The organism is Granulicatella sp. WM01 (assembly GCF_004570605.1).
Lineage (GTDB): Bacteria > Bacillota > Bacilli > Lactobacillales > Aerococcaceae > WM01.
This window is the reverse complement of sequence record NZ_SPPB01000010.1, coordinates 1-43,506: the sequence shown is the minus strand read 5'-3', so window position 1 is coordinate 43,506 and position 43,506 is coordinate 1. Positions and strand designations below refer to the sequence as shown.

Genomic DNA, 43,506 nt, shown 5'->3' with positions numbered 1-43,506 from the left:
ATTTCAGTAAAATGAACAACATTAGGTTTTAAATTGGTAAATGATTGGTATAGTTCTACAATAAAAGTTTTAGTAGATTCAGGTAGACTATGCTTTGGAGAGCGTTTTTTATTTTTATGAGAAAAAGCTGACTTACCCAATTGAACATAATTGTTAAGTAGTCGGTTAATTTGTCTTAATGATAAAGTTAATTCAACACAGGCACGTTGTTTTGTTTTTTTGCCATGATGAACGGCTTTGATGACGTTATATTTTTTTATTTCATTCACTGTTAATTCTATCCTTTTCATATCTCTAGTTTATCATTTTGGGACATTTTGTCATTCGATTACTTTAAGACATTATCACATTCGATTGATAAAAATAAATAAATCCAGAGAAAAGACTTGTTTTTTAGTCTTTTTTTGGATATAATGATTTAGGTTGCAAAGAACCAAGAAAACACTTAGAAAATATTGTAAGATACGGTGCCTAATGGGTGTGTCTACTAAAATCTAAGGAAGAAAAAACCAAAATTGGAGGAATTTTATTATGGCAGTTATCTCAATGAAACAATTGCTAGAAGCAGGGGTACATTTTGGACATCAAACACGTCGTTGGAACCCTAAAATGAAACGTTATATTTTTACAGAAAGAAATGGTATTTATATCATTGATTTACAAAAAACTGTAAAATTAGTAGATGATGCGTATGAATATATGCATGAAGTTGCTCAAAATGGTGGTATTGCATTATTTGTTGGAACTAAAAAACAAGCACAAGACGCTGTAAAAGACGAAGCAATCCGTTCAGGTCAATACTATATCAATCACCGTTGGTTAGGTGGAACGTTGACAAACTGGAATACAATTCAAAAACGTATTGCACGTTTAAAACGTATTAAAGAAATGGCTACTGATGGAACTTTTGATGTATTACCTAAAAAAGAAGTGGCAGCATTAGTAAAAGAACAAGAAAGATTAGAAAAATTCCTAGGTGGTATTGAAGATATGCCTAGAATACCAGATGTGATGTTCATTGTTGATCCACGTAAAGAAAGAATTGCGGTTCAAGAAGCTAAAAAATTGAACATTCCAATCGTTGCTATGGTTGATACAAACTGTGATCCAGATGAGATTGATGTTGTTATCCCATCAAATGACGATGCAATTCGTGCAGTTAAATTGATTGTAGCGAAAATGGCAGACGCATTTATCGAAGCAAATCAAGGTGAAGATCAAGTAACCACAGAAGACTTTGAGCCTGTTGAAGAAGAAGGAACTTCATTAGAAGAAATCGTTGAAGTTGTAGAAGGCGACAACGCTTAATATAAAATGCATGACTGTCTTAGAAATGAAAAAGAATTATCTTTTCAATAATTTTTAAGACAGTTTTTTTGAAAAATAAATTAAATGAAAAATTGGAGGATTTACAAGTGGCAGAAATTACAGCAAAATTAGTTAAAGAATTACGTGATAAAACTGGCGTAGGAATGATGGATGCTAAAAAAGCATTAGTAGCAGTTGACGGTGAGATTGAAAAAGCTATTGACTATTTGCGTGAAAATGGTTTAGCAAAAGCAGCTAAAAAAGCAGACCGTATTGCAGCAGAAGGATTGACATCAATTTATGTTGATGGCGATACAGCAGCTGTGATTGAAGTAAATGCTGAAACAGATTTTGTGGCAAAAAATGATAAATTCCAAACATTAGTTGCAACTGTCGGTGAATTAATTGCTAAAGAAAAACCAGCAGATTTAGATGCAGCGTTAGTTTTAGATGTAAACGGCACACCATTAAAAGAAGTTATTGCTGAAGCAACAGCAACAATTGGTGAAAAAATTGAATTACGTCGCTTTGAAGTTGTAACTAAAGAAGATACACAAGCATTTGGTGCTTATTTACACATGGGTGGACGTATTGCTGCATTAAGTGTATTAGATGGTACAGATGATGAAGCAATGGCAAAAGATGTATCTATGCATATTGCTGCAATTAATCCAAAATATGTTTCTCGTGACCAAGTATCAGCAGATGAAATAGAACATGAGAAAAAAGTATTGACAGAACAAGCATTGAACGAAGGAAAACCAGCAGAAATCGTTGAAAAAATGATTGTTGGACGTTTAAATAAATTCTTAGCAGAAATTAGTTTGAATGATCAACCATTTGTAAAAAATCCAGACCAAACAGTTGCTCAATATGTTGCTACAAAAGGTGCAAAAGTGGCTTCATTTGTACGCTTTGAAGTAGGTGAAGGTATCGAAAAACGTGTAGATAACTTTGTTGAAGAAGTTATGAGCCAAGTTAAAAAATAATTAAACGAGTATTGGTAGTATTAAATAGTCCCCCTAAACATTATGGGGGCTTTTTTATAGAAAGTAGAGGAAAAGTATTATGGTTCAAGCTAAATATAAGCGAGTAGTATTAAAACTAAGTGGAGAGGCCTTAGCTGGAGATAAAGGCTTTGGTATTAATCCTCCAACAATTAAAGAAGTGGTCAAAGAAATTAAAGAAATTCATGACTTAGGTGTTGAAATCTCTATAGTTGTTGGTGGTGGAAATATTTGGAGAGGAAATATTGGATCAGAAATGGGAATGGAACGTGCTCAAGCCGATTATATGGGCATGTTAGCGACTATTTTAAATGCTTTAGCTTTACAAGATACTTTAGAAAATATTGGTGTTCCTACTCGAGTACAATCATCTATAGATATGAGACAAATTGCTGAACCATATATTCGTCGTAGAGCAATTCGTCATTTAGAGAAAAATAGAGTGGTTATCTTTGCTGGTGGAACAGGAAATCCGTATTTTTCAACTGATACAGCAGCGGCTCTAAGAGCAACAGAAATTAATGCTGATGTGATTTTAATGGCAAAAAATAATGTAGACGGTGTATATAATGCTGATCCTAGAACGCATGCTGATGCTATTAAATTTGAAGAATTGACACATTTAGATGTTATCAGTCAAGGTTTACAAGTTATGGACTCCACAGCAAGTTCATTAAGTATGGATAATGATATTCCATTAATTGTCTTTAATTTGAATGAAACAGGCAATATTCGACGAGTTGTACTTGGAGAAAATATTGGGACAGTCGTTAAAAATGCATCATACTAAAGTTTTTTATCAGCAACTATTAGGATAATATGATAAAATAAAAAAGAAAAAAGCATTCCTAAAAGGAGGATAAAATAAAATGATTAATGTTATTTTAGATAAAGCTAAAGAAAGAATGACTAAAGCGCAAGCAGCCTTATCACGTGAACTAGGTGCTATTCGTGCAGGTCGTGCTAATGCTAGTCTATTAGATAGATTAAGTGTTGATTATTATGGAGCGCCAACTCCTATTAATCAAATGGCACAAATTTCTGTTCCAGAAGCACGTATGTTATTAATTACTCCTTATGATAAGAGTATTTTAAAAGATATGGAACGTGCAATTCTACAAAGTGATATTGGCATTACACCAAGTAATGACGGAAATGTTATTCGTCTGGTTATTCCGCCATTAACAGAAGAACGCCGTAAAGAACTTGCAAAACAAGTTAAAAAAGAAGCAGAAAATGCCAAAGTATCTATTCGTAATATCCGTCGTGATGCTATTGATGAATTAAAGAAAGCAGAAAAGGCTAAGGACATTACTGAAGACGATTTACGTCAAGCAGAAAAAAAAGTCCAAGACTTAACAGACCAAGCAACAAAAGAATTAGACAAATTATCTGCTGAAAAAGAAAAAGAATTATTAGACGTATAATCCCATTTTCTATAATAATAGATGTACCCCAGAGACGTTGTAAAAACAACGTTTCTGGGGTCATTTTTTAATTGGAAGTAGTATAAAAATGTTGTTACATACTATGATGAGTAAACATAAACTGTTTGAGCATAGTCTGGGTAAAGCGTATGAATGTTAAAAAAATGCTAAATGCTTTAAATAAAGATATAATAGTGTTTTGTTTAAGATTATTTCATTAGTTGATAGATTTTTTATTTTTCAAGCGAGTAGTATTTTAGAGTGGAAAATACTTTTTAATTCTATGCAATATGCTAGCATAACCTATATTATAGAGTTTATTTAAAAGTGTAAAAAAGCATGGTATCTCTTCAATTTGTGAAGATACCATGCAATTTGTTATATGGATTTGATGCACAATAAATAGTGTTAGTGAACAAAAAAGTTTATGAACACAATTAGAATTATATGACTAAGTAAAGACATTCTATTTTTTCAATCAATATAATGTGATGAAATCCAATAGATTTTCACTTTGTTTTAACTAACATTCTATTTTTATTTGGATGATTAATGTAAAGCAGGATATAGTGCTTTGTTTTGCTCAATAAATTCAGCTATTTGTACAGTATTGCTTGCAGCACCTTTACGAATATTATCTGCTACACACCAAATATGGAATGAATTAGGCAAAGAATAATCTTTTCGGATACGACCTACAAAAACTTCGTCTCGCCCAGTTGCGTAAATTGGCATAGGATATTCATTTTGTTGAGGGTCATCAACTAATACAATGCCAGATGTTGTAGAAAACAACTGACGAATTTGTTCGATAGTTGCCGGTTTATCTAAAGTGACATTAATGGCAACAGAATGTGAATTTAAAATAGGTACACGTACACATGTTGCTGTGACAGCAATATTATCTTGTAATGATAAAATTTTGCGTGTTTCGTTAATCATTTTGACTTCTTCTTTTGTATAACCTGTTTCATCAAACACATCAATATGTGGCAAAATATTATTATAAATTGGATGAGGATAGTTAGTAGGTTTCTGTCCATTAGCTCCATTGATCAAATCATTTATACCTGCTTGACCTGATCCAGAAACTGCTTGATACGTGGTATAAGCAACACGTTTTAACCCAAATGTTTGATGAAGTATACCTAAAGGTACAACTGATTGAATAGTAGAACAATTCGGATTTGCAATGATTTTACGGTGTAGAGTAGGTTTATTGCATTCTGGAACAACTAAATCAATATCCGCATTCATTCGCCAAGCACTTGAATTATCAATGACAATAACACCGTTTGCTTCTGCAATAGGTGCATAAGTTAGAGATGTTTTCGCACCTGCTGAAAATAAAGCATAATCAATATGACGATCAAATGACTGTTCAGTTAATTCTTCCACAATAATGTCTTTTCCTCGGAAAGTACGCATTTGACCTGCTGAACGTTTTGATGCAAATAGATAGAGATTATCTACGGTTAAAGAACTTTCTTCTAAGCGTTGAATCATTTTAGTGCCTACAACTCCAGTAGCACCTACAATTGCAAAGTTTGCCATAATGATGTCCCCTTTGTAGTTGGAATAATATTTTGTATAAGAGATAAAGTAAAATCCATTTTACTTATGTGATGACTAACATTTAAACAGTACAATCTATAAATATGATTTATAAAAAATTTAAAATAGTATCGCATCTTTGCTATTATAAACCATTATTCTACTGGTGTAAACCAATCTACGATTTCTCCAACGATATTTAAATATTCTTGAGTATGTAATGGAATAAGAATATCGTCATATTTGTCATTGATTGATACTAAGCGAAGATAGTCTTTTTCAAAAAATACTTTTTTCAAGTAAGATTTTCCGTCATAATCTACAGCAAATAAATTTCCACTAATAAATTGTCTATCTTTTTTTATGAGAACAACATCATTGTTCTTGATAAGAGGTTCCATACTGTCACCTGTAACAGAACTGGCAATATCGTATGCTTTTAAGTCTGTTCGATTTGTATAAAGCGTAGTGGTCTCATTATCTCCATAGGCATAGCCAATTCCAGCTGCTAAAGCTTCAACAACTTGAATAGGAATACGTGGGAGTACTTGGCGACTTTTAATAAATGTTAAGACATCTAATTGCTCTTGTGGAGTCATTTTTTTTACACGTGTAATAATTTCTGCAAAATGTTTTGATACACTAACGGTTTTTTTACCATACAATAAAGTAATGACATCAGTCTGAAAAACTTCAGCTAATTTTTCTAAGTCGTCAATCATTGGACTCCTATCTCCCTTACACCAACGGGAAATTGCCGATTTAGACTTACCTAATTTTTCACCTAATTCTTCTAATGTTAAATGACGTTCTTTTCTAAATGTATCAATCATTTCAGGTAAAATGTTTTTTTTCATGACAAGCTCCTCTATATAAGATGAAACTATTATAACAAAAAATTGACAAAAAGTAAATATTTGATGTTGACAAAATGTAAATAACAATGTATTATGATGTTATAATTTTACAAATTGTCAACGGAGGTATACGATGGTTTTATTAAATATTTTGGAGATGTTTATGATTTTATGTTTATCAGCAGCAATTGGGACGTTAGTATTATTAATGGTCACACAAGAAAAATTAGTGTTTGAAAGACGTTCTACTTTAGTGAATATGAAGACTGAACAATATAAAAAAGAAGACCAGTACATAAATGGATTACAAGAAAGAAATTGTTGGTAAATGTGATAAAAAAATGGGTATCATACTGTAAAACATTAGCTTTAGAGATTGACTTATGCATGACATATAAACAGTTAAGTTAATTGCAAACATGGCATGAAATCTTTTTGGATTTCATGCCATGCGATACAAATAATTAGATTACATGATGAATGGAAAATGTAATTCCATTTATTTTCTTTGTTTACCTTCATTACGACGAGGCTTATTGGTGTTTAATGTAGGTGTTTGTGTTGGAGGAGGTGTTGTGTCCTTACGTTGTGGCAACACAATAGGATTTTTTTCCAACTCCAAAGCAATTTCTTTTTTTAATCGTGGTTTTTGTACAAAAGTTGAATAGATACTTGTTAAACAAGCAAAAACTCCACCTATTGTCCAATATAGAGCAGCTCCTGCTGGTGCAACAAGAGCAAAAGAAAAGTTTAAAATTGGACTTGTTAGCACTAAACTACGTCCAACAGCTTTTTGTTCAGCAGGCATACCGTATTGAGAAATTAACCCTTGAAGTAAGTAAAATGCAGAGGATACAATGGCTAATAGTAAACTTGGTTTATTCAACTCTATACCAAAGAAAATATCTTTTGTAATGTCTGGAGAAGAGCTAACGGCATAAAATAAGGCTGAAACAATTGGGATTTGTATAAGCATAAGTAAACAGCCCATATCAAAAGGATTAATCCCAGCGGCTTGTTGTACTTCAGTAATAGCTTGACGAACAGCCATTTTTTCTTGAGTAGATTTTGCGTGTTTCATTTGTTCATTTAGACGATTAATTTCTGGTCTAACATAAGATAATCGTTCTTGTTGAATAACATTTTTACGCATCATTTTAAGGTTTATAGGCGTTAAAAAAATACGAACAATTATAGTTACAAAAATAATGCCCCAGGCATAGCTTCCTGTTTGTGCATTAAATAATTGTGCAAACCAACGAATAGCTTGTTCCATTGGATAACCGAATAAAGTCCAAATTAATCCTGTTGGTTGACCATCAACTGTTCGCTCCACGCAACCAACTAAACACAACGCACAAAATATGAGCAATGTGCTTCTACGAGTAAGAGTTTTAAAATTCATATTGTCATTCCTTTACGTATTAGTAGACCTGTATTATACTATATTTTTATCAAAAGATACAAAGATATGATATAATAATAAAAATAAGTTTAGAATCATTGAGGTGAATAGTTTTGCAAAAGAAAAAACGGGGGAATACGAATAAATCTGTGAAATCTATTAAAGTAGAGTATGTGGCAATTGCTCTGATGATAGCTGCACTCTTTGCATTTTTCTCATGGGGGTTTATCGGAATATTTTTAGCAAATAGTGTGAGAATTTTTGTAGGAAACTTATATCATGTGTTTTCGGTCATTATTTTTGTATATGCATGTTATTATGTGCTAAAAAAATCATTCAAATTGCCTTTCACATTTAAGCAATTATTCGCCTTAATTCTATTTTTAGTGACAGGACTTATCATGTTTACATTATTAGGATTTCCATCAGAAACACAACTGTTATCTAAAACATGGGACGCGTTGATAAGCGATATATTATCTAATCGAGTGGCTAATAATGTTGGTGGTGGGATAATAGGTGCGATATTTGCTAATATATTTATATTTTTATTTGGTGAAATAGGAACTTTTGTTATTCTTATGTTGTTGTCGTTAACGGTTATTTTTTTATTGAGTGGTTTTACGGTACAAGATGTTATTGCCTTATTAAATAATCGTCCTAAAAAAATAGAGAAGAAGAAACCAACTATTGCGAATTTAAAGCAAGGTGTCCAAGAGATTATTAAAACAAGTACAAAGGAACCAGAAAGAGAAGATAATCAGTCAGAAAAAGAAGATGATTTAATCATTAATGCCTTTTCTCCAAGTCCACCAGTTTCAAATCAAGAGAACAACAAACAGAACGTTAGACATACTCAGGAGATCAAACAAGATTTAGAGAAACAAAGTGAGGAGAATGATATACAAGATGAACAGGAGGGTGTGACTTTTCAGTCTCAACAAGATAATGAACATTATGTATTGCCACCTGTCACATTATTGAATCAAATTGAAGCAAGTGATCAATCCGATGAATATCATTTAATTAAAAAAAATAGTAAGTTATTAGAGGAAACATTTAAAAGTTTTGGTGTTAATGCACGCGTTATTTCTGCTAATTTAGGTCCATCAGTTACAAAATTTGAAATCCAGCCTGCAGTTGGCGTAAAAGTGAGTAAAATTGTTAGTTTAGCAGATGATATTGCTTTAGCTTTAGCAGCTAGAGACATTCGGATTGAAGCACCTATTCCTGGAAAATCTTATGTAGGGATTGAAGTGCCTAATCAAAACATTAGTATGGTATCATTTAGAGAAATTATTGAAAATAATATTCACTCAAAATCAAAATTAGAAGTTCCATTAGGACGAGATATTTCCGGAAATATAAAAGTAGCTGATTTATCTAAAATGCCCCATTTATTAGTTGCAGGTGCAACAGGGAGTGGGAAATCTGTTGCGATTAATGGCATGATTACTAGTATTTTGATGAAAGCTAAACCTAATGAAGTTAAATTAATGATGATTGATCCTAAAAAAGTAGAGTTAAATGTGTATAATGGTATTCCTCATTTGTTAACGCCAGTTGTGACCAATCCAAGACGAGCTGCTCAAGCGTTACAAAAAGTTGTTGCTGAAATGGAGCGACGCTATGAGTTGTTTGCACAAACTGGAATGAGAAACATTACTGGATATAATGATCAGGTTGATGAATTAGGAGACGATACTCTACAAAAAATGCCATATATTGTGGTTATTGTTGATGAATTAGCAGATTTAATGATGGTTGCAAGTAATGAAGTTGAAGCTGCGATTATTCGTTTAGCACAAATGGCACGTGCTGCTGGTATCCACATGGTCTTAGCAACACAAAGACCGTCTGTAGATGTTATTACAGGATTGATTAAAGCTAATGTTCCTAGTCGAATGGCATTTGCTGTATCAAGTAGTATCGATTCACGAACGATTATTGATAGTAACGGAGCAGAAAAACTACTAGGTAGAGGGGATATGCTATTTATGCCTATGGGAGAAAATAAACCTGTTCGTGTGCAAGGTGCGTTTTTATCTGATCAGGAAGTTGAAAAAGTTGTTGAGTTTGTGAAAGCACAGCAGGAAGCTAATTATGTTGAAGAAATGATACCAACAGAAAATGATGATACATCATCAAATGATGTAGAAGATGAACTGTTTGGAGAAATTGTAGAATTTTTAAAAACACAAGATTACATTAGTGTTTCAATGTTGCAACGTCGTTTTAGAATTGGATTTAATAGAGCTGCACGTTTAATGGAAGATTTAGAAGAAAAAGGTTTTGTCGGTCCAGCAGAAGGGACTAAACCAAGACGTGTTCTTGTTGAAGACGTAAATTAGAAGAGAAAATGTATTTTACAGTTTATTAGTAAATAGGTAATAAATTCTAATTTAATATATCATTTCATGAACTAAATAGTTCAAAAATAGCTTTAAATCAATTATGTACACATTAAGTGAACAATAGAAGATCTTAGGCGATATGTTTAAACCTACGAGGAATCAATGCTTATAAGCATTGATTCCTCGTAGGTTTTGTTTTTCCCTAACATAATCTGATTTAAATCCGTTTAAATTTTATACATCTTATATAATAAATAGGCGTAACCTAATCATATAAATTCTATTGATGTTTAATACTGTCTATATAATATTTTATAAAACTACCAAAATTATGTGATACAAAATGAGGATAAATACATCATGAATGGAGTTGGTACAAAGCTAGTAGAGGGTGGTGACTAATTAGTGATTTGTTATGATTTGGGATTGTGGACATGTTTTTTAATAAATATTATCATATTTTAATTTTTGAATTTTGTTTAATAAAATATATTATGATTTTTCAAAAGATAAATAAACAAAAATGAAAAATAGATTATAAAAAACATTGACTATGATGAGAGTGGGTGGTATAATCGGTTGCAAGAATAGTTGAAAAGGTGGAATATTTATGAATAAATTAATAAAAACGTGTGTAGTGGTATGTTCTTTAGGTATAGTAGGGTTAAGTAATCTATCTTATCAAAAAGTCGAAGCAACTAGTGCAGTTACATTATCTCGGGAATACCATTATAGTATGTGGTCATTTTCAGAACGTAACGCTATTTGGATAGAATATAAAGGGTATGTAGGTTATATTTACAAAACGTATGAGATGAATAAATATGGGCAGCATTTATTTAAAGGAACATTATTAAAACAGCGTGCTGAAGCACCTCATTATGCTCCATTGAAATATGAGGAAGCAGACGATAATAAGTAACTATATAAGATTTAGAGGAGTGTTATTTTTGATAGGGGAAATGTGGGAAATAGTTGATATTAATATGACAAAGGTAAACATACTATACTTTTGATTATATTTAGATGTTTCCTCAATTCCACATATATATTAATAGTATTGTGACATCACTATAAATCGAGTGAAAAATCAGATTTATGGTGGTGTTTTTAATCTAGTTAGGAGGAAAATATATGTTGTGGTTTAGACAAGTGATTAAACATACTGTTCGTAAAAAATTATTTATTATGCTGTGTGTAGTATTAAGTGGATTTATTATAGGTAAAGGAATGTATCACGTTTTACAAAATGGACAGACTCTAGTACGCTTAACTAATCAAGTTAAAGAAAATATGGAGTTAAATCAGAATAGGCTAGATAGCCTAGAACAAAAACATGCACTGACCCCTGTGCCTTATTTTCAAGATTATCAGAAGCATTTGTTGAAAGAGTATCAGACACTATTAACATTACTTATGGCACTACAACAAAAAAAATTGGCAATTGCTCCAGAAATGAGCACATATTATCACTTGTTTTCTCAAGAAAATCAATATGATGTGACTGTTTTAAATGATGTAGACGAGGAATTAGCGTTTAACGACTATTTAGTGACACATCATTTGCCGTATATCGAGGACGAATATCCATTTGATAATGCACTATTTCCTTTACAAGTTGCACAAGTTTTATTTCATTTTAGTACGGCATTTCTTATTATTGCGATATTTGGGTTAACAATTTATAACGATAAAGAAACTGAAAAATTTATGTTTTTATATACTTTGCCGTTAAAAAGGAAGAAGATTTTAAACCAGTATAGTTGGTCTTTATGTCTAGTTGTTGGTGTGTATTGTAGTATTTTTTTAATGAGTTTCTTGCCTATGTTAGTTAGTCAAAAAACAAACACTTTACTTTATCCGTATATTATTCATTATGCTGATCAGATTGTTGTGTATCCAATATGGAAAATTATAATATTAAAAGTCATTGCATGGATATGTTTTGTATTGTTCTTACATGTGTGTAGTTTAATATTAGTTAAGTTATGTAGCAGTGTTGACCAAAATATTGTGGTACTCATATTTTTATGTTTATTTTGTGTCATTTGTTTACCAAATGAGCATTGGCAAGGGGGAAATCCTGTATCTATTATATTCCAATTTAATCAATGGGTGTATATCCCTAACACATTAGTTTACGGACTAATATATATGATTGTGTTAGTGATTTGCTTGATTGCTTTATACAGATGTCATTATTTAGATACATGGGGAATAAAAGCAACTGTACGTAAGCAAAAGTATAAAACGTTATCAATGCCTTTACCTAAAAAAGTATATTCATACTGGTTTGAGTGGAAAAAAAGATTGGCTTTACAAAGTACAAGAGGCTTTCTGATATTACTGGTTAGTGTAGTCGGTGGAAGTTATGGGATTGTTCAATTAAATACATCTCAAGCATTACAAATGTTTAGACAAGATTTAGTTCATAATGTAGAAGTACTCCAGAAAAATGTGACTTATCAAGAGATAGATATTGAAAAAACATTAAATGATTTGTTTAAAGAAAGAGAAGATGATTATAATCAACGTACCGATAAGCAACAGACGTTTAAAGAGTGGATGAAAATGAGTGAATCAGAATATTGGGAAGCTTTGTATTTTAGTTACAATCAATATAAGCAAGATTTAGAAAATCATCAGCAACTTATCAGAAAAATTGATACACAAACATTTCAATGGTCTGATCTCATTGATTTTCGTAAACAAGACAATCGTATTGATAATACCGAACTATTCACTAAGGATCGTATGTATAAAAGAAATATAGATTTAAGTCAGATAATCGCTTACGAAGAGTTAAAAGAGATTGAAGAACATCAGTTAACACCGTTATTAAAAGATACAGTATTTGCACCAATCCAATTAACAAATCATTACATGGGGTATAATCGGATTAGTAATACGACATATTATAGTGTATATTTTTTGATTCAAAGGCATATTTTCTTATTTATTGTTGTTTTGATACTGTTCATTAGTGTCATGACTTTAGCAGATGAATATTATCCTTTAAAAACAATCATCTTTTTAAAACTATTGCCACAAAAGAGAAATAAAATATATTGGAAAAAAGTGAAGAGTACGTGGTTAGCACTAATCAGTATAGTTGTATTCATAGGTATTGGTTATACTTTAGTTAGTTTTTTATTTGGAGGGCTTGGGGATTTGAATTATCCAATTTTTATATTTGATAGTAAACAAGTTGCTCTAGCAGAAAATTATGCAGGTTTTAGTGCAAGATACTTAGAAAAAACAGTATATTCTTTTCATTTTATCCATTTAGGTGATTATTTGTATCAATTTGTGTTGCTTACTCTTGCAGAACTCTTTTTTGTGAGTAGTATGATGCAGTTTATTGGTGTATGGATCAAAAATAGATACGCAATGCTATTAGTATCAAGTTCAGTATTCATAGGAGGGTATTATTTGTCAATGCATTATATTAAAGTTAAAGGTATCGAGTTTTCGCCATTTCTTTATTTGAACCAACGCGATACTTTAGATGCTTGGCTGCAAGTTCAAGGCAATAATCCGTCTATTAACGTTTATTTAGGGTGTATAGTGCTAAGTTTAGTTGGTATAACTTGTTTGATATTGGGTGCAATAAGTTGGCACTTGGAAAATAATCGCCATAAAAAATAGATTTTATTTATAAATTGGGGTGGTATATATGGATATTCATTTAAAAAATATATGTAAATCTTATAAAAACAAGCAAATTTTTCATCAGTTAGATGTTACATTTTCAAGTGGTCGTATCATTGGCTTAATTGGACCTAACGGAGTAGGGAAAACAACATTAATGAAGATTATGGTCAATTTAGATACAAACTATAATGGAACAGTACATTTTGGGACAATGCCTAATCACGATGAACGCATTTTTAAATCAGTTAGTTTTTTGCAAGATAATAGTACTTTATATCCACAATTAAGTGGATATGACCATTTAGCCTTTCTAGCACATATTCACGATTTACCAAAAGAACGTATTTTTCATATTGCAGATGAATTAGCATTAACAGACTATCTATATAAACGTGTTGGAAGTTATTCTTTAGGAATGAAACAAAATTTACTTATTGCTATGGCGTCTTTACCACATGTTAAGTGTATGATTATGGACGAACCTTTAAATGGATTAGATCCAAGTAAAATCATTGCATTTAAAGAATTGGTACGTCAAAATAAGGAAAAAGGAATAACGCAAATTATATCAACACATCAGCTTTCATTAATTCAAGATTTAACAGACGAAGCTTTTTTCCTTAAACAAGGACAGTTGGAAAAACTTGATATTATCAAATTCAATGATAAACGTTATAGTTTGGTAGTTGATAGATTAGAACAAGCTGTAGCACTTTTTAAGATTCAACAGTTAAAGTATCAACAAGAAGATAATAAAATTATAATAATAGGAGAACTTGCTCCGTATTTAAATTGTTTATCCCAAGCAAACATAACAGTAATCAGTTGTCAAAGTGTTTATCAATCTTTAGAAGATAAATTTAAAGCATTGTATTATTAGTGATTTTATAGTAATTTTGTTACAATAGGTAGGAGAACAGAGAATAATGGATTGAGGTGAGTGTGTTGCAAATTGCAAAAGTTATCGTTGATGTGCCAAGTAGTCAAACTAATCAAACGTATGATTACTATATACCTGAAAAATTAAGTGACCAATTGACTATAGGATACCGCATCAAAGTACCGTTTAACACACGTTATGTTCAAGGATTTATCGTTGATATTGTGGCAAGCAGCAAAATGGATATGCCATTAAAAGAAATTGAAGATATTTTAGACGTTGAGCCAGTATTAACGCCTGAATTAATTGTATTGGGAGATTATTTGGCGAAAAATTTATTTGCGTTTACTATTAATTGCTATAAAGTTATGCTACCGTCACTATTAAAAGCTAACTACTCTAAATATATTGAATGGTTAAAACCGACGGAATTGTATGAAGTTTTAGGAAAAAGACAAATGATTGCTTGGGAAGAGATTGAAGAAAAGCAATTAACAGCAAGCATGCTTAAATTGAAAAAAAGCGGGCATATCCGTCTTAGATATAATGTAGATAATAAAGCCAAACATAAAATGAAACGAGTAGTCACGTGCTTAATTGAACCTAAAGAGATGACTCCACGTGCTAATGCAGTTAAATTACAGTTGTTAAAACAACTTTTAATGGATAACCCTGTAATTGATGTCCATGATTTAGTGCAACAAGGTGTGACACATGTGACGCTTACTGCTGCTGAAAAAAAAGGATGGATACGCATTGTTGAAGAGGTGGACGAACGAGATCCTTACAAAACACATCAATTTAAGGAAACAACAAAATTACAATTAAATGCAGAACAACATCATGTTTATACAACCATTAGACATGATGTGTTAAGACATCAACACCAAACGTTTTTAATTGAGGGAGTAACGGGTAGTGGAAAAACAGAAATTTATTTACAACTTATTGAAGATGTTGTAAATCAGGGACAGACAGCTATTTTACTTGTTCCTGAAATTGCACTAACTCCACAAATGGTGCAACACTTTAAAGGGCGTTTCGGGAAAAGAGTTGCAGTATTGCATTCGGGTTTATCGGACGGCGAGCGGTACGATGAGTGGATTAAAATCAAAGAGCAACGTGCAGATATTGTTGTAGGCGCACGTTCTTCTATTTTTGCTCCTTTGACAAATTTGGGTATTATCATTATAGATGAAGAGCATGAGAGTACATATAAACAAATGGATACCGTTAGGTATCACGCACGTGATGTTGCTATTTGGAGAGGAAAATATCATCAATGTCCAGTTGTTTTGGGAAGTGCTACTCCCTCTTTAGAATCACGTGCAAGAGCATCTAAGCATGTGTATCAATTTTTACAACTACACAAAAGAGCCAATCAAAAACCTTTGCCAGAAGTGCAAATTGTAGATATGACTAAAGAAAGTAAAACAGGTAACTTTGGTGTCTTTTCTAAAGTGCTTTGTCAAGGTATTGAGCAGAGATTAGCTAAAAAAGAGCAAATTGCTTTATTATTGAATCGGAGAGGCTATTCTTCTTTTGTTATGTGTCGAGATTGTGGTTATGTTGTAGAGTGTCCAAATTGTGATATTTCGTTAACCTTACACATGGATACCAAACAGATGAAATGCCATTATTGTGGACATGAAGAGGCTATACCAAATCAATGTCCAAAATGCTTTGGGAAAGATATTCGTTATTTTGGAATTGGAACGCAAAAAGTAGAAGAGGAGTTGAATACCTTATTCCCACATGCTAAAGTGATTAGAATGGATGTTGATACGACACGTAAAAAAGGACAGCATGAAAAACTATTACGTGCTTTTGGTAATCAAGAAGCAGACATTTTATTGGGTACACAAATGATAGCAAAAGGATTAGATTTTCCTAACATTACTTTAGTCGGTGTCATTAATGCTGATACGGCATTAAATCTTCCAGATTTTAGAGCAGCAGAAAAAACTTATCAATTGTTAACTCAAGTTGCAGGCAGAGCTGGACGTGGACAATTAAGTGGAGAAGTGGTTATTCAAACGTACAATCCAGAACACTATGTTATCCAGTTAGCAAAAAGCCAAAACTATGAGCAATTTTATCTTAAAGAGATGTCTATGCGACATTTAGGAAAATACTCACCTTATTTTTATACAACTGCTATAACGATAACACATACTAAAGAAGTAGATGCACTAAAAGCAGCATACACTTTAAAAAATATGTTAACTAAGCATCTAGATCATTCTGTTTATGTGCTAGGACCAAGTGTGAAATCTATTGCACGCATGAATAATAAATACTATTTTCAAATTATTTTAAAATACAAAAATCAATCACATATTCACTCGGCATTACAAGAAATTGCACAATATGCTCAAGATGTAGCAAAACAACAAATATACATTTCTATTGATGTAGAGCCACTGAATTTCGTATGATTTTTGTGTTTAGTGCATGTAAACTATTGTCAGCGCATTGTTAGGAAAAATATTTAATAAAAAAACCAAAAATAATTTTTCTATTTTTATATTTGCCTTGTCAAAATCGTGCATGTACAATACAGCGTGTTGATGGATGCAAAAGCTTCTCAAGAAGTGAAAATAAGAAATCGATAAGTCACGACTAGTAGATAAAGTGGCGTTTTGAAGTATTCAAAGATATATAAAATGATTTAGAGTAAAGTGCTGTCTATAAGGAACTGTTAACCATTAGAAAAAAGGTATAAAATAGTTTTATTGCCATTTTGAGTGCAAAGATTAAGCAGGTGTAAAATAAAGCTAGGCATATGTTACATCTAACTAAAAAAGATTCTTAAAAAATGGTGCTGGAAAAACTAATCATTGTCTGAAGTGAGATATTTAAAACTGTGAGGATAAACGTTGATTTCTCACAGTTTTTATTATTTGAAAACGTCCATTTTTATTTTGAAAGATTTTTTTGAGAATGAGATTTTAAAATGACTAGTATAGAAAAAAGCAAGAAGTGATTATTTTAAGAAAAACATGCCTTAAAATGACATGTTCAAATGGTTTTGGAAAAATATTTTATTTTTTCATTGAAAATGTGTAGTTAAGCGTGGACAAAAAATATAAATTTGCTATAATTTTGTTGAAGACTTTTTATGGTGAGATAAATTAGAAAGGAGAGGATATAGATGAATCAAGATGCACAAAAAATTCAGAAACGTCAACCAACGAATCGAGTGTTTATTTGGATTGCAATAACGAGTATTTTTGCAATAGTCTTAGCTCTACAAATCTGGCGAAATGTCGAGCAGACAAAAAACTTACAAAGAGAATTGCAAGATGTTCAAGCACAACAAAGTGCTGCAAATGTAAAGCAACTTGAACTACAAGCACAAGTTGATATGTTACAAGATGATAATTATGTGTTGAAATTGGCGAGAAGTCGAGGGCATTATAGTTTGCCTAATGAAATCATTTTTAATATCCTTGAAGAAAATAATTTATTGAAACAGGAAAAAGCACGAAGAGATTCAACAGGAAATTAATTGTGCGTGGAGGCAAAATCGTTTTATGGTATTAGAAATAGGGAATAAGTCATCAGCAAAAGTGACTAGTATTACAAAATTTGGAGCATTTGTTAAATTGGATACAGGAGAAACAGGATTAGTTCATATTAGTGAAGTATCCGATACTTTTATTAACAACGTGTCAGATGTGTTAAATGTAGGAGATGTTGTTGAGGTTAAAGTTGTTGCAGTTGCTCCAGACGGTAAAATTAGTTTTTCTATTCGTCAAGCAGTGGAGAAAAAAGAACAGTTACAAAAAGAGCAAACAAATAAGTTTGAATTTAAGCAGGAACGTCGTTTGCCTAAGTTTTCAGAACCTAATAAAGCAAAGAAAACAGAAGATTTTGATGCTTTAATGAGTGCTTTTCTAAAAGATAGTGATGAACGTTTATTGTCATTGAAACGCAATACTGAAGGAAAACGTGGCGGTCGGGGCGGCCGCAGAAGCTAACAAGATGTTTATTGTCGCATCAATTTTTTGATGCGATTCTTATGTTTTATCACTTGAATAGAAATAATTGATAAAAGAAAGGACTGGAAAACATGAAGCTAACACCTTTTTGGAAGTCAACAGATACACTTTTATTAGCTGTTTCAGGGGGAATAGATTCAATGGTTTTATTGCATTTATTTAGTCAATTACCTAGTCAAGAACGTCCAAATTTTATGGTGGCAAGTGTCAATCATGGAATGAGAGTAGATTCAGCTAATGATGTTGAACATGTTAGACAGTTTTGTAAGATACATCATATTCCTTTCTATACCAATACAGATATACCCCAGCATCTTAGAAGTGAGGAAGAGGCAAGAGAGTATCGGTACGCTTTTTTTGATAACATTCTTATGCAATTTCATTGTGATTATTTAGTGACGGCACACCATGCACAAGATCAAGTTGAAACAATTTTATTCAAACTGATGCGTGGAAGTTCATTACAAGGTATTTCGGGTATGTCTTTATTTAGACAGATGACTAATGGTTGTGTGCTGGCTAGACCATTGTTGTTGTATACTAAAAAAGATATTGAAAGATATGCTCTTAAAGAGCAAGTCTCACATGTTGTCGATTCAACAAACGAGAGCTTAAACTATACTAGAAATCGTCTTAGACATTTAATTGTGCCGCAATTAGAGAGAGAACAAGAGAACTTAGGCGAGCATTTTATCAACTTTTCAAATGATTTAAAAGACGTTTTAAGTATTGTAAAAGATAGTGTAGCGTGTGTATATCCTGAAGTTTGCAAAGACAACCAGTTAAATAAACACGCATTATTGAAATTGTCCGTTCCAATGCAAAAAGAAATCATTGCAAAGTGGCTGTTTGATAATGATGTTTTAGAACGATATAGCGTTAATCAATTATTATTGCTTCTTTCAAAACAAGACGGGGAAAAAAGGATACGCTTAAAAGAAAACATGTGGTGCGTTGTGTCGTATCAGCACATCTTTTTAACTACTGTAAAGAGTGAACATGTGCATTCAATTGTACTGGAAAACGAGTATGTTCAAGATACAGGAACGGTGTATTTAAGCCAGTATGAAACAAACGATACATTAGTTGGTGTGTGTAAAGAGCAACTCCCTGTTACATTACGCCCTAGAAAAACAGGGGATACGTTTCAGTTGAAATATCATACGAAAAAAATTAGTCGTATTTTAATTGATGAAAAAATTCCAGCGTATCAACGAGAAAATATATTATTGGCTGTTGATTCACAAGGGAAAATACTAGCTATTTTACATCCAGATTTAACAAAATTGTCTAAACAGCAAGAAACTGATAAAATAACAATACGATATTATTTGAATTATAGAAAGAGAGAAACATCATGATAGAACAAGATATTGCTAAAGTACTAGTGACACGTGAAGAATTAGAAGAATGCGTAGTAAGATTAGGAAACCAATTAAGCAAAGAATATAAAGATAAAAATCCGCTAGTTGTAGGCGTACTACGTGGTTCAGTTATGTTTATGACAGACTTAGTTCGCCACATGCCTATTCCAATGGAAATTGATTTTATTGATGTCAGCAGTTATTACGAGGGAACAGAGTCTTCAGGGCATGTTAAAATTATTAAAGATTTGGATACTTCAGTTGAGGGTCGTCATCTTATTTTGATTGAGGATATTGTAGATACGGGAAGAACTTTATTAAAATTAAAAGAACTATTTGAGTATCGCAAGGCAGAATCTATTGCAGTGGTTACTATTTTAGATAAACCAGAAAGACGTGTAGTTGACTTGAAAGCTGATTATGTCGGATTAGAAGTTCCGAACGAATTTGTTGTTGGCTATGGATTAGATTATGCTCAAAAATACCGTAACTTACCGTATATTGGTGTATTAAAAGAATCAGTTTATCAAAGAGAAATATTGGACTAAAGACTGATTTTATGAAAGAAAAGACACTTTTTAAGTTTTTTTCAGTATTTTATGCTAATATATAACAGATATCTAAAAACTATGGTAATAGTTTTAAGTATAGGAGGAACGTATGAAGAAAAAGAGCTTTTTAGGTGGAAATATTTTATACATATTTCTATTTATAGTCGTTATTTGGGGATTTTATTCAATGATCAGTGGCGTAGGATCTGAGAAAGAACAACCCATTACACTAACGGAGCTTGTGACACAACTTGAAAAAGGGAATGTGTCTAAGTTAAATGAACAATCAGCAGGATCTGGAATGAATGTATCTGGTGAATTTAAAGAAGCTATAGACAGCCAAACACCACAAACCAATTTAGTAGATACTTTATTTGGTACAAAGCAAACAAAAGTAAAAAAATTTAACTTATACGTTATTCATTCAGAACACCTTTCAGAAACGTTAGCAAATTTAACACAAAAGCATAATGTTATCGTTAGACAATTTCCTGAAAGTGATGCAAGTATTTGGATAACACTAGCTATCAATTTAATTCCAATTCTTATTATTGGTTTCTTTATGTTTAATGCTATGGGTAATATGGGAGGTAATGGTGGACGAAATCCAATGAGTTTTGGTCGCTTACGTCCAGAAGATACACAAGGTAAACCAAGCAATGTTCGTTTTAGTGACGTTGCAGGAGCAGATGAAGAAAAGCAAGAACTAATTGAAGTTGTTGAATTTTTAAAAGACCCTAGACGCTTTACAGCCTTAGGTGCAAAAATACCAAAAGGTGTATTATTAGAAGGGCCTCCAGGGACAGGTAAAACGTTATTAGCTAAAGCAGTAGCGGGTGAGGCAAATGTTCCATTCCATTCTATTTCAGGCTCACAATTTGTTGAAATGTTTGTCGGTGTAGGAGCAAGTCGAGTTAGAGATTTATTTGAAAAAGCTAAAAAAACAGCACCAGCTATTATTTTTATTGATGAAATAGATGCCGTTGGTCGTCGACGTGGAGCTGGTATGGGTGGTGGTAATGATGAACGTGAACAAACACTAAATCAGTTACTTGTTGAAATGGATGGTTTTGAAAGTAATGAGGGTGGTGTTATTGTTATCGCTGCAACAAACCGTTCAGATGTATTAGACCCTGCTTTATTACGTCCAGGACGTTTTGACCGTAAAATTATGGTAGGAAATCCAGATGTAAAAGCTAGAGAAGATATTTTAGCGGTTCATGCTAAAAATAAACCATTAGCATCTGATGTTGTTTTAAAAACAGTTGCACAACAAACACCAGGATTTGCAGGAGCAGACTTGGCAAACTTATTAAATGAAGCTGCCTTAATAGCTGCACGTTTAAATAAAAAGCAAATTGAAATGGAAGATATTAACGAAGCGCAGGATCGTATTATTGCTGGTTTAGCTAAGAGAGATCGTAAACGTACAGAAAAAGCAAACCGTATTGTTGCTTATCATGAAGCAGGACATGCCATTGCTGGATTAGTGCTTGATGCAGCAGAAGAAGTACATAAAGTGACGATTGTACCCCGTGGACGTGCGGCAGGATATGTTATTTCTTTACCTAAAGAAGATCAAGTCGTTGTTTCAAAAGAAGAATTATTCCATAGAGTAGTCGGTTTACTTGCTGGACGTACTGCTGAAGAAATTATATTTAATGAACCGTCAACAGGGGCATTAAATGACTTTGAGCAAGCAACAGAAATTGTGCGTGCCATGATTATGAAATATGGAATGAGTTCAACGTTAGGTATGGTAGATTACGGAGTAGAGATGGTACCAGGGCAAGGTATTCAAAAAGTGTACTCAGATCAAACTGCACATGCTATTGATAATGAAGTTATTCAAATAATGAATAAAGCACATCAAAAAGCTAGAGAAATTTTAATGGCTAACCGTACAAAACTAGATTTAATTGCAGAAAAATTATTAGAGTTTGAAACGATTGATGGCCCAACTATTAAGGCGTTATTTGAAACTGGACAAATGCCAAGTACATTATAAAAAAGTAAAAAGGGACTGGGGAAAAAGTCTTAAAAATAAAAAACAGCTTATAATGACGTTATCAGAAACGTTGATTCTAAGCTGTTTTCAATTTTTCAAATGTTAATCGAAAGGCTAAAATTTTTAGTTTTTTCCCACTCCCTTTTTGTATAGCTTTATAAACAGGATGATAGGTAGACGTGCAGTCTATCTATCACCCTAAGCATTTACAAAATAAAATGCTAGACAAAATTTTAATGTTATTGAAAAATCTACATCAAGCCATTATTCATTTTATCTAGCATAAATGTGAAATGATATGATGATTGGAAACAGATGTATAGACTAAAAAATGGCATGACATAAACATGGAAAATAATGTTAAAGCAAGAGATATGGGTATTGTTGTTAAGATTTTTTATCGGTAAGCTAAAAGAGTTCATTAAAGGCACAATTAATACAAAAAGTTATCAGATTATTTTTAGAAAAACTAGAAATAAATGGTTGAATCCATAATAATAGGTCATTATTGTAGTTTACTGAAATGTAGATAAACATAACATGTGCTGGAAAAAGAATAGAAATTATTAAAATAATCTAATAAAGTAGCATTAAACAGTTTGTATGGGCAAAAATATGTGCGGTAAAATGATATGTTAACTTGTAAAAAGGTAAATTGAGTTTTGAGTGTATGATTCATGTAGAAATTATATGTGTTATTTTATATATCTTTTCTTTAAGATGTGGTAAAATGTACGAATATAGTCAAAAAAGAATATCGATTATTAAAGATAAGACTATAGATGAGTTGTTATAATAAAAAGGAGAAAATATGGCTGATTATTTAGTAAAAGCATTAGCATTTAATGGACAAGTGAGAGCTTTTGCCGTAGATGCGACACAAACAGTAGCTCAAGCACAACAACGTCATGATACATGGCACACATCAAGTGCAGCTTTAGGAAGAACGATGGTTGGTGCGATTCTATTAGGCTATAATTTAAAAGACAAAGAGAAATTGACTGTTATAGTAGACGGAAACGGTGCTGGTGGTAAAATTGTAGTAGATAGCAATGGACAAGGGCATGTTAGAGGTTATATTCAAAATCCCAAAGTTGCTTTACCACTTAACAATAAAGGAAAACTAGACGTTAGAGGTGCAGTGGGCACATCAGGAACATTGACAGTACGTAAAGATTTAGGGTTAAAAGAACCTTTTTCAGGGCAAGTTCCCATTATTGACGGAGAATTAGGAGAAGATTTCACGTATTATATGGCTGTATCTGAACAAACACCGTCGTGTATTGGTGTGAGTGTCCTAGTTGATACTGACGATTGTATTAGAACTTCTGGAGGGTTTATGGTACAAGTGATGCCAGGAGCAACAGATGAAACGATAAGCGAGATTGAGCAACGTGTTCAAAAGATGCCGCAAATTTCTGATTTAATGGACAGTGGTTGCACACCAGAAGAGATTTTAGAATGGGTACTAGGCAAAGAAAATATTAAGTTTTTAGACAAGTTACCTGTAAAATTTCAATGTGATTGCTCAAGAGAAAGATTCGAGGCAGGATTAATTACTCTAGGAAAAGAAGAACTACTGACTATTAAACAAGAAGATAATCAGGCGGAGGTAGTTTGTCACTATTGTAATGATAAATACCATTTTACAGCTGAAGATTTACAACGTCTGATAGATTGTTTGTAATAGGAGAAGATATATGAAAAGTTTGAGTGATTTAAACTATACCGGAAAATCTTTAATTAGAGAAGGCGTATTAACCATTTTAGTAGGTCTGTTACTCTTTTTCTACGGCAGTACGGCACCACGTGTAGCGATTGAGCTGTTTACATTTTGGATGTTTATTACAGCACTTTGGAGCTTATTAACACGTTGGTTTAGAAAAAAAGGTGGTCATGAAAATATAGCTGGCGTCATTATAAAAATGATTGTATCCTTTATTATAGGAAATTCATTATTTGTTGAAAATACATTAATTTATGTGGTTGTCTTTTTTGTTTCGATTTATCAATTATTTGAGGCGACTATTAATTTTGTGACATATATGTTATACCGTAAAAATGATATAAAACCACGTTGGAAATATTTATTTGATAGTATGTGGTTATCTTGTTTTGGGATATTTGGCTTAATTCCAACAGAAACAAGAGGAGAATTCCAATTAGGTATTTTAGGCATTTATTTAATGATGTTGGGTATGACATATTTAAGGGACGGCATTTGGTTCAATAGTGAAGTCGGCAAAAACAAGTTAAAAAGACGTGTGCGTGTGTCTATGCCGCTCTTTATTGCAGCTTTAATTCCTGCTAATACACTAGATAGAGTGAATACGTATTTACAAAATAGTAAAGATGAGATAGCAGAAGATGATTTAACTATTGTTAAAGAAAATAAAGATGCTGAGTTAGAAGTATTTATTCATACTTCGCAAACAAATGTGTTTGGAGCTATTGGACATGTTGATATTTGCTATAATAATCAAGTGATTTCTTATGGTAGCTATGATCCAACCTCTGAAAGACTATTTGGTACTGTTGGAGACGGTGTGTTATTTATTGCTGACAGAGAAAAGTATATTACGTTTTGCCAACAAGAAAGTCACAAAACATTATTTGGCTACGGTATTGATTTGACTGTGGAACAACAAAAAGATGTTGAAAAACAAATTGAGGAATTAAAGTCTTTGACAATTCCTTGGGAACCTCAAAAAACGCCTATACCTAATAAAAACTCTGGAAAAGAAGAACCAATGTATGCGTATAAACTGATGCAAGAAGCAGATGCACAATTATTCAAATTTACAAGTTCAAAATTTAAAACGTATTTTGTGTTAAGTACAAATTGTGTATTATTGGCAGACTCTATTATTGGAAAAGCTGGAACAGATGTATTGAGCGTAAAAGGATTTATTTCTCCGGGGACATACCAAGAGTATTTGAACAAAGAATTTGCTAGACCCAACTCTATTGTAGTTAGTAAATCTGTCTATTTAGATTTAGACAATCTTAGTGTAGAACAATAACTATACAATGGATTTAGTAAAAGATGATATAACATAATTCAGCAAGAAATCTTTCTTAATATGTTTGGTTTCTTGCTGAATATATAGTTGTCATATCATTATAAATAAATAGGCATTAAGATAAAATTTATTTTTGAAATAGATTAATTTTTTATATTGAGAATAAAAAAATTAAAAAAAATAAAAAAAAGGGTTGCAATTTTTAGAGTTTTAATGTACTATATCAAAGTATCGTATTTGAGATGCGGGGAGATAGCGAAGTGGCTAAACGCGGCGGACTGTAAATCCGCTCCTTAGGGTTCGGCAGTTCGAATCTGCCTCTCCCCACTTTTATATTCTTGGGGTATAGCCAAGCGGTAAGGCAACGGACTTTGACTCCGTCATTCGTTGGTTCGAATCCAGCTACCCCAGTTTGGACTTTCGCAATAGCGTTGGTCTTTTTTTGTTTTTCAGTAAATTTGTTAGATAATTTTATGCATGCAGTATTTTGATTAGAGTTAATAGCTTCTTTGTTTATTGTCCCTATTCAACATGAATCTAGTATTTATCTGTAATAAGATTGATGACTAGACTATAATTCTAGTTAACCATTATTTTTATAGTAAGTTTCTCGAAAGGTCATGCAAAAAATTATGCATAAAATCGCATTCAAGCATTAACTAAAAAATCTAGTATAAATTTCTATGTGCTTTCTAAAAGGTCTATTCTTCATCTTTTAGAAAGCATTTTATGGAAATACTTTGTATAGTAGAGCAAACTATTTAAGTTTTTGATTTACGGTAAGGTAGTATTTAACATTACTGTATACCTACCAAATTTTAGATTATTCTTTATAAAATGTTACACAATCAAAGTTTTAATTTAGGTTTTAATAAACTAATGATTGCGCACCAAAATTGGTGCGTTTTTGTTTTTTATGGTATAATAGACCGAATTAAAGGAGGTATCTAGTTATGATTGGAGATAATATTAAAACACTACGTCATACGAATCATTTGACACAACCAGAATTTGCTCGAATGGTGGGCATTTCACGTAATAGTTTAAGTCGTTATGAAAATGGAACGAGTGTCGTTTCAATTGAACTGATTGATCGCATTTGTCAACAGTTTAATGTATCTTATGTTGATATTATTGGACAAGATAAAATGTTAAAACCCATAGAGGACTATCAATTAACTTTGAAAATAGAAGTGATTAAAGAACGAGGAGTAGCTATTTTATCCAGACTTTATCAGTATCAAGATAGCCATAATATTGCATTTGATGATATATCAAATCCTTGGATTTTGATGAGTGATGATTTGGCAGATTTGATGAATACAAAAATATATCTTGTGGATACTTTCGATGAATTAGAGCGTTATAACGGGTACTTAGATGCTATTGAGCGCATGTTAGAACTTGCTAATCATCAGGTGGTAGCATAATCCAAAATGCTCTAAAGAAAAATATTCGTGCTTTAACCCGTGGAAAGCATACAACAAAAAATCCACAAGCAATTTTACTAGGTGGACAAAGTGGAGCCGGTAAGACAACAATTCATCGTATCAAACAAAGAGAATTCCAAGGAAATATTATTATCATTGACGGAGATAGTTATCGAGTTCAGCATCCAAACTATTTAATTTTACAAGAAAAATATGGTAAGAATAGCGTGAATTATACTCAGGCATTTTCAGGAAAAATGGTAGAACAGCTCATTGAGAAACTATCTGAATTAGGACATCACCTGTTAATTGAGGGAACGTTACGAACTAAGGAAGTTCCAAAAAATACAGCACGCTTGCTAAGATCAAGAGGGTACCAAGTATCATTAGCATTAATTGCAACAAAGCCAGAATTATCCTACCTTAGTACCCTAGTTCGTTATGAGGCACTTTATGCAATAAATCCAACTCAAGCAAGAGCAACACCTAAACATTATCATGATAGTATTGTTAGTCATCTTGTTGAAAATTTGAAAGAGTTAGAAAATGAGCATCTTTTTTCTCAAATCCAAATTTATCAAAGAGATAGAAGATGCGTTTACGATTCACAAATAGATAGACATTCAGCCACAGAAGTATGTCAAAAACTTTTATTTGGCAAATGGAGTAAGCTAGAGGAAGAAATGCTTCAACAAGGAAAAGTTCATTTAAGAGAGTTAATGCATAAAAATGGACGACGTAGTGTTTAAAAAACAGCAAATTTTTGCTGTTTTTTATTTATAATATTTTGAAAAAATTTTAAAAAGTGACGTATATTATTAATGGAGGGGAAATAAGATGAATGAAACATTACTATATGGTAGGGAAATTATTTTACCTAAAAGAGAAATAGCACATTTAGATAAAGAAAAAATACGTATTAATGAGTGCATTCAACAAAAAAATAAGATACTATATTGTGCTCGTTGTAATCAAAAAGTGAGTGTTTGTTTACCTTGCGAAATATGTGAGAAAAATTGTTTTTATTGTACACACTGTATTGATATGGGAAAAATGTGTGAATGTTGTTGCCTATGCTCAATAAATGAGCCTTTTCCTCAAAAAAGGACTGTTCATTTTGAGTGGAGAGGTGTTTTGTCAAATGAGCAAGAACGAGGCTCAATTCAAATCATACAAGCTATACAAAATAGAGCAAATCTCCTTATATCAGCCGTGACTGGAGCAGGTAAAACAGAAATGATATTTAAAGGACTACATTATGCTTTGGAACAAGGGTATCGTGTATGTGTGGCTGCTCCACGTATTGATGTTTGCCTAGAATTAGCCCCACGCATTCAAGCTGTTTTTCCAAATGAACCGATTATTGTATTGCATGGAAATACAACAGAAAAATACAAATATACAAAATTAGTTATTGCGACAACGCATCAGTTATTAAAATTCAAAGAAGCATTTGACGTGCTTGTGATTGATGAAGTTGATGCATTTCCTTTTCAACATAATGACAGTTTACAAAAAAGAGTGGACATCGTTGTAAAACAAGAACATAGCCTTATTTTTTTGACTGCAACACCGTCACTCGAGCAACAAAGAGCAATAAAAAAAGGAGAGTTAAATTGTGTTGATATACCTGTTAGATACCACGGATTTGCTCTACCTATACCTAAATTTGTTTATATTGGAGATTGGAAAAATAATATAACTAAAAAACAACTGTGTACAAAATTAATTAAGTATATCAATGGTAGTATTAAAAAACAGCGTAAATTATTGATTTTTTTACCACATATTCATCTGATGCAACAATTAGAACAACAATTAAGACAACGTTTGCCAAAACATATCCAATTTGCTAGTGTACATGCACAAGACAATGAAAGACTTGAAAAAGTTCAAGCGATGAGAAATCAAAATTATCATTTTTTATTAACAACAACCATACTTGAAAGAGGGGTTACATTTTCAAATATTGATGTCATTGTGTTAGGAAGTGAAGACAGAATTTTTTCCACGGCTGCACTTGTTCAAATAGCAGGTCGTGTCGGGCGTAAATGCGATTATCCTACAGGTGATGTGTGGTTTTTACATTATGGAAAAACTAAAGCAATGATTTCAGCTAGAAACTGGATTGTAAAGATGAATACACTTGCTTTAAAAAGAGGGTTGATACAATGAATACATGCTTAGTATGTCAAAAAGAGATTATTTATTCACTTTCATTGAAATCATTGTGGATAGGACGTTACCAAGAAAACGTACTTTGCTCAACATGTTTGAAACAGGAAGATATTTTAGATACTTGTCATCATCATTTTTTTGAGAGAAGAAACTATCAATATTATCTTGCTTTTTCCATGTGTTACGCACCAATATTGAAAAAATATAAACAATATACTATTATAACGCACCCACCTATACGTCAAAACAATATATTTAGTATAGATTATACGTACAAGATTGTTCAAAATATAATTCCAACATGCCTATCAATTATGCAATGTAAAGAAAATTTATCTTTAAACAATCAACCAATTTTGTGCGTAGACTATAATGGGATTTGTCAAGAAAATTGGGAAAAGATGCCAAAAGAGTGTAAAATAGAGCGTTTAACATTATGGAGGAGAGAATATGGGGATTTTAAAATGTAAACATAAGCGAAATACATTAGAAATTTGGTATCGTTTATCCTTTTTTGAAGAAATACACGATGTTGTGTTGCCTGCTGTTGAAAAATTAGAGGTAAAGTCGTCCAAAATATTGTATGGGTATTATGAAAATCATATTAGTCTAGTGGATTATTTTAAACAAGGTATTGATTTAGAGAATTTTTTTCATAGTATTTTAAAATTAACAATGATTTTAAAACATTTTCAACATCATTATATACGTATAAATGATTTAATCTATCATGAAGCGCAATTTATTATTGACGAGCATACGAAAAAAGTTAAATTTATTCACATTCATACTGTTGGATATACAAAATGTTTAACACTTGAAACATTAATTCATAAATTGATAGAGCAGGCACTTTTTTATGAAGAAGATAGTGAACGTATCATTAGTCAATTTCTACAACAAGAACTGACGATATATTCTATACAACAATTTATTTGTAAATATCAAAAAAAGACTAGTTGGAAACTGCTACATGATAATTCTCACGAGTACCACATGATTTTACCGACAAAAACATATTTTGAAAATAAGTGTGCTTATGTTTATTTAGATGAGGCAATCCCTTATTTATGTGTTGAAAATGACACAGATGTGAAAGTTAATGGAAAAAAGGTTTGTCATACACAACTTTTTTCTGGTGATGAGATTAAAATAGGGGAAGAGATTTATTATTGCGAATATATAGAGAATCATAAGTATGAAGAAAATGAGGTGCAAAATGAAGAAAATAATCATTATTCTAGTTCTTTTGATATTATGGAGTGGTAAACAATGGAAAGCACATAAAAAGAAGAAATATTTACGTGGATTTAAACGGTTTTGTTTAGCGTGTCAATGTAGTTATTCAGCCGATAAGCAGCATTGTCCGACTTGTTATACATATAAAATAAGAATAATTGAGCGTATTAGAGAGTGGAAAAATAAGTATATGGTATAATAGTATTGAGGTGAGAAGTATGACAGAAATCAGAAAAGACGGCAATCGTTTTATTTATGTTGATGAAGACAATCATGTTTTAGCAGAGATAACATTTGTATATATAACTAATCAAAAAATAGACGTTAACCATACCTTTGTTAGCCCAATTCTTAGAGGAAAAGGGATAGGAAAGCGATTAGTAGAGGCAGTAATTGATTTTGCTAGACAAGAGGGGCTGAAAATTATGCCTACGTGTTCGTATGTTAAGCAAGTATTTGAAACATCTAGTCAATATCAGGATGTTTACTATCAGTCATGAAAAATAGATTTTTAAAAGTTATTGCTTTACAATTACAAAAAATTAACTAAAATAATGAGTATAGTATCATGAAGAGAGGTGATATACATGGAATTGGAACATATTAATGAAAATACAATTAAAGTTATAATTGCATCATCAGATTTAGAAGAACGAGGCATTACCTTTTTTGATTTATTAGGTAGCCAAAAGAAAGTTGAGTCATTCTTTTATAGTATTTTAGAAGAAGTAGGTGTACGTCATGAATTTGAAGGGATTGATGCGGTCACTTTTCAAGTTGTCCCAAAAACAGACGGTTTAGATTTGTATATTACCAAAGGAATGGTAGATAATTTTAAAGATTATGTAAAATCATCAGTAACAGAAAAAGCTGATGCAGATACACCTTTAGATCAAATTATTCAAGAAATTGAAAATGCTGTAGATAAGGACAAAAAAGGAGAGGCTACAAGAGAAGTGCCATTACCTAAAAAAAGACCGAGTGTATTTCAAGTGTTTGTGTTTGATGAACTGAGTCACTATATTACGTTTTCTAAATCACTCCCTTCATCAGATATTGGATTGAATCGCTTGTATTTTTATAAAGGAAAATATTTCTGGAGCCATAAAACAGAGGCTAGACCTGCTAGAGAATATATTTATTATCAAGCAATAGAGCATGCTGAACCGGCTCACTTATCAGATGCATTTTTATATGAACATGCTCATCATATTATGGAAAGTGATGCTATTTCAATTACGCGGAAATATTTTAATTAATGATTATAAGGAGAACATTATGAAACAAAGAATGGCACACACGTGTTATCGTGTGAAAAATTTAGAAGAATCTTTGGAGTTTTATCAAAAAGCATTTGATTTTAAACTAACTCGTCTTAGAGATTTTCCAGAACATAAATTTACATTAGCATTTTTAACATTACCTGATGATAATTATTCTCTGGAATTGACGTATAACTATGATCATCGAGCATACACAATAGGAGATGGATATGGCCATATTGCTATTGCAGTTGAAGATGTTGAAGCATTGCATGCTAAACATGTTTCATTAGGCTATAATGTAACTGAATTAAAAGGTTTACCAGGAACAGCACCGTCTTATTATTTTATTATAGATCCTGATGGATACAAAATTGAAGTCATTCGTTATAGATAGCCACACATAAATTGTGTGGTTTTGTTGGTTGTAATCGAGAAAGTTAAAAATAATACCTAATCCAATAGAACTCGTTTAATATTACTATGAGTTTTCCAGTTTAGATAATAAAATAAGGAGATTATTATATAATAGCGTTGTTCAGTTGATTAGATAAGTTATCAATTTATGACAGAAGAATTAAAAAAATATAACAGAAGATTGGGACAAAGATAATTTTTATGTTAGATACAAACAAAATAAAATATCATACAAGAACAAAAGTTTTTCAAGTCTTAGAAAGTATGTTCAAATCTGTTTATGTTATGCACATATAACTGATTATTAAATACAAATTTATAAAGGAGTAGTAAATAAAAATTTATTAACGATTATCCTTTTGATAAGAGTAAGTGATGTATGAGTTTGTCTATATATGGCTTTTTAGAATGCTTATAAAACATTTTTTGGAAAAATCCCCCATTTTTCCGTTTAGATAACGTTTACAAAGTACTTTAACTTGCCAAAAACTTAGGATTTTCATATAATGACGACAGAACAGTTTTTAAAATACATTTCAAAGGAGATTATATGGATTTACAGACGTTTATTATTCGTGTAAAACAACTAGCCAGTCATCCTGTTATCAAATTGTTTGTTATGCCATTGAGTTTATTATTTTATGGGATTGTTTTTGGTGCTAAGATAGATGGTATTAACTTTTTAGGAACGTTTATTTTATACTTGTTCATGGTTGTTATGCAATTTATAGAGCAGTATTTATTTGTAAACGATATGAAAAAAGGTTATATAAAATGGGAGCCACTATACTTTTTTGATGCTATTATCATTGGATTGTTGTGTTTATTATTGATGGTAACCAATTTGATATTTGTTATTTTGGCATTGTTTTATGTCATTAGTGTGCATTTGATTTATGCACTATTTCAGTTAAAGGGAACAATTTATTTTTTAATTATCCAAGTCTGTTTAAAAGCAGTTGTGGCAACAATATTAGCTTCATTTATGCAATTAAATGTTATTACACCAGACTTATTACTTGCTACAATTTCAATTTGCGGTATGGTATTATTTTATTATGCGGAAATGGAACGCTTAGATACTGTAAAGTATGGATTAGCGGTATTGAATAAGGGAACTTTGACATTATTGTCATTTACAGGTTTAGCGATTGCATTTATTTCGCCAATACTTTTACAAAAATTAGCATTAACAAATATTTTCTTTTTAGTTCTTTGGATTGCTTTAGCATTACTTATGGTTCAGTTTATGGGAAATAAAAAACGGTATATTCAAACAGCAAGAAGCAAAAATTATTTGTCAACATTGTTTACATTATTTGTTTTGTTGTTTAGTTTATTATAGGAGGGTGTATGAAACTAACCATTTTAGGGTGTCAAGGTGCTTATCCGGCTAATTCTCAAGCAACGACAAGTTATTTGCTGGAGTCAGATAACTATTTCTTACTGATTGATTTTGGAAGTGGCGCTTTTCAAAATTTAGCAAAAATTATGGAACCAACTGATATTCATGCGTTGATTTTGACACATTATCATCATGATCACATTGCAGATGTGGGCGTATTACAGTATGCGTTTCAATTAAAGTCTTCATTAGAAAATAAGTCTAAAAAAGAATTTGTTATTTATGGACATAATCATTCAGATGAATTTAACCGTTTAGTTATGCCGACTGTAAATCAGGTAGAGGCATACAATCCTGATGAGATATTGCGTGTTGGACCATTTAAAATTACATTTTTAAAAACAATTCATCCAGTAGTGTGTTATGCTCTAAGAATTGAAGATAAACATACAAAGAAATCTATAGTATTTACAGCTGATTCAGGGTATTTAGCAGATTTTATTACATTTGCTAGACAAACGGATTTGTTACTGGCAGACGCCATGTTTCTAAATGGAAAGGAAAACCAATCCACGCACATGAGTGCTCAGGAAGTCGGAAAAATTGCTGATTTAGCACAGGTTAAACGTGTCGTATTGACGCACTTGCCGCCATTATATCAAGATTTATTGTTGGAACAGGCAAAGGAAGTTATTCCAGATAATATTCCGGTTACCTTGGCAAAAGATTTTGATGAATATATTATTTAATAGGGTTATAAAAATTAAAAAAAGGAAGGATATACTATGTATTTTGTTGATAATCAAGGAATTACAGATCCACGGATTAATATTGCTTTGGAAACTTATTTAGTTGAGCATAAATTGGTTGATGAACCAATCTTATTGTTCTATATTAATGAACCATCTATTATTATCGGACGAAATCAAAACACAGCTGAAGAAGTTAATCAATCTTATATTGATGAAAAAGGCATTCATGTTGTAAGACGCATGTCAGGTGGTGGAGCTGTTTATCATGATTTAGGGAATTTCTCATTTTGCTTTATTAAAGATGATGACGGTTCTTTTAGAGATTTTGGTAAATTTACACAACCTGTTATTGAGGCTTTACACAAAATGGGTGTAACAGGTGCTAGTCTACAAGGAAGAAATGATTTATTGATTGATGGGAAAAAATTTTCTGGAAATGCCATGTATGTTAAAAATGGACGTATGACGGCACACGGTACAATTTTATTTGATGCTGATTTAGATGCTGTGACACATGCTCTAAAACCACGTCAAGAAAAAATTGAATCAAAAGGCATTAAATCAGTTCGTTCACGTGTAACTAATATTAAACCTTATGTTTCAGATGAGTACAAACAGATGACAACAGAGCAATTTAGAGATAATCTTTTGCTACATATCTTTGATGTAACGGAGAGAAAAGATGTAAAAGAATACCATTTGACTGAACAGGATTGGGAAAAAGTATATCGCATTCGAGATGAGCGTTTTGGGAATTGGGATTGGAATTACGGTCATTCTCCACAATTTTCAATGGAGCATCGCCATAAATTTCCATTTGGATTAGTTGAATATAAAGTAAATGTAGAGCAAAATAAAATTAAAGACATTCGTATATTTGGTGATTTCTTTGGTTTAGGAGAGATTTCCGATATTGAAAAAGCTTTAACAGGTGTAATGTTTGAATTTGAAGCAGTTAAAGCAGTTTTTGACAGTGTGAATGTTGCCAATTATTTTGGGCAAATCACTTCTCAAGAATTGGCAGAATTGCTAGTTTATGGCATTAATGCATAATGTAATCGTGGTGACGAGCAAATTTGTTCGTCACCACGATTGTTTTAATTAGGTAGGACATTTAAGAGTATTTCCATAAGTGTTAAATGTTATGTTTAGAAGTGAATATACAGCTAGAAAAGTGTGATGATGGATGGGCGGATATTAAATATATAGCAAAGTATGGTGAGTATAAGGTGTACAAGAGATAATCTTATGTTATCATACTTGTTTACTTTAGTTACAAAATTTTTATTATTTTTTAAACATTAAAAAACGTAGCGATTAATGATATAGTATAAAAGTCGGTGATGGAATGTGAAATCGAACACAATTTATCACGAACTAATAATAAAGGAGAATGATAATGAATTTTATCGATACATTTGTCAAAACGATTGCGACAGAGAAAGTAAACACAGCTATTATTTCAAGTTTAGCCATTATTTTATTAGGTTATGTTTGTCGTAAACGTCATATTTTTGGTGAAAATACTGCTAAAGTATTGACAAAAGTTGTTTTAACAGTGTCATTACCAGCTTTAGCATTAAATTCATTTTTAGTAGACATTAAAAAAGAAACATTCGAACAAGGAATGAATATTTTAATTTGGGGGATTTTAATTTATATTATTTTAATTGGATTAACTATCCCGATGTTTGCTAAATTTAAAGGTGATGAGCAAGATACGTTACGTGTGTTAACTATTTTTGGCTCAACAACATTCTTTGGTATTCCGATTGTATCAGCAATCTATGGAACTGAAGGAGCTTTATATGCTGCAATTTTTAATATTGGGTACCGTATCTTCTTATATTCATACGGATACATTAAAATGTCAGGATTAAAAATGACATCTAAAAATATTAAATTAATGTTTTTAAATCCAATTGTGATTGCAACATTTGTCGGATTAATTTTATGGGTAGCACAAAGTTATTTACCACAAGTTTTAATTGGTGTACAAAATGCGAAAACAGGAGAAACTGTACAAACATCATTTTCTATTTTCCGTTTTGATAAAACATTGCCACAATTTGCTAGAATTTTATCTTATTTAGCAAGTTTAGCATCTCCATTAGCATGGTTGGCTATTGGATCAACTTTAGCTTCAATCGAGTTTAAAGTAGCTATTTCTGATAAAAAAACTTGGTATTATACAGTGATGAAAGTTATTGCTGTACCAGCTATTAACATTATTTTATTAATGATTTTAACAATGACAAATATTTTACCAGTTAACTTAACTGCTCTAGGAACTGTTGTGATTATGATGGCTACACCACCAGCAACAGTAGCAGCAGCTTATGCAATTAGTTTTGATAAAGAAGCTGTTTTAGCTTCAAATGCTTCATTTTTATCAACTTTTGCAGCAGTTGTCTTTACACCAGTTTGGATTGTTGTTGTAGGTATGTTAGCAGGATTAGGTATTTTTAAATAAACATAAAGGGGAATTCTTTCTCCTTTATTTTTTTACAAATGACTATCAATTTTGAGAAAAATTTGATACAATGACAGTAGTTCAAGTGCTTATTAGATAGGCAAAAACGATAGAAAAGAGGATGAAATCATGTCTTTTAAAGTAACATGTTACGGTGTACGTCCAAATGAGGTACCGTTTTTTAATAAATTAAATAAATACCAGTATGAATTGAATTTGGTAGAAAGTTTAATGACAAATGATAATGTTGTTGAAGCTAAAGGAAGTAATGCGGTTATTTTAAGAGGGAATTGTGCAGGAAACCGTACAAACTTAGAAAAATTGGCAAGCTATGGAATTAAATATGTTTTTACACGTACAGTTGGCTTTAATCATATTGATTTACAAGCTGCTGCAGAATTAGGATTGAGTGTAGCACGTGTTCCGGGGTACTCTCCAAATGCGATTGCAGAATTAGCCTTAACATTAGCTATGTCTTTATTGCGTCATGTATCTCATACAGTCAACAAAACATCTAAATATGATTTCCGTGTAGACGGAACAATGTTTAGTAAAGAAATTCGTAACTGTAAAGTAGGAATTATTGGAACTGGTAAAATTGGATTAACAGAAGCTGGTTTATTCAAAGGATTAGGTGCAGATGTTTATGGATATGATGTATTCCAAAGCGATGCAGCTAAAGCAGTTGTTAAATTTGTGGAGTTAGACGAATTATTAGCACAATGTGATATTGTTAGCCTTCATGTACCATATTTCCCAGGACAAAATGATAAGATGGTTAATGCAGAATTTATTTCTAAGATGAAAGATGGTGCTATTTTAATTAATACAGCTCGTGGAGAATTGCAAGATAATGCAGCTATTTTAGAGGCTATTAAGTCTGGAAAATTAGATGGTTTTGGAACTGATGTTTTTGCAAACGAAGCAAGTTTCTTCTTTAAAGCCTTTGATAACGGAAATGCTATTCCAGATCAAAGCGTACGTGAGTTAGTTGATTTATATCCACGTGTCCTAGTGACTCCTCATGTAGGATCTAATACTGATGAGGCTTTATCAAATATGATTGAAATCAGCTATGATAATTTAAACGATGTATTGACAAAAGGTTCTACGCCTAATGCTGTAGAATTACCAAAAGTTTAAATCAAATAGACTGGTATACAATTAGTTTAAATGATAAATAGTATAACATGTGTTGGTAGACAAAAGAGTTTGCCAACACATTTTTGTCTAAAAGTAAAATAATGTGAAATTTATGAAAACATTTTGATTAATAAAAGGGACTTATGAATTATCAAGCATTAACATTTACTGCTGCATACTTATAAAATGGTATCAGAGTAGCATGTATTAATATGCACAAATAAAAGAGGTGGAGAATATTTGTAAATATTTTGATTTGTTGAACATAAAAGAAAAGACTAAAATAAATTTTTATTTTTAAATAGATATTTTGTGTCTATACAGTTAAAAAATAAGTAAATGTAATGTGTGTTATGTTATTAAGAAAATATATTTTTTACATTTTTTATTGTTTATATTGTGTGATATTTTGAAATCCTTGCAGTTTTTAGTATAATATTAAATGGAGGGTATTATGCGTGAAATTCAATTATTTTTAGAAAGTTTGGTACAGCAAAAATTTTATTCACAAGCAACGGTTAAAGCATATCAACGAGATATTCAGTTGTTTTGTCAATTTTTGGGAAGTTCACACGAAACAGATATAGTTAATGTGAATGTAAAAGATGCGAAATATTTTTTGTCGTATTTAAATGAACGTGAGTACAGTAAAAATACAATTTTACGTATTTTATCTAGTGTACGTGTGTTTTACCATTATTTAGTGAAACAAGAGTTGATAGAAGAAAATCCGTTTGTGTATGTGACATATAAAAAGAGAGAAACTCGTTTGCCAAAATTTTATTACGAAACTGAAATGGAAAAAATTATGGATTCAGCAAGAGGGACAGAGCCTTTAGATTATCGTAATATGGCATTACTTGAGATTTTGTATAGTTGTGGATTACGTGTGAGTGAATGTACAGGATTGAAATTGGAAGATATTGATTTTTTTTCGTGTATGCTTTTAATCCACGGAAAAGGTGGAAAGATGAGATACGTTCCTTTTGGAGAGCAAGCACGTATACGTATGACACAGTATTTGGAGCAAGCACGTTCAATTTTAATTGGATATAAGGAACACGATTTCGTATTTGTCAATCATTTGGGAAATCCATTAACTAGTGCCGGTATCTCTTATATTTTAAATCACATTATTAAGAAAAGCAGTTTAACTTACGATATTCATCCGCACATGTTGCGTCACACATTCGCAACGCATTTATTAAATAACGGAGCAGATATTCGGACAATCCAAGAATTATTAGGGCATGATAGTCTAAAAGCAACGGAAATTTATACCCATGTGACAAAAGACAATTTATACAGACATTACCAACAATTTCATCCTAGAGCTAAAAAATAACGAAAAAAGTTTGAGCATGTTCAGTGGATTGATGCTTAATAGGGTAAGCTAAATATAAAGAGTAGCAGATTATAAAAAATATATAGTTAGACTAGAAAAAGAAGTAGAAGATAAGGAGAACAAGATGACAACAATATGTGCAGTAACAAAAAATGGACAATCAGCCATGGCTGGAGATGGGCAAGTGACTATGGGACAAAGTGTTATTATGAAAGGGAGTGCTAAGAAAATTCGACGCCTATATAATAATGAGGTCATTGTAGGATTTGCCGGAGGTGTAGCAGATGCCATTACACTTGAAGAACGATTTGAAGAAAAATTAGTTCAATATAAAGGAAATTTACAACGCGCAGCAATTGAACTGGCAAAAATGTGGCGAGGAGATCGTGCTTTACAGAAATTAGAGGCATTACTTATTGTCATGAATGACAAGCAAATGTTGCTTGTTTCAGGAACGGGTGAAGTGATTGAACCAGATGACGGTGTGCTAACAATCGGCTCAGGGGGCAACTACGCTTTGGCTGCGGCTAGAGGGTTAATGCGAACAGAAAACCATTTAAGCGCAAAGGAAATTGCATACGAAAGTTTAAAAATTGCATCAGAAATTGATGTATTTACAAATGATAATATTTTAGTAGAAATAATTGGAGAATAAATATGACAACATTAGGAAAAACACCTCGTCAAATTGTAGCAGAGTTAGATAAATATATTATTGGGCAACAAAACGCTAAACGTGCCGTTGCCGTTGCATTGCGGAATAGATATAGAAGATTGCAGTTAAGTGGAGAGTTGCAAAAAGATGTGACACCTAAAAATTTATTGATGATCGGATCAACAGGTGTCGGAAAAACTGAAATTGCTAGACGTTTAGCATGGTTAGTGAATGCTCCTTTTGTTAAAGTTGAGGCAACAAAGTTTACTGAAGTAGGCTATGTGGGACGTGATGTAGAATCAATGGTACGTGATTTAGTAGATGCTTCTATTCAAATTGTATCTAAAACAAAAAAAGAAGCTGTCTATCAAAAAGCAGAAGTTGAGGCAATTAAACGCATTGCAGCGGCTTTAAAACCAGGTATTTTTCGTAAAAAAACAAATAATGATATGGCAGCTTTTCAAAATATGTTCAAAGGTTTAGGAATTGAAGCACCTCAAGAAGAAGTGGAAGAGGTTACTCCAGAAATTTCTGCAGATAGACGTATTTTAGAAAAACAAATTGCTTCTGGAGAATTAGATCATACAGAAGTTACCATAAAATTATTAGAGCGTGAAAAGGAAGTATACGGTGGTGGACCTGCCATGGAACAAATATCAGCTATGCAAAATGTGATAGGCTCACTTTCACCAAGAAAACATATTAAGCGTACAGTAACAGTTGCTGAAGCTAAAGAACTATTGATTCAAGAAGTCAGTGAAACTTTAGTGAATAAAGATGATATTCATTCTGAAGCATTAAAACTAGCTGAGTCATCAGGAATTATTTTTATAGATGAAATTGATAAAATCACGTCAAATAATGCTCATCAAGGTGGACAAGTATCCCGTGAAGGCGTGCAAAGAGATATTTTACCTATTGTTGAAGGAAGCCAAGTGATGACAAAATATGGCCCAATTCAAACAGACCATATTTTATTTATTGCTTCTGGAGCATTTCACTTGTCTAAACCCACAGATTTAATTCCAGAATTACAAGGACGTTTTCCTATTCGTGTAGAATTAATTGATTTAACTCAAGATGATTTTGAACGTATTTTAACAGAACCAAATAACTCATTGTTGAAACAATATATTGCCTTATTAGCAACAGAGCAAGTTGAATTATCTTTTACACCAGATGCAATTGCTAAAATTGCAGAGATTGCATACCGTGTAAATGAAGATACTGACAATATTGGTGCGAGACGTTTACACACTATTTTAGAAAAATTATTAGAAGATTTATTGTTTGAATCTCCAGATATGGCAGGAACACAAGTGAGCATTACACAGGCGTATGTTGAGGAAAAAGTTGGTGTTTTATCTGTAGATGATAAGTTGAAACACTATATTTTATAAGAGAATATTTGGGAGGATATATGGAATCTATATTAAATAAATTTAGACAAGTCACGGTTCTTTTACAAGATGAACGTACAATTATAGATGAGATGGTTGAAGAATTGCCTTTTCAACATTTAGCTACGGCACTTTCAGAAATCGTTGATTCAAATGTTTATATTGCAGATGCCACAGGTGTTATTGTCGGTATTGGAGAACGGTATCCGATGCACAGTAGTCGCTTTAGTGGGTATTTAGAACAAAAGCATTTTCCACAATTTTATATGGACTATTTAGACGTTGTAAAAGACACTCAAGCAAATATTTCTGCCTATCAAGATGCAACCATTTTTCCAGTTGAAAATACAGAAATGTTTGGAGATGGTGTAACAACAATTGTACCGATGTATGTATCTGGCTTACGTTTAGGGTATTTAATCTTGGGGCGTATTGGCAAAGAATTTGATACTGAAGACTTGATTTTATCAGAATACAGCGCTACAGTAGTTGGTATTGAATTAATGCATTTAGTGCATTTAAAAGATCAAGAGAAAGTTAGAGATTATGAGAAAACAAAATTGGCCATTAATAGCTTATCTTATAGTGAAACAGAAGCCATGAAACCAATTTTTTCTGATATGACAACATTAAAAACACGAATAACAGCTTCTAAAATAGCAGAAGAATATCACATCACGCGTTCAATTATTGTAAATGCGTTAAGAAAATTAGAATCATCAGGGATTATAAAAACACAATCACTAGGCATGAAAGGGACTTTAATTGAAGTGAAAAGTAAGGGAATTTTAGACACGTTAAAAAAATTCTTTAAGCAGTAATATACTAGAGGATGCATAGAGATTTTAAAGATAAATCGAGTTGAAATTGATTTTTATTTACATTATGTTAAATTTATTGTAATATGGTAAAGTATGATTATAAAGTTGGAGGAAAAACTATGAACGCAACATGGGAAAAAAAAGGCACTAATAATGGTGTATTGACATTCCATATTTCTCAAGAAGAAATAAAAGTAGGACTAGACAAAGCATTTAAGAAAATTCAACCGAATTTGAATATACCGGGATTTCGTAAAGGAAAAGTGCCTCGCACAATCTTTGTGAAACAATTCGGTGAACAGGCATTATATGAAGATGCATTAAACTTTGTTTTACCAGATGCCTATGACAATGCAGTTGAAGAAACTGGTATCTTTCCAGTAGCACAACCAAAAATCAATGTAAAATCAATCGAAAAAGGTCAACCATGGGAAATCGAAGCAGAAGTGGTTGTGAAACCAGAAGTAAAATTAGGTGAATATAAAAACTTAACAGTTGCTAAACAAGATCGTCAAGTAAGTGATGAAGATGTAGAAAATGAATTAACTAAAAAACAAGCTAATTTAGCAGAATTGGCTGTTAAAGAAGGAAAAGCTGAAAATGGAGATACAGTCGTTATTGATTTTGAAGGCTTTAAAGATGGAGAGGCTTTTAACGGTGGTAAAGGCGAAAACCATCCATTAGAATTGGGTTCAGGATCATTTATTCCAGGATTTGAAGATCAATTAGTTGGAGCATCCGCTGGAGATGAAGTTGAAGTTAACGTTACATTCCCAGAAGAGTATCATGCAAAAGAATTAGCAGGGCAACCTGTATTATTCAAAGTTTCTGTGAAAGAAGTTAAAGTTAAAGAATTACCAGAATTAGATGACGAATTTGCTAAAGATGTTGATGACACAGTTGAAACATTGGACGAATTAAAAGCTAAAATTCGTCAATCATTAGAAGAAAGCAAAGAAGCAGCTGCGAAATCTGAAATTGAAGATGCTGTACTACGTCAAGCAGTAGAAAACGCTGAAATTTTAGATTTACCATACGAAATGGTACATGATGAAGTACATCGTCAAATGGATTTCTTCTTAAATGATATGAAACGTCAAGGTATTTCAGAAGATATGTACTATCAATTAACAGGCACAACACGTGATGATTTACATAAGCAAATGGAAAAAGATGCAGACGTACGTGTAAAAACAAATCTAGTTTTAGAAGCTATTGTTAAAGCTGAAGATATAAGTGTAACAGAAGAAGAAATTAATAAAGAAATTGAAGAATTAGCAAAAACATACAATATGGAAGTAGCAGCTGTTCGTCAAGTATTAAATTCAGACATGTTAACACGTGATATTCAAATGAAAAAAGCTATGGCAGTAATCGTTGATACAGCTGTAGAAAAATAAATGTAGACATCATTATTTCAAGCCGTAGTGAAAAGAAAAAATAAATGTTTTGTCTTTCTTGGTTCTATAATAAATAGGGTTGATGAAAAAAGTTCATTAACCCTATTTTTAGATATTAAAGTAAAAAAAGTGTACAAAAAAGTAGATAACCAGTATTCTATAAGTACCTAATCAAAAGAAAGAGGTTATCTACATGTCATATTATACACAAATTTTACTACAATTAAAAGACACACATATTACTTTTTTA

At 31.9% G+C, this 43,506-nt stretch carries 38 protein-coding genes, 2 tRNA genes and 1 pseudogene; 37 read left to right on the top strand and 4 right to left on the bottom strand.

Features of this window, described 5'->3' with window-relative positions; translation table 11 throughout:
- Positions 1-290, bottom strand: a pseudogene (locus E4T68_RS02820) (helix-turn-helix domain-containing protein); the annotation flags it as partial.
- A gap of 241 nt (positions 291-531) precedes the next feature.
- On the opposite strand from E4T68_RS02820, the gene rpsB reads away from it, so the two are divergent.
- The 4 genes from rpsB to frr all read left to right on the top strand — a co-directional run bounded on the left by rpsB (position 532) and on the right by frr (position 3,742).
- The gene (gene rpsB / locus E4T68_RS02815) at positions 532-1,308 is read left to right on the top strand and encodes a 30S ribosomal protein S2 (protein ID WP_135123913.1); all 777 of its coding nucleotides are present in this window, start codon (positions 532-534) and stop codon (positions 1,306-1,308) included.
- A gap of 107 nt (positions 1,309-1,415) precedes the next feature.
- Positions 1,416-2,297, top strand: coding sequence for a translation elongation factor Ts (gene tsf / locus E4T68_RS02810; protein WP_135123911.1), 882 nt, complete (start codon positions 1,416-1,418; stop codon positions 2,295-2,297).
- A 79-nt stretch (positions 2,298-2,376) separates the two neighbouring features.
- A complete protein-coding gene (gene pyrH / locus E4T68_RS02805) occupies positions 2,377-3,105 on the top strand; it encodes a UMP kinase (protein ID WP_135123909.1) in 729 nt (242 codons plus the stop codon).
- Positions 3,106-3,184: 79 nt separating this feature from the next.
- Positions 3,185-3,742 (top strand): ribosome recycling factor, encoded by a 558-nt coding sequence (gene frr / locus E4T68_RS02800; protein ID WP_135123907.1) that lies wholly within the window; start codon positions 3,185-3,187, stop codon positions 3,740-3,742.
- 549 nt (positions 3,743-4,291) lie between these two features.
- Here the strand turns inward: frr and E4T68_RS02795 are convergent.
- Together E4T68_RS02795 and E4T68_RS02790 are read right to left on the bottom strand one after the other, a co-directional pair.
- Positions 4,292-5,296: an aspartate-semialdehyde dehydrogenase gene (locus E4T68_RS02795; protein ID WP_135123905.1), complete on the bottom strand. Its 1,005-nt coding sequence runs from the start codon at positions 5,294-5,296 to the stop codon at positions 4,292-4,294.
- Positions 5,297-5,451: 155 nt separating this feature from the next.
- A complete protein-coding gene (locus E4T68_RS02790) occupies positions 5,452-6,153 on the bottom strand; it encodes an XRE family transcriptional regulator (protein ID WP_135123903.1) in 702 nt (233 codons plus the stop codon).
- A gap of 133 nt (positions 6,154-6,286) precedes the next feature.
- Between E4T68_RS02790 and E4T68_RS02785 the strand changes: the two genes are divergently transcribed.
- A complete protein-coding gene (locus E4T68_RS02785; protein ID WP_135123901.1) occupies positions 6,287-6,481 on the top strand; it encodes a hypothetical protein in 195 nt (64 codons plus the stop codon).
- Between the two features lie 171 nt (positions 6,482-6,652).
- Here E4T68_RS02785 and yidC read toward each other — a convergent pair whose 3' ends face one another.
- Positions 6,653-7,558: a membrane protein insertase YidC gene (gene yidC / locus E4T68_RS02780; protein WP_135123899.1), complete on the bottom strand. Its 906-nt coding sequence runs from the start codon at positions 7,556-7,558 to the stop codon at positions 6,653-6,655.
- A gap of 113 nt (positions 7,559-7,671) precedes the next feature.
- On the opposite strand from yidC, the gene E4T68_RS02775 reads away from it, so the two are divergent.
- The 32 genes from E4T68_RS02775 to tig all read left to right on the top strand — a co-directional run bounded on the left by E4T68_RS02775 (position 7,672) and on the right by tig (position 43,256).
- Positions 7,672-9,909 carry a DNA translocase FtsK gene (locus E4T68_RS02775; RefSeq protein ID WP_194185076.1) on the top strand — a complete coding sequence of 746 codons (2,238 nt, stop codon included), beginning with the start codon at positions 7,672-7,674 and terminating at the stop codon, positions 9,907-9,909.
- Between the two features lie 613 nt (positions 9,910-10,522).
- A complete protein-coding gene (locus E4T68_RS02770; protein ID WP_135123897.1) occupies positions 10,523-10,834 on the top strand; it encodes a hypothetical protein in 312 nt (103 codons plus the stop codon).
- A gap of 212 nt (positions 10,835-11,046) precedes the next feature.
- A complete protein-coding gene (locus E4T68_RS02765; RefSeq protein WP_135123895.1) occupies positions 11,047-13,560 on the top strand; it encodes a hypothetical protein in 2,514 nt (837 codons plus the stop codon).
- Between the two features lie 28 nt (positions 13,561-13,588).
- Positions 13,589-14,446: an ABC transporter ATP-binding protein gene (locus tag E4T68_RS02760; protein WP_135123893.1), complete on the top strand. Its 858-nt coding sequence runs from the start codon at positions 13,589-13,591 to the stop codon at positions 14,444-14,446.
- 62 nt (positions 14,447-14,508) lie between these two features.
- Entirely contained in the window at positions 14,509-16,884 is a 2,376-nt protein-coding gene (priA, locus tag E4T68_RS02755; RefSeq protein ID WP_135123891.1) for a primosomal protein N', read from the top strand.
- A 716-nt stretch (positions 16,885-17,600) separates the two neighbouring features.
- Complete coding sequence (locus E4T68_RS02750; RefSeq protein WP_135123889.1) at positions 17,601-17,957, top strand: septum formation initiator family protein; 357 nt, start codon at positions 17,601-17,603, stop codon at positions 17,955-17,957.
- Positions 17,958-17,982: 25 nt separating this feature from the next.
- Positions 17,983-18,429, top strand: a complete 447-nt coding sequence (locus E4T68_RS02745; protein ID WP_135123887.1) for a S1 domain-containing RNA-binding protein — start codon at positions 17,983-17,985, stop codon at positions 18,427-18,429.
- A 92-nt stretch (positions 18,430-18,521) separates the two neighbouring features.
- Positions 18,522-19,811, top strand: a complete 1,290-nt coding sequence (tilS, locus tag E4T68_RS02740; protein WP_135123885.1) for a tRNA lysidine(34) synthetase TilS — start codon at positions 18,522-18,524, stop codon at positions 19,809-19,811.
- Positions 19,808-20,362: a hypoxanthine phosphoribosyltransferase gene (hpt, locus tag E4T68_RS02735; protein ID WP_135123883.1), complete on the top strand. Its 555-nt coding sequence runs from the start codon at positions 19,808-19,810 to the stop codon at positions 20,360-20,362. Before tilS ends, hpt begins: the two co-directional genes overlap by 4 nt.
- A 112-nt stretch (positions 20,363-20,474) precedes the next feature.
- Positions 20,475-22,373 (top strand): ATP-dependent zinc metalloprotease FtsH, encoded by a 1,899-nt coding sequence (gene ftsH / locus E4T68_RS02730; RefSeq protein WP_135123881.1) that lies wholly within the window; start codon positions 20,475-20,477, stop codon positions 22,371-22,373.
- Between the two features lie 811 nt (positions 22,374-23,184).
- Positions 23,185-24,060 carry an Hsp33 family molecular chaperone HslO gene (hslO, locus tag E4T68_RS02725; protein WP_135123879.1) on the top strand — a complete coding sequence of 292 codons (876 nt, stop codon included), beginning with the start codon at positions 23,185-23,187 and terminating at the stop codon, positions 24,058-24,060.
- Positions 24,061-24,073: 13 nt separating this feature from the next.
- Positions 24,074-25,396, top strand: a complete 1,323-nt coding sequence (locus E4T68_RS02720; protein WP_135123877.1) for a DUF308 domain-containing protein — start codon at positions 24,074-24,076, stop codon at positions 25,394-25,396.
- Between the two features lie 246 nt (positions 25,397-25,642).
- Positions 25,643-25,723, top strand: a tRNA-Tyr gene (locus tag E4T68_RS02715).
- A 12-nt stretch (positions 25,724-25,735) separates the two neighbouring features.
- Positions 25,736-25,807 (top strand) — tRNA-Gln (locus tag E4T68_RS02710).
- Between the two features lie 542 nt (positions 25,808-26,349).
- A complete protein-coding gene (pezA, locus tag E4T68_RS02705) occupies positions 26,350-26,826 on the top strand; it encodes a type II toxin-antitoxin system antitoxin PezA (RefSeq protein ID WP_135123875.1) in 477 nt (158 codons plus the stop codon).
- Positions 26,823-27,575: a zeta toxin family protein gene (locus E4T68_RS02700; RefSeq protein WP_135123873.1), complete on the top strand. Its 753-nt coding sequence runs from the start codon at positions 26,823-26,825 to the stop codon at positions 27,573-27,575. Before pezA ends, E4T68_RS02700 begins: the two co-directional genes overlap by 4 nt.
- A gap of 88 nt (positions 27,576-27,663) precedes the next feature.
- Positions 27,664-29,001, top strand: coding sequence for a DEAD/DEAH box helicase (locus E4T68_RS02695; RefSeq protein WP_135123871.1), 1,338 nt, complete (start codon positions 27,664-27,666; stop codon positions 28,999-29,001).
- Complete coding sequence (locus E4T68_RS02690; RefSeq protein ID WP_135123869.1) at positions 28,998-29,474, top strand: hypothetical protein; 477 nt, start codon at positions 28,998-29,000, stop codon at positions 29,472-29,474. The genes E4T68_RS02695 and E4T68_RS02690 overlap by 4 nt, the downstream gene beginning before the upstream one ends.
- Complete coding sequence (locus E4T68_RS02685; RefSeq protein ID WP_135123867.1) at positions 29,455-30,273, top strand: hypothetical protein; 819 nt, start codon at positions 29,455-29,457, stop codon at positions 30,271-30,273. Before E4T68_RS02690 ends, E4T68_RS02685 begins: the two co-directional genes overlap by 20 nt.
- Before the next feature lie 128 nt (positions 30,274-30,401).
- Positions 30,402-30,743, top strand: coding sequence for a GNAT family N-acetyltransferase (locus E4T68_RS02675; protein ID WP_228099224.1), 342 nt, complete (start codon positions 30,402-30,404; stop codon positions 30,741-30,743).
- 87 nt (positions 30,744-30,830) lie between these two features.
- Positions 30,831-31,502: an adaptor protein MecA gene (locus E4T68_RS02670; protein ID WP_135123861.1), complete on the top strand. Its 672-nt coding sequence runs from the start codon at positions 30,831-30,833 to the stop codon at positions 31,500-31,502.
- Positions 31,503-31,521: 19 nt separating this feature from the next.
- Positions 31,522-31,902 (top strand): VOC family protein, encoded by a 381-nt coding sequence (locus tag E4T68_RS02665; RefSeq protein WP_135123859.1) that lies wholly within the window; start codon positions 31,522-31,524, stop codon positions 31,900-31,902.
- Positions 31,903-32,472: 570 nt separating this feature from the next.
- Positions 32,473-33,267 carry a hypothetical protein gene (locus E4T68_RS02660; RefSeq protein WP_135123857.1) on the top strand — a complete coding sequence of 265 codons (795 nt, stop codon included), beginning with the start codon at positions 32,473-32,475 and terminating at the stop codon, positions 33,265-33,267.
- Between the two features lie 8 nt (positions 33,268-33,275).
- Positions 33,276-34,016 (top strand): MBL fold metallo-hydrolase, encoded by a 741-nt coding sequence (locus E4T68_RS02655; RefSeq protein ID WP_135123855.1) that lies wholly within the window; start codon positions 33,276-33,278, stop codon positions 34,014-34,016.
- A 36-nt stretch (positions 34,017-34,052) separates the two neighbouring features.
- Entirely contained in the window at positions 34,053-35,072 is a 1,020-nt protein-coding gene (locus tag E4T68_RS02650; RefSeq protein WP_135123853.1) for a lipoate--protein ligase, read from the top strand.
- Positions 35,073-35,418: 346 nt separating this feature from the next.
- A complete protein-coding gene (locus E4T68_RS02645; RefSeq protein WP_135123851.1) occupies positions 35,419-36,492 on the top strand; it encodes an AEC family transporter in 1,074 nt (357 codons plus the stop codon).
- A gap of 129 nt (positions 36,493-36,621) precedes the next feature.
- Complete coding sequence (locus E4T68_RS02640) at positions 36,622-37,635, top strand: 2-hydroxyacid dehydrogenase (protein WP_135123849.1); 1,014 nt, start codon at positions 36,622-36,624, stop codon at positions 37,633-37,635.
- Positions 37,636-38,089: 454 nt separating this feature from the next.
- On the top strand, positions 38,090-38,980 hold the full coding sequence (xerC, locus tag E4T68_RS02635; RefSeq protein ID WP_135123847.1) for a tyrosine recombinase XerC: 891 nt from the start codon (positions 38,090-38,092) through the stop codon (positions 38,978-38,980).
- A 124-nt stretch (positions 38,981-39,104) separates the two neighbouring features.
- Entirely contained in the window at positions 39,105-39,635 is a 531-nt protein-coding gene (gene hslV / locus E4T68_RS02630; protein ID WP_135123845.1) for an HslVU peptidase proteolytic subunit, read from the top strand.
- A gap of 2 nt (positions 39,636-39,637) precedes the next feature.
- Entirely contained in the window at positions 39,638-41,035 is a 1,398-nt protein-coding gene (gene hslU / locus E4T68_RS02625) for an ATP-dependent protease ATPase subunit HslU (RefSeq protein ID WP_135123843.1), read from the top strand.
- A 20-nt stretch (positions 41,036-41,055) separates the two neighbouring features.
- Positions 41,056-41,856, top strand: a complete 801-nt coding sequence (codY, locus tag E4T68_RS02620) for a GTP-sensing pleiotropic transcriptional regulator CodY (protein WP_135123841.1) — start codon at positions 41,056-41,058, stop codon at positions 41,854-41,856.
- A 119-nt stretch (positions 41,857-41,975) separates the two neighbouring features.
- A complete protein-coding gene (gene tig / locus E4T68_RS02615; RefSeq protein WP_135123839.1) occupies positions 41,976-43,256 on the top strand; it encodes a trigger factor in 1,281 nt (426 codons plus the stop codon).
- The last annotated feature ends 250 nt before the right edge of the window (positions 43,257-43,506 follow it).

Coding starts and splice junctions, on each gene's coding strand:
- rpsB (WP_135123913.1), top strand. CDS start 532: ATGGCAGTTATCTCAATGAAACAATTGCTAGAAGCAGGGGTACATTTT.
- pyrH (WP_135123909.1), top strand. CDS start 2,377: ATGGTTCAAGCTAAATATAAGCGAGTAGTATTAAAACTAAGTGGAGAG.
- frr (WP_135123907.1), top strand. CDS start 3,185: ATGATTAATGTTATTTTAGATAAAGCTAAAGAAAGAATGACTAAAGCG.
- E4T68_RS02795 (WP_135123905.1), bottom strand. CDS start 5,296: ATGGCAAACTTTGCAATTGTAGGTGCTACTGGAGTTGTAGGCACTAAA.
- E4T68_RS02790 (WP_135123903.1), bottom strand. CDS start 6,153: ATGAAAAAAAACATTTTACCTGAAATGATTGATACATTTAGAAAAGAA.
- E4T68_RS02785 (WP_135123901.1), top strand. CDS start 6,287: ATGGTTTTATTAAATATTTTGGAGATGTTTATGATTTTATGTTTATCA.
- yidC (WP_135123899.1), bottom strand. CDS start 7,558: ATGAATTTTAAAACTCTTACTCGTAGAAGCACATTGCTCATATTTTGT.
- E4T68_RS02770 (WP_135123897.1), top strand. CDS start 10,523: ATGAATAAATTAATAAAAACGTGTGTAGTGGTATGTTCTTTAGGTATA.
- E4T68_RS02765 (WP_135123895.1), top strand. CDS start 11,047: ATGTTGTGGTTTAGACAAGTGATTAAACATACTGTTCGTAAAAAATTA.
- E4T68_RS02760 (WP_135123893.1), top strand. CDS start 13,589: ATGGATATTCATTTAAAAAATATATGTAAATCTTATAAAAACAAGCAA.
- E4T68_RS02750 (WP_135123889.1), top strand. CDS start 17,601: ATGAATCAAGATGCACAAAAAATTCAGAAACGTCAACCAACGAATCGA.
- E4T68_RS02745 (WP_135123887.1), top strand. CDS start 17,983: ATGGTATTAGAAATAGGGAATAAGTCATCAGCAAAAGTGACTAGTATT.
- tilS (WP_135123885.1), top strand. CDS start 18,522: ATGAAGCTAACACCTTTTTGGAAGTCAACAGATACACTTTTATTAGCT.
- hpt (WP_135123883.1), top strand. CDS start 19,808: ATGATAGAACAAGATATTGCTAAAGTACTAGTGACACGTGAAGAATTA.
- ftsH (WP_135123881.1), top strand. CDS start 20,475: ATGAAGAAAAAGAGCTTTTTAGGTGGAAATATTTTATACATATTTCTA.
- hslO (WP_135123879.1), top strand. CDS start 23,185: ATGGCTGATTATTTAGTAAAAGCATTAGCATTTAATGGACAAGTGAGA.
- E4T68_RS02720 (WP_135123877.1), top strand. CDS start 24,074: ATGAAAAGTTTGAGTGATTTAAACTATACCGGAAAATCTTTAATTAGA.
- pezA (WP_135123875.1), top strand. CDS start 26,350: ATGATTGGAGATAATATTAAAACACTACGTCATACGAATCATTTGACA.
- E4T68_RS02695 (WP_135123871.1), top strand. CDS start 27,664: ATGAATGAAACATTACTATATGGTAGGGAAATTATTTTACCTAAAAGA.
- E4T68_RS02690 (WP_135123869.1), top strand. CDS start 28,998: ATGAATACATGCTTAGTATGTCAAAAAGAGATTATTTATTCACTTTCA.
- E4T68_RS02685 (WP_135123867.1), top strand. CDS start 29,455: ATGGGGATTTTAAAATGTAAACATAAGCGAAATACATTAGAAATTTGG.
- E4T68_RS02670 (WP_135123861.1), top strand. CDS start 30,831: ATGGAATTGGAACATATTAATGAAAATACAATTAAAGTTATAATTGCA.
- E4T68_RS02665 (WP_135123859.1), top strand. CDS start 31,522: ATGAAACAAAGAATGGCACACACGTGTTATCGTGTGAAAAATTTAGAA.
- E4T68_RS02660 (WP_135123857.1), top strand. CDS start 32,473: ATGGATTTACAGACGTTTATTATTCGTGTAAAACAACTAGCCAGTCAT.
- E4T68_RS02655 (WP_135123855.1), top strand. CDS start 33,276: ATGAAACTAACCATTTTAGGGTGTCAAGGTGCTTATCCGGCTAATTCT.
- E4T68_RS02650 (WP_135123853.1), top strand. CDS start 34,053: ATGTATTTTGTTGATAATCAAGGAATTACAGATCCACGGATTAATATT.
- E4T68_RS02645 (WP_135123851.1), top strand. CDS start 35,419: ATGAATTTTATCGATACATTTGTCAAAACGATTGCGACAGAGAAAGTA.
- E4T68_RS02640 (WP_135123849.1), top strand. CDS start 36,622: ATGTCTTTTAAAGTAACATGTTACGGTGTACGTCCAAATGAGGTACCG.
- xerC (WP_135123847.1), top strand. CDS start 38,090: ATGCGTGAAATTCAATTATTTTTAGAAAGTTTGGTACAGCAAAAATTT.
- hslV (WP_135123845.1), top strand. CDS start 39,105: ATGACAACAATATGTGCAGTAACAAAAAATGGACAATCAGCCATGGCT.
- hslU (WP_135123843.1), top strand. CDS start 39,638: ATGACAACATTAGGAAAAACACCTCGTCAAATTGTAGCAGAGTTAGAT.
- codY (WP_135123841.1), top strand. CDS start 41,056: ATGGAATCTATATTAAATAAATTTAGACAAGTCACGGTTCTTTTACAA.
- tig (WP_135123839.1), top strand. CDS start 41,976: ATGAACGCAACATGGGAAAAAAAAGGCACTAATAATGGTGTATTGACA.